The sequence below is a fragment of the Shewanella marisflavi genome, from assembly GCF_023283925.1.
Classification (GTDB): domain Bacteria; phylum Pseudomonadota; class Gammaproteobacteria; order Enterobacterales; family Shewanellaceae; genus Shewanella; species Shewanella marisflavi.
Genome location: NZ_JAKIKX010000001.1, coordinates 748,129 through 805,799 on the forward strand (window position 1 = coordinate 748,129; position 57,671 = coordinate 805,799).

A 57,671-nucleotide genomic window follows, 5' to 3' on the forward strand; every position below is an offset into this window, starting at 1 on the left:
AAAGAGTGACGGTACCGGTCGCCGTGCGGCGATCGAGGTATTGATTAACACCCCAAGGGTTTCCAGCATTATCCAGAAGAACGAGCTGCATCTGCTTAAGGAAACCATGGCGAAATCCAATGAGCAGGGGATGCAGACCTTTGACCAGGCGCTACTCAAGCTCTATGTGGAAGGTGAGATCAGCTACTCGGATGCATTGCATCACGCCGACTCGCCAAACGATCTGCGCTTGATGATTAAGCTGCAAAGCTCAGAGTCTGCAAGTTCAGGCTTTATGGAAGGTGTGACGCTGGATCTCGACTAGGTGTTATTGCCTTCGCGAAAAACCGATAAAGTATTTATCGGTTTTTTTATGTGCCAGCCTTGATCCTCACAGGTCTTGGCTGCGTACATTGGCAGGGTATAAGGTCAGCCATGGTTAAAGTGGGACCTAATTCGAGTAATTTAAATTTTGGTATTCACCCAGGTGCCTGTTCACAATAAAGTAATTGGCATCTTAGCGTAAAAACAAGGAAGCAAATTGGCTAACTATTTTGGATTGAGCAAACAGCAGGGTCATGGCGCTCGCGGCAAGACCACAGTGCTGCTGATGAACCTGGGCACCCCAGATGCGCTAACCACAGGCGCCGTACGCCGTTATCTGGCGGAGTTTTTATCAGATCCCAGAGTGGTGGAGATCCCTAAGCTGCTATGGATGCTGATATTGCACGGCATCATACTCAGAGTGCGCCCGGCCAAGTCTGCTGCCCTGTATCAATCTATTTGGACAGAGCAGGGCTCACCCTTGATGGCGATCACTAAGGCGCAAAGGGATAAACTCGCGCAGCAATTGAGTGGCAGTGACGTCAATGTGGCGTTCTGCATGCGTTACGGTCAGCCAAGCGTCAAGGAGACCTTGAGACGTTTGCATAGTGAGGGCACAGACAAGCTTATTGTCTTGCCGCTTTACCCTCAGTACGCAGCGCCCACAACGGCCTCAGCCTTCGATGCCCTGACCAAAGAGCTTGCCCAGTGGCGCTACCTTCCATCGCTGCACTTTATCAACACTTATCATGATCATCCCGACTATATTGCGGCGCTGGCGGACTCTATCGCTAATGATTTTGAGCAACATGGTAAGCCGAAGAAGTTAGTGCTCTCTTACCACGGTATGCCCGAGCGTAACCTGCACCTTGGTGATCCCTATTACTGCTTGTGTCAGAAGACGACCCGTTTGGTAGTGGAGCGTCTAGGACTCACCGATGGCGACTATATCACCACCTTCCAGTCGCGCTTTGGTAAGGCCAAGTGGCTTGGACCCTACACGGATGCCACCTTAGAAGCCTTGGCAAAAGAAGGCGTCGATGATATTGCCATTGCCTGTCCGGCCTTTAGCGCCGACTGTCTGGAAACCCTCGAAGAGATTGAACACGAGAATCGGGATGTGTTCATTCAGGCGGGGGGCGAAAAGTATCGTTACATTGCCTGTCTCAATGATAGGGATGATCATATTGAGATGATGGCGAATCTCGTGAGGCCTTATCTTTAACTGGGAAGGTTAAAGGGGGATTCTTGGTTGCCTCAAGGTGGCCATTGGTGAAATGCTGAGTCTTTAAAAGGACTCGGCATTTTTGTTTTTGAAGATTGAGTCTTCACTTTTCTCTCGTTTCGAGAGTCATTGCTATAGGAAGTTTCGCTGCCTTTCTTCGAGGGAGTGGCTGCAATTTTTTGAAGCTTTCGGCTTCATTTCAATTTATGGCAGTGATTGCAACACTGAGCGTCAATGTCATCAATAGCCTGCGGCTCGCTCTTGTGCAGATACATCTGCTACACGCCGTGCATCCGTCCGTGGAGGCTCGACGATGGCATCCCTGCCATCGACGTTCGCAGATGCATCTACACCGGGTTAATTATCTCTTCGATTTGACAGTGTTTAGAGTCAAAAGCTAACAGGTTTTTGCCCCAAAATGAGTTAACAAGTTGTCGGTTGGCCAGTAACGAACCAACTTTCTAGCCTAGAAGTTTTTATCGCTACACTTCTCCCCATCAAAAAACTGGATCAGTATACAGTCATATTAAAATCATAAGGATTTTGAACGATTTCCATCCGGTATCTGTGCGCTTTTTCACATTCTTTTTTAAGTTAATGTGATTAAAATCAACCGTTTAATCTATTCGTTAAATAGATAATAGGTTTGGAAAACGCGCATGCACATTTTTGCAGATGGTATATTTGGAAAAATGCTGATAAGTTCATTACATACAGATAGTTAGCTGTGCGCGTTTTCACTAGTCGAATGAGGTAAACGCGCATGCGCACTAATAAGCTGTTAACTGCCACCGAAGTAAGGAAGCATCGTGAAAAATTTTGAGCTAGAATCTCTCTCAGAAAAAATCCATTTCGGAAAAACAAAAGAGTATTTCGGTGAAGTAGTGACTTCATATCAAAACCAATGTTACCGCTCTTCTGTTGTGATGCTATGGTCTGTAATCATTTCTGATCTCGTCTATAAACTGCAAAATTTAGTTGATCAATATGGTGATACTACAGCATCTCGAATTTTAGCAGGCATTAAAAAAGCTCAAGATGATGATCCTAAATCTCCTAATTGGGAGCTAAAGCTTCTCGATGACGTTTACAATAAAACAGATTTTATTGATAGTTCGGAATACGAAAATTTAAGATATCTTCAAAAACAAAGACACCTATCGGCTCACCCTGTTTTAAGACAAAATTTAGAGCTTTATAAACCGAACAAAGAAACTGTTCGATCACTTATCCGAAATGCTTTGGAAGGCGTTTTAATAAAACCACCATTTTACACACAAAAAGTGATAGCAGAGTTTCTTGAAGATCTCGACGAGGCTAAAGTAGCTACCAACTCTTTCTCTAAGTTAAAAAGATACATTTCTAGTCGATATTTAGAACGTTTATCCCAAGATGTTGAGTTAGTTATTTTTAAAACTGTTTGGAGATTAACATTCAAGCTAACGGACGATAAGTGTAAAGAAAACAGGCAAGTTAACCTTTGGGTAATTCGTGCAATTACTGAAAGGCATTCCACACGCATTGTTGAGGAAATAAAAGGAAACGTTGAAGCATATAGTAATATCGCCGCTAGCGGTGAACCAATGGGTTTTTTGATGTTTTATTTGGCTTATAACCCAGAGGTTTATTCTTGTTTAAGTGAAGATGCAAAGTTAAAAATAAAACATGCAAAAGATTCAACTGTGTTGGGTAAATTGTATGGCTGGTTTATAGATGGAGATTTAAATAAACATTTTGACTTTCTCTGTACATGGTTTGCTAGTGACGAATACCCAACAATCTCTGATCAACAATGGGAGCACTTATTAGAGCTTTCTGATTCTGATGAATGGGAGGAACGTTTTTCTAAGTTAATTACTGTTTATTACTGTACATGCCGAAACTTCGATAACGCAGATCGTGTTTTTGTACAAATCGTCTTGCCTTATTTGAAGTATTTCACAAAAGACTCAGCAGTATTTATGCTTGAAAAAATAGAAACGAATAGGCAAGTTTGGGATCGAAGCCGTGCTGTTGCAGATCACCCTAAATTAAAAGATAGGTTTGATAAGCTGTTAGGTGATGATTTTGACTATAAAAAATACCCGAAGTTTTATAGTAATATTCAAACGGAAGAGTAATTGGCAGTTAACAAGTTGCTCAAACGGACAAAAAACAGCTGGCTTTTGCTCGTTCCTCGCTAACTTTAGCCAGCTATTTTATTGCCGCTTAGCAAAGCGTTATCCCAAAGACGTTTCTGTTCTAAAGCCAAATTTTAGATCTGTAAGCCTAACGGCTTTTTGTCCAGAACTTTCCCATACCGTCCAATCGAAGAGATGGATAACTGGGTGTAGATACGCCGGTGAGCTTCCGAAACAGGGATGTTTCGGCAGAGCCTACATGGAAGTATTTACGGCGTCTCACAGGCGTATCTGCACAAAAAAGCCTGCTGCCAAGCAATTCAAAACAGTGACGGTTAACGCTACAGTTAGCTTTACTAAGAGACGGACCAAGTTAGATGCTAGGTTTAGAAATCTCCGCCACCATTATCCCACTTACTGTTAGCAATCCAAGAACAACAGCGAATAGTGCTAGTTGGGTAAATGCTAACTACCCTTTGGGAATAGGTTAAAAAGGGAAAGTCTAACTCTAGGCAATAAAAGTCGCGCAGCAAAAAGCGGCCTTGTTTGGCCGCCATTTAACTATCAAATCTTAATAGAGATTCTCGAAATAGCTTTCGATGATGAGCACCGCCGACATGGAGTCGACCTGGCCCTTCGACAGGGCCTTGTAGCCCCCCATTTCAAACAGCCTGGCCTTGGCGTCGGCGGTGGTGAGGCGTTCATCCTGGGTGGCGGTCTTGACGCCGAAGCGGCCGTTGATGCGGTTGGCAAACTTGCGGGCCCTTTGGGTCATCTCCTGCTCTGTACCATCCATATTGAGGGGCAGGCCGACGACGATAAGGTCGGGTTTCCACTCGTTAATCAGTGCTTCTATCTCTTCCCATCTGGGAATGCCGTCGTTGGCCTTGAGAGAGGCGAGGGGCGTGGCGCTGCCGGTGATCTGCTGGCCGATGGCGACGCCTATGCTCTTGGTGCCAAAGTCGAAGCCCAAGACACTTGCTGAACTCATAACGAATTTTATCCTTTGTTTTTAGGCGTGACCTGTCTGGGATGAGAGTTGCCAGATATCAAAGCCCAATGATTCGGTGGCCTTTTGCCAGCGCTGATCGTGCTCAGTGTTGAACATAAGATCTGTATTGGCGGGGATGGAGAGCCAGGTGTTGTCGGCCAGTTCCTGTTCAAGCTGGTGGCGTCCCCAACCCGCGTAGCCCAGGGCGACGATAAACTGCTCCGGCGCCTCTTTGCTGCCCAATGAGGTGAGCACGTCTCTTGAGGTAGTGAGCATAAGATCGTCACTGATCTGCTGGCTGTTGCTCCATTGATTTTGCGGCGTGTGCAGCACAAAGCCTTTCTCTTGCCCCACGGGGCCGCCCACCACAACCTTACTGTTAATGCTGTCTATGGTGTGAAAATCATCCAGCTCCATCTGTCTGAGCAGCTCATTGACATCGACCCCTATAGGGCGATTGATCATCAGCCCCATCGCACCTTGCTCATTGTGTTCGCACAGGTAGATCACGCTTCGCTCGAAGAAAGTATCTTTGAGCGATGGCATGGCAATGAGTAAATGATTTTGCAAACTATCCATCTAGCACTCCAATGGGTTATCCACCCGCCAGTTTGACCTGATAATTGAGTTTTTCCAGTAAGGTTTTCAGCAGCTCTCTGTTATCTGTCTGCACCTCTATGTTGAACTCTTTTACTGTGCCGCCGCAGCCACACTGTTTTTTGAGTTTCTGTGCTAACGCTTTAAGCTCTTTCTCATCTAGGCCCAAGCCCTTGATGACAGAGACGCCTTTGCCTTTACGGCCCTTACTGTCTTTATGGATTCTGACTATGCCGTCGCCCTGGGGCACGGCTTTGGTTTCTTTGGGTTGGTCGATTTTGCCGCCATCTGTGCTGTACACCAGGGCGATATTGGGATCGATTCTCATCATCTATCACACGCTTAACTAAGATACCCTGAGTTTACCAAATTGAAACTCCCTTGTGGGAGGAGTAATCGTTAGATACAAAAAAAAGACCACCCTAAGGTGGTCATGGATAGAAACAGATACCAAATGCAGGGAGGTATCCCAAGGCGACAGGCGTGCTGACGCAATTAGTGAGCAAAACTGTTCATGCAAAAATTAGAGATATTGCAGCGCCAACATCACTAGCGACAGGCCGGTATAGGCGGCGCAGGGCAGAATAAAGCGGTGAAAACGGCTGATGGCTACGCTGCAGCCAGTTAGGGCGAAGCCTATGGCTATGCTGGCATGGCTTGAGGTATAGCCTAATGCCAGGGCAATCATCAAGATGATGAGTGCCAGCAAGGGCAGAGTAAAAAGCAGCCACTGTGACGGCTGAATTTTGGCATTGTCGGCTATGGGAGCTGCCAACGTTTTTGGGGCAAACATAAAGATGGCGCTGGCGATAATAAATGCAGTGATAAACCAAGTCATGGCTAAAACCTCTATAACCTTAATTGATAATCATTATCATTTAGGCGTTTATTGAAGTCAAGCTGAATGAATTGTTATTTACAATAAAGAAGAGTTGTAGAACAGAGGTTTGCTATGTAAGCTTTAGGATAAATCCTGATATTAGTCATGTCTAAAACATGCTGGAGAGTTTATGAAAAAGGTGATTATCTTAGCCGCCGCACTGGCCTTATCTGGGTGTAGCACACTAAAAACTAGCTCTGATTACGATCCCAAAGTCAATTTCGATGAGGTAAAGAGCTATGCATGGGTGGTTAAGAAGACTGATGACACCACCTATAACTTAGATGGCTTGATGGATCAGCGTGTCCGTGAGGCGGTTAATCGTGAGCTGCAGATGAAGGGCCTAAGTCAGGTTGAAGCCGATAGCGCCGATATACTGGTGAACTACTTCACCAAGGTGGACAAGAAGATTAATGTCGATACCTTTAATACCAATTTTGGTTATGACCCCTATTACTATGGCCCGGGTTGGGGCTGGGGCAGCAGTGTACGCACCCAGACCACAGTGCGAGAGTACGAGGTGGGTACCCTAGTGCTGGATATGATCAATAGAGAATCAGGAAAGTTGATTTGGCGCGGCTCGGTAGCCGATACCATAAGGGATAAGAGTACGCCAGAAGAGCGTGTCGAAGTGGTTAACAAGGCGGTAGCGGCTATGATGCTCAACTACCCACCACAGAAAGAGGCTAAATAGCCCATCGTCTTGCGATAAAAGCGGCCTGTAGGTCGCTTTTTTTTATCTCTTTTTCTTCGATAAAAGTGCAGCGCCCTCGAGGATTCGACCAAAGTCCAAGTTATTCGAGTACAGCCCAGGTGTTATGCTGCCTCGGCCAAGACTTTTTAAACTCATGATTTAATCGTATCTAGGGGGCAGCGTGGAACAGTTTTTACAGCAGTGGTTTCAGCACTATGAGAAGGGCGAGGGTGTCGAGGCGAAAGAGCTAAGTCAGGAGACACTCACTCATTGGCAACAGCTATTGAGCGGTGCCAAGTCGGGCGAGCTTGAGCATTGGCAGAAGAATCCGCCAGGACGCCTAGCGTTAATTCTTCTCATGGGACCGGTCGCTCACTTGCTGGAAGACGAGGCGGCGCTGTCACTGCAACTTAAGGCACGCGACCTTTGCGTCTCAGGTGTGGATCGCGGCTTCGACACTCAGTTAGAGCCGCTGCAACGTCGCTGCTTCTATGATCCCCTGTTTTATTCAGCTAAGAGTGAAGACAGGGCATTATTGATTCGTTTGCTTGAAGGCTTGCAATCTCAGTTGGCCACTTCATCAAGGCCTGCCTGGAGCCACTGGTATCAACAGGCGTCACTGAGCCACTAAAAAGATACAATAGGCGGGCGATAGGCTCGCCTCATTCAGCTCACTTATCATCACTGGATGAACCGCAAATGCTCTACCTGACAGGGTAAGCGGATTCGGCTTATCTACTTTATAGGCGTTAGGCGATGGCCGCCCGCAAGATTTGACGAAACACCTGACTCACCTCTTGGTTGACACTGCTGTGCTGAATCAAATCCACGTTGGCTATCCAGCCCATCTGTTCCATGTCGAGCGGAATATGGCGCAATTGCCCTTTGGCCAAGGCTTCCTGCGCCAGATGCTCTGGCAGTAGCGCCCAACCGAAACCCGACTTTGCCAAATCGAGCAGGGCATAATAATTGTCTGCCAGCCAGAGCTGCGGCGAGTGCTCCGCCTGAAAACTCCACTCTTGACCCTGCTTGCTGCCAATGGTGAGCTGACGGTAGAGCTTTAAGCTGTCGAGATTATTCATTTTCTCCTGGGCCAGCGGATGATGTGGGCTGACCACAGGTTCAAATTTCACCGACCCCAGAGATTCAAAATCTATCTGCTGTGGGTAAATCTCTTCACTAAAAATCACCCCCATATCGACACTTTGCTGTCTCACCTGCTCGATGATTTCCCGACTGGGCAGGGTGCGAAGCTCAAGCTGGATCAAGGGATATTTATCGGCAAATAGATTCAGGTGCTGGCTAAGTTCAGAGAAGGGCACCCCTTCATCGATCGCCAGACGGAACTGCTGTGGCAAGCCAGCGTCAAGCGAGGTGACAAGTGATTGCAGCCTAAGGTGCTGGGCGATCACTGCCTTGGCCTGAGGCAACAGGGCCTCTCCAGCCGCTGTGAGTATTGGATAGCGACCAGAGCGATCGAACAGCTCATGGCCACAGTCTATCTCCATGTTGATGATCTGCTGGCTCACGGCAGATTGCACCTTGTTAAGGTGCCTGGCGGCGGCCGAGAAGGAGCCTGTCTCCACCGTCGCTAAGAAGAGCTGCAGTTGTTCCAGTGTCGGCATATCGTAAAACCAGATGGTACCTACCTTTTACCTATCTTATTTAGGGATGAAAATAGGTGCAAGTTAATATGTTGGAGGTCAGATAATGTCTACTACAGAAAGAATCCTACATGCTGCGCTGTTTGAGCTCTTTGCCTTGGCATTTGTGGTGCCTATTGCTATCTGGTTTACTGGTCACAGCTTGGGTGAGATGGCGGCGGTCGGTGTAGGTCTTAGCCTATATACCATGATATGGAACTATGGCTATAACCTTTGGTTTGATCGGTATTTGGGGGATGAGCGCACCAAGCGCTCGCTTAAGCTGCGTGTGGTTCACGCACTGGGTTTCGAAGGCGGCCTGGTGTTTGTCTCTGTACCTGCGGTGGCCTGGTTTCTGGGCATCGCTATTTGGCAGGCACTGATGCTGGAAGCGGTATTTCTCGTGGTGTTTTTCTTCTATGCCATTATTTTTAACTGGCTTTTTGATTGGGCAAGATCTAAGTTTTATGGGCAACGTCTTAACTCGGAAGCATAAGCTGGCATTAACTGGCTAAGTAATGGCTAAAATGATAATTAATTTCATTAGATAGATATTCTTATATTGGAGATGCAGGCAGAAGGATATAAAATGTATTCCTGTCTGCATCTTTATATTTGATTGTTTTTCATGCCTTTTGAGGTACCTTCGGCATGAGTAACTTAAAAGTGGCTAGGCTTGAAATGAGCAAGACTTCTACCCGTAAGCTAAAACGCTTGATGCTAAGTCTGCTTGGCAGCTTGTGGTTCACTGGCGCCATCGCCGCTCAAGGGGTCATTGACAGTGACCTTGATGGCGTGCCCGACGGTAAAGATGCTTGCCCTAAGACGCGTGCGAATGTGGCGGTCGATGCCAGAGGCTGTGAGATACAAGAGGCTGATAGCCAGTGCCTTATGGCTAAGGGGCAGTTACTTACCGACTGTGATAAGGGGACTGTGAGCATCTATTTCGCCTTTGCCAGCGCCGAGATAGCAATATCCCAGTGGTCGCAGCTGGCCCGAGTGAAAACTTTTTTGCAGCACAAGAATGCACGGCTTATCTTGGTGGGGCATACGGATAATATAGGCTCAGAAGCCTTCAATCTTGCGCTGTCGCGTCAGAGAGCCGAGCGGGTAAAACAGATTTTAGTAGAAGATTATGGATTTCAGGCGGAGCGATTTTCAATCGTCGCCAAAGGCGCCAGCGAGCCCATCAGTAATAATGAAGGGGAGAGCGGGAGAGCCTTGAACCGCCGCGTTGAGTTTATGGTTGAGGCCAGATAATGACTGGCCCGTATAATTAGGGAGCGTTACATGGAAAATTTGGATAAGTATATCGAGCAGGCGCCTGATCTGATCGTGACCTATGGTCTTAAGGTGGTCTTCGCCATTATCATCTTTATTATTGGTAAGTATCTGGCCAATGTGGCTAAGAAGCTTACCACTAAGTTGATGAATAAGCGTAAGATTGACAAAACCGTGGTCTCTTTCGTGGCCAACATGGCCTGGGCCTTGGTGTTTGTGTTTACCGTGATCGCCACACTGGGTCAGATTGGCGTGCAAACGGCTTCTTTGGTTGCCGTTATCGGTGCCGCCGGCTTGGCTGTTGGCTTGGCGCTGCAAGGCTCGCTATCTAACTTCGCCTCAGGCGTGCTTATGGTTCTGTTTCGTCCATGCCGCGTTGGTGATTATATTGAGGCTGCAGGTATTGCCGGTACGGTGGATGAGATCACCATCTTCTCAACCAAGCTGCGCACCCCAGACAACAAGGTGATCGTGGCGCCTAACTCATCAATCATGAACGGCACCATCACCAACTACTCTGCTATGGAGACACGCCGCATCGATTTAGTGATTGGTGTGTCTTACGATGCCGATCTTAAGCAGACCAAAGAAGTGCTCAAGCATGTACTCGATAACAATGCTTACATCCTTAAAGATCCCGCTTACACTGTGGCATTGACCGAATTGGCTGACTCTTCGGTTAACTTCGTGGTGCGTCCTTGGGTGAAAGGTAGCGACTACTGGCCAGCCCGTTTTGAGATCTTAGAGCAGATCAAGTTGGCACTGGACGAGAACAACATAGGTATTCCATATCCACAGATGGATATCTATGTCAAAGAGACGCCAGCGGCATAAGCCTGATGGTTTGATATGAGAAAGGTCGGCAATTGCCGACCTTTTTTGTGCCTGAATGTAGGCGCTCCAGGCTGAGCGCAATCCCATTTAGTGGGCCTGACTGTCCTGGTTGCCATGCTGATAGTCGAACTTAGGCATACCCCAGTGGTAGCGAATGGCCAGCATGCGGAAGCTAAAGCCGACACTCAGGCTGATGGCCAGGTTAATCCACTCGGCGACCTCATAGTTGCGCAGTAAGATATAGAGGCTAGCCGTGGTCAGCGCGACCAAGGCGTAGAGCTCCTTTTTAAAGATCAGCGGCACCTGATTACAGAGAATGTCGCGGATCACGCCACCGAAGACGCCCGTTACGACGCCCATGACGATGGCCAACGTCGGACTATAGCCTAACATCAAGGTCTTCTGGGCGCCGATAATGGAAAACACCGCTAGCCCCAGCGCATCTATGGTAAGAAATAGCTTGGAGAGGTAGCGCATTACGGGCGAGATAATTACAGTCAACAGCGAAGCGAAGGCGATGGCCAGCAGGTAGTGAATATTCTCTACCCAGATAAGGGGATAATTGCCCAGGAGAATGTCCCGCAGGGTTCCGCCACCTATGGCTGTGGCGCAGCCTATGATGACCACACCAAACAGATCCATCTGTTTTCTGCCGGCGCATAGGGCGCCTGTCATGGCCTCGGCCAGTATGCCGATGAGCCAGAGTAGGGTGATAAATTCAGCTTCTTGCATTGTCGATTCAGTCGGAAAAAAAGAGAGCGCATATTGCCAGTGAGCAATGACAAAGAACAGCGAGATTTTTTGAGAATTTAGGATTAGATTTTTTAATCTTTTACCTGTTGCTTAGAACTCTTGGTTGCCGATTTCTTGCCGTTTTGGCACTTGCTGGAGAAAGTAGCCGGATTAGTTTATTCAGGTTAACTGGCCCGTCTTTAGGCTTTAGATAAGAATTTTTGTTGTTGGTGCTAGCGAGCCCCGTCGGTGAAGAGTACTATTTCAGCTCTGTGTAGCAGTTTAAGATGAGTAGGACGGGGGAAAATGATCGATTTTCGAAGTGATACGGTAACCCAGCCAACGGCCGCAATGCGCCGTGCGATGGCAGATGCCCAGGTGGGCGATGATGTATATGGTGACGACCCCAGTGTAAATCGTCTCGAGGCGATGGCCGCCGAGCGTTTTGGTTTCGAAAGTGCCCTGTTTACCTCGTCGGGCACCCAAGCTAACCTGCTGGCGTTGATGTCCCATTGTGACCGAGGCGACGAGTATCTCTGTGGTCAGCAGGCGCATAACTATAAGTTTGAAGGTGGTGGCGCCGCCGTGCTGGGCAGTATTCAACCCCAGCCACTTACTAATCAGGCCGATGGCAGCATCTTGCTGTCTGATATCGAGGCGGCCATTAAGCCGGACGATTTCCACTTTGCCCGCACTCGTTTGTTGAGCCTGGAAAACACCATAGGTGGCAAGGTGTTGCCCCAGTCTTATCTGGCCGATGCTCAGGCACTGGCCTTTAATAAGCGACTCAAGATCCATTTAGATGGTGCCCGTGTTGCCAATGCCGCTGTGGCGCAGAATCTGGATATTGCCGACATTACCCAACACTTCGACTCAGTTTCGATCTGCCTATCAAAAGGGTTGTGCGCCCCGGTAGGCTCGCTGCTACTTGGCGATGAACGACTGATCAACAAGGCCCGTCGCTGGCGTAAGATGCTCGGCGGCGGGATGCGTCAGGCGGGGATTCTGGCGGTTGCCGGTGAGATTGCCCTGAACGATCAGGTATCACGCTTGGCAATCGATCATGAAAACGCCCGTAATCTGGCTGAACGGCTAAGCACCCTCGATGAGTTTGAGGTGGACCTTAATGAAGTGCAGACCAATATGTTGTTTGCCCGGGTGGCCGACGGGGTCGCTATCGATAGCTTAGCTAAGTCGTTGAAGCAACATGGCATCTTGATTAGTCCTGGTAAGACGCTGAGGTTGGTCACCCACGCCGATATCCGCCGCGAAGATATCGATTTCTTTATCGATAAGCTCAAGGCGCTGCTCTAAGTCAGAATTTGTGCTTGTACCACAATGCAAAAAGCCATCCTTGAGATGGCTTTTTTACCTAAGCACTTTTTACTTAAGCAATGGTCGACTTGCTGTTAGGCATGATTAATGCTGATGGCCGTGGCCGCCTTCAAGCTGCTGGCCGTCTGCTGAGTAGAAGCCTGAGCTGCCATGCTGAATAAAGCCCTGGGTGATCATCTTGGCGATGAAAGGGTCGGCTTCGCTGTCGCCCACATCGGCAAAGTCGAGATCCTGATACCCCGAGGTTAAGCTGGCAAAATGTTCCTGGCTAACCTGAGTTAGCTTGGTCAGCTGGTAGTGAACCACTTGCTCGCCCTGAGTGATGGTTAGGCTGGCGGGCAGTTTGAGGTCGCTTATCCAGTCGAGAGTCAAGGATTGTTGCTCACCTTGATGCTGGTAGGCTTGGCGCGAGAAGCAGGCATCTTGATGTTGCTCGCCCTTATCGAATTGGTTCACTGCGGCAGGTGAGAGCAGGTGAAACTGTTTGTCGAGATCCGTGTGGATATTGAGTGCTAGCAGATCGCTACGGCGATAGCTGATAGAGCGCTTATGCTCGGGAAAGTAGCGCACATACTCGCCGTTCTTCTGCCAGGCTTCATAGCTGATGGGGCCTCGTTGGTAGATGATGGTGTCATCGAAGCGTGTCAGGGTTAGCTGATGCTGCTGAGCCTTGTCGCCTGTGCCAATAGTGATTTGATAGTTGGCCTGAAAGCGTGTGGCCTGAGTGGCGCTGTCACAGATAAAAGCGCCGCTTTGGGCATGAGCATGCCCCTGACTGTGTGCCAAAGTGGGTAGGCTGAAGGCCAAAGTGCAGGCAACGCCTAGGAAGAGTGAGACAGACTTGAGTGTTGTGCGAGACATATTAGACCTACTGATGTTTCTCTAAAATCAAATAAGCAGCCTGATACCTTAGTGTCTAAAAGGGCATCAGGCTGCGGGGCGTAGCGCCTTATTGCGCTGCGGCGGTTTCTGCCTTGTTGACTAGGTCACCGGCGAAGTTCATCACATGGAAGATGTGATTCTGCTCGACTGTGCCTTCCACTAAGCTGGCGCCAGGGCCACGAGCGAAGATGGCCACATCTTCACCGGCGTGGGTTTCACTTCCTAGTGGTACCAGAGCTTCCTGATGGAAACCTGCACTCTGGGTGTCGACATAGTTCAGATCCACACGACCAGGCGCTGCGGCGTAGTTGTATCGCTCGTCACCACCGGTTGTCAGTGAGCCAAAGCCCAGACCGTTGGCATAGCCCACTGTGGTGTAGGGCAGGCCGTTGGCATCGGTAGAGTTAGTGACCGAGGGTTGACCGTTGGCATCGTTACTCTTCACTAAGCCAAGGATTGGGTTACCTCGGGTTGGATAGCCTGCGATTGTGAACACATGGCTGTGGTCAGCGGTAACCATCAGCAGAGTGTCTTTAGCCGAAGTTTTTTCCATAGCGACACGTACCGCTTCAGAGAGCGCTATGGTGTCGTACAGGGCTCTAGCCGCATTACCTGCGTGGTGAGCATGGTCGATACGACCCGCTTCGACGATCAGCACGAAACCTTTGTCGTTCTTGCTCAGAATGTCGATACTCTTGGCCGTCATCTCTGCCAGTGAAGGTTCGCCATTAACGCCAGCTTCGACTCTGTCGTAGTCATATTCCATGTGAGATGAGTTAAACAGACCTAAGGCGTGCTCTGTGGTGCTTGTATCCATCGCCAGGAAGCTATCACGGTCGGTAACATAGCTGGCGTTAGGATACTGCGCTAGCCACTCGGCCGTTAGATCGCGACCATCATTACGCTTCCCCGACTTACCTTCTGGATCCACCACAGTATTGGGGATAAAGGCACGGCGACCGCCGCCCATGACCACGTTGATCCCTTTGCCGTTGTTAAAGTCCAGCATCTGGGCGGCAATATCTTTACAGCCGTTGGTCACAGCTTCGGCCGGTAGATTGCTGTCGGCTTCCCAGTTACGCTCTGGTACGTGGGCATAGGTTGCTGCCGGTGTCGCATGAGTAACGCGAGCAGTTGATACCACACCAGTAGACATGCCCGCCATGGCGGCCAGTTCCAGTGAGGTGACCAGGTCTTGTCCTGAGGTCGTTGAACAGACACCGCGCTCGACGCCTTCGGCCTGGGAGATCACCCCTACGTCAGTCTTCACACCTGTGACCATAGCAGTCATGGTGCCGGCAGAGTCAGGTGTCTGACCGTCGACGTTATAGGTTTTGGCTAGACCCAGGTGAGGCAGGGTTTCGAAAGAGAGCGAGTTCTCTTCACCGGTTTGCCCCTTAAGCTGACCATCTAAGATACGTGCCGCCGTCACGGTTGATACGCCCATGCCGTCACCCACGAAAAGAATGATGTTCTTGGCTGCGCCCGCTTGGTTGTTCTTGGCCATGTCTGCCGCCTTGGTGACGCGGTTTTGACCATCGACATACCATTGATTCACGCCGGTCCAATCTTTACCATCTGCGCCGTTGCCACCGTCTGTGCCTGGTGTTCCGGCTACGCCGTCTTTGCCGTTGTCACCGTCGCTACCACAAGCCCCTAGGCCGAGAATGGCGGCTAAAGACAGTACAAGTAATTTCTTATTCATTTTATTGCTCCCAATTAATACTTAGTACCGCCAAGCGCTTGGGCTTGGTTGATAATGTGGAAAATGACGTTCTGTTCCATCACGCCTTGAACCAGATTTGCGCCTGGGCCTGTGGCATGCAGGCTGATGTCTTCACCAGCGTGGGTTTCGCTACCCATAGGGACAAGTGCCTGTTGCATGAAGTCTTTGTCTTGGGTATCGACAGAGGAGAGATCGTCACGATTACCCACAACGGCGCCTGGGCCATTGGTATAGCCCAAGGTGGTGTATGGTTTGCCATCCAGGGCGGTCGAAACAGTGCCGTCAACGCCGTGTACTAAGCCAAGGATAGGGTTACCACGCTTTGGATAACCTGCGATGGTGAACACATGGCTGTGGTCGGCGGTCACCAGGATCAGTGTCTCTTCAGGGTCGGTATTTTCTACCGCAGCCTTAACGGCGTTAGAGAGTTCGACGGCATCGGCTAAAGCGCGCTTGGCGTTACCCGCATGGTGAGCGTGGTCGATACGACCCGACTCGACAATCAGCAGGTAGCCGTTGTCGTTCTTCTTCAAAATCTCAAGCGATTTCTCTGTCATCTCGGTCAGTGAAGGTTCGCCGCCCACATCGTCGGCGCGATCGGCTTCATATTCCATGTGAGAGGAGTTGAACAGGCCTAGCAGGTGATCTGTGGTGCTGGCATCGATGGCGTCAAATGCTTCGCTGTTCCACACATAGGCGGCGTTGTCGAAGTTCTCGACCCAGGCCTTAGTGAGATCCAGACCATCCTTACGCTTACCTGTTTTGTTTTCACCATCGGTAACGGTTTCAGGAATAAAGGCGCGGCGACCGCCACCCAGGGCGACAGACAGGGCATTGTCCTTATCACGCATTACCATCTGATAGGCGATATCTTTACATTCGTTGGCAACGGCCTCGGCTGGTAGGTTACTGTCGGCTTCCCAGTTACGCTCAGGGCTGTTGGCATAGGTAGCAGCAGGCGTTGCGTGGGTGATACGTGCGGTACTCACCACACCGGTAGATAGGCCTTTGGCATTAGCGAGATCAACCAGGGTGACTAATTCGTTGCCCTTAGATGACAGGCAGTTACCACGTAGCGCTTGATCAGATACCGAGAGTACGCCCGCCTTAGACTTAACGCCTGTGGCGATGGCTGTCATGGTGCCGGCGCTGTCTGGGGTCTGTTGGTTGGTGTTATAAGTCTTTATTAGGGCGGTATGGTCGAACTTCTCGAAGCTTAAGAAGTTCTCTTCGCCGCCCTGGTTACCTGCCTGCTGCTGGCCTTGGTAGATACGCGCGGCGGTCAGGGTAGAGATCCCCATGCCATCGCCCACAAACAGAATGACGTTTTTGGCCTTAGCTTTGGTTTCTAGTGTGGCCTTGTCTGACACCCGCTCGGCACTTTCTTTATACCAATGGCTATCAGTTTGAACGCTGGGTAACACGGCGCTATTGGCGGCCATGGTTACTAGGCTGCAAGAGATCAACGCAGCTAATCTTTTTATCATCATCACTTTCATCATCCGTATTGGGTTGAAGTAAATTGTTCGCTATTTGAGATAAAGCGGCCTGATTGTCAGGGATGCAGATGACAGAACTGATGAATTTTGATTGCAATTATATGAAGCTAAGATGTAAGCCAAGGCGCTACCTTTGAATTAACTTGGTGCACCAAGCACTAAAATAGTGAGTTGGTTATTCAGTGTGAGTTTTTAAGTTGTTGTTTGTATTTGTTTTTGTTTGTTGGTCTGTTTCTTGTACGGCTAAAGGGTGAATTCAGAAGGGAGAGCCTGAAATGAAATATTACAGCCGTCGGTTTATTAAACCTGAACATTTAAACCCCGCCAATGCATTGTTCGGCGGACAGCTATTAAGTTGGATCGACGAGGAGGCGGCTATCTTTGCTGCCTGTCAGATGAACAGTCAAAGCATAGTGACCAAATTGATCTCTGAGATAAACTTTATGACCCCGGCCCGTCAGGGTGATGTGATTGAGTTTGGCTTAGAGTTGATTAGTGCAGGGGTGAGCTCTATTACCGTCTGTTGTGAGGTGCGCAACAAGGTGACACGACTGCCTGTGGTGACTATAAACAAGATGATATTCGTCAATGTGGATGAGAGCGGCTTGCCTAAGCCCCACGGTATACGTGCTAACGCCGCCTAATAAAAAAGGGCATTAACTGCCCTTTGTTATCTTTTCTTTTGCTAGCGCTGGTACTTATGCCGGCGCTAGTTTTCTTTGCTGAGATCTTCTTTTACCGATTTAACCGCATCGCGTGAGGCGTGACCAATAGCCTTAGTGGTGTCGCGGGTGGCGTGGCCGATATCTGTGGTGACTTCTTTGGTCGTCTGACCTATGGTACGACCGGCGTCTTTAAGTTCGGCACAAGCCGAGAGGGCGCCAAGGATCATAATAGCGCTAATAATTTTTTTCATAATGATCTCTTAGTTACAAATGCAACCCTATTTTAACCTGTAAGCGCTAAGAGTAACAGCCTCCCATGAGGGAGGCCATTGGTGGTCATTGGTGCATAGTGCTTGATACCTTACTGTTGGATACTTAGTGCAGCTTGAGGTGGGGGTGAATGATGCGGCTGATCCCCTTGGCGAACATCAGCAGAGTGCCTTTAAAAATCCCATGCAGCTCAATCAGGTGACGTCTGTAGAGCGAGGTGTAGACGAAGCGGGCTATCTTACCTTCAACCAGAACACCGCCACCGATAAAGGACATTAAATTCCCAACGGTATGAAACTTAGACAGGTTGACCAGAGAGCCGAGATCTTTGTACAGATACTCCTTGCTAGGCGTTTTTCCGCCTAACATCAAACAGATATTATCGGCGGTCATTAGCGCCATCTGGCGCGCCGACTGGCCTCTTGGTGGTACCCAGGAGCCGTCTGGTTGTGGGCAGGCGGCGCAATCGCCGATGGCGAAGATATAGGGATCTCGGGTAGTTTGCATATTGGGCTTCACCATCACCTGGTTAATCTGGTTGCTTTCCAGACCGCCGATGTCGCGCATAAAGTCCGGTGCCTTGACCCCGGTAGACCAGATAGTCATGTCGCTGGCAATGGTCTGGCCGTCGCAGGTATGCAGTTGATTTTCTTCGACCCTGTCTATGCGCGTACCTGTCATGACCCGAACACCTATCTGGTTGAGCTGCTTGGTCACCGCCAGTGAGATCTCCTGTTTCTCTACCTTGGGCAGAATGCGCGAGTCCGCCTCGATCAGCGTGACCTCTAATAGGCTGGTATCTATCTTGTAGCCGAAGCCGCTAAGCTGTTCCACGGCGTGGTGCATCTCGGCCGACATCTCGACCCCGGTTGCGCCAGCACCGACTACGGCAATCTTGATCTTATCGTCCAGCTGATGATGGCTGGCATAGCGCATGAACTTGTTAAGCAACATGGTGCGTATCTGCATCGCCTGTTCGGTGTTGTCGAGAAAGACGCAGTGTTCCCTTACACCTGGGATATTAAAGTCGTTGGCAATACTGCCGATGGCCAGCACCAGGTAATCGTAGTCGATGCGTCTTGCCGGTAGGAGTTCGTTACCCTTGTCATCGCTAATCGGCGCCAGGATCACCTGTTTGTGCTCGCGGTCGATATCTGTCATGGCACCTTGTTGAAAGTGGTAGCCATGGGCGGCGGCGTGGCTGCGATAGCTGATGGCGTCTATGCCGATATCCAATGCGCCTGTGGCGACCTCGTGGAGCAGGGGTTTCCAGATGTGACTGTCGGCGCAATCGATAAGGGTGATCTTTGCCTTGCCCTTACGACCGAGTTTACGACCCAGTTTGGTTGCGATCTCCATTCCACCTGCACCACCGCCGACGATGACGATATTGGCCACTGCACCCATGAGGTTGTTGCTCCCATTTTAAACTTAAGTTGAGACTAGGTTGACGTAATACGCCAGAAATAACTGTTTCAATTTCAGAAAAGTGTAAGCTTGTGGTGATATTTTGGCAATTAGCCTGGAATGGTGGGGATAACGGGCCAAAAATAAAGTTTTTGTTGGGTATGTTATTGTATTTTAATATTTTGTGTTTTTTAGTTTTTTCGCTTTATAGCGGTGTGTATCACATTCTGGCGCACGATAAATGTGATCTAGATTGTTTTGTAACCAGAAAAATGTGAGCCAGATCTTGTGCGGTCTGGCTCTGGAGGGATGGCTAAGCGATGGAGTTTAGCTTAGATAACCTCTGATGATAGTCTTTGATAAGATGCACCATGATCTCCTGCACCGAGCTGTCCTTGGTCGCATCGTCCATGAAGATCTTAAAGGTCACCAAAATGTGGCCATCATTTTTCAGTCGGTCACTCTGCATGGAGAAGTAGGCGCTTTCACCATCGGCTTCTCTCACGATAAAGCCATCTTGTTCGAAGATTCGGTGGCCAGATCTATCGTGCCACTTGGTGATGCGATTGAGGCCTATTTCGCATGACTGATTGAATTCGATATGGTTTTGCCAGGTAGTTGGGTGGGCGGGATCCTTAACGTGCGGGCATCTAACTGTGTAGTTATAGACATGGGAAATGGCTGTCATAAATTACCTTCCTGATTATGGATACAAGGGCCATCATAGGCACTGCATTTCTTTAGGGTCAAGATTTATTCGCCAGGCCTGTCCGGATACACTTTGTCTAGTGGAGAGACCCTTAACCTGTTGTAGCACGATGGGCTAAGGCATAACCTTGTGCTGTGTCTCACTTTTAAGCGCGTTTTGCCATTTGCTTAATAAAGCATCAGCTAATGGAGTCTGCTCCTCTTTCCCTGCTATGCCAGTTGCTGTTTCAATCACCCATGATGGCTTGTCATACCCAGTCGAAAACTTGATGAAAATGCTAACTAGGTCAGCTAATTGCACTTGCTATTCCTGGTTAAAGCATTAGCTTGTTACTAATATGATAAGCAGTTGTAAGACTTTAATTTGGCAATCTAACCTGTCTGCCGTCTGATAGACGTTATTCGTGGTTTGTCGCTTGGTGCTCTGGAGGCCCTAATGTTTGCTAGAAATGTATCATCTTTTTCTTGGTTTGCTCTGGTGACAGGGGCACTGCTGCTGACCGGTTGTGGCAAGGCGCCAGCTCCCGGTCCCGCGGTATTGCCCAGTGTGGTGGTGAATACTGCAGAGCTGAAGGAGATCAGGGCTAAGACAGAGATAGTGGGGCGCACGCGCGCCTCGGAAGATGTGGTGATCAAATCCCAGATCCAGGGGCAGTTGTTAAAGCGGACCTTTGTCGAAGGGGACGACGTGCAGGCGGGGGATCTTTTGTTTGAGATAGACCCCTCTACTTTTGAAGCTGAGCTGGCGCAGAAAAAGGCGCTACTAAAACAGGCTGTTGCCTCGCGAGACGTGGCAGTGATGAATTGGGAGCGAGGAAGTCGCCTGTTGCCCGATGGCATGATCAGCGCCCAGGATATGGATGAGCTCACCAGTCGAAAATTGACCACAGCGGCGGGCGTCGTTCAGGCAGAGGCCGCAGTGAAAGCCGCCGAGTTACAGCTAAGCTATACCAAGGTGTATGCGCCAATCTCTGGTCGCATCAGTGGTGCCAAAGTGAGTCAGGGCGATATCATTACGCCACAATCTGAGCTGGCCAGTCTGGTGCAGTTACAACCCATGTGGGTTAATTTTCAGGTCGCCGAAAAAACCATCATTTCCGCTAAACAGAATTTTGCCAAGGCGGCCAAGCATGAGGTTGAGTTGTCGGATATTGTCATAAGGTTACGTTTGCCCAATGGCACCATGTTTGAAGAGACAGGTTATATCGATTTTGTCAGTAACCGAGTCGACGCCGCGACCGGCACGCTAGAACTTAGAGCCACCTTTAAGAATGACAGCACATTGTTGCTGCCAGGTCTGTTTGTCACCTTAGTGATAGAGTCGCCCATCAGTGAGCAGGCCATTTTGATCCCACAGGCAGCAGTGCAGGAAGATCAGCAAGGCCGATTTGTGATGGTACTGGATGATGAAAATAAGGTGCAGAAGCGGGTCGTTGAACTGGGTAATCGTTTCGGTGTCGATTGGCGTGTCCTGAGTGGTCTCAATGAGGGAGAGCGTATCGTGGTGGATGGTCTACAGAAGATCCGCCCCGGGATTGAGGTCAATGCCGTTGAACAAGAGGTTGTGCCTTTTCAAGATGTCAACAATGGCTAATCGGGAGTCATTATGATCAGTGAGTTTTTTATTCATAGGCCAAAGTTTGCCTTCGTGATCTCGACCGTGTTGACCTTGGTAGGTTTAATCTCTATTCCTATCTTGTCGGTCGCCGAATTTCCTGAGATAGCGCCGCCTCAGGTTAATGTGAGCACTAGCTATTCGGGGGCCAGCGCCGATATTGTCAAAGATACCATAGCTCAGCCAATTGAGGCAGAAGTCAACGGCGTCGAAGGCATGCTCTATATGCAGTCCAAGAGCGCCAACGACGGTAGCTATTCACTTAATGTCACCTTCGATGTGGGCACCGATGCCGATATGGCGCAGGTGAAAGTGCAAAACCGGGTGCAGCAGGCCATGCCCAGACTGCCCGAGGAGGTTAAGCGCCAGGGCGTTAAAGTCGAAAAGCAAAGTCCCAACATTTTAATGGTGGTAAACCTGGTATCACCCAATGAGACCTTTGATTCCCTTTTTATTACTAACTATGCCGGCCTGAACGTTAAAGATGCGCTGGCGAGGCAAAATGGTGTCTCTAAGGTACAGGTGATTGGCGCGCTGGATTACGCCATGCGTATCTGGCTGGATCCTAATAATATGGCCAGCTTTGGCGTGACAGCCAGCGATGTGATTGCCGCCCTGAAAGAGCAAAATATTCAGGTTGCGGCCGGTCGTATCGGCGCCGCGCCTGTGGATCCCGATCAGCAGTTTCAATATACCCTGCAGACTAAGGGACGCCTTAAGGATCCCAAGGAGTTTGGCCGGGTGATGATTCGTGCTAACCCCGATGGCTCTAAGGTGATCGTTTCCGACGTCGCTCGGGTCGAGCTGGGTTCGCAAACCTATGACGCACAGGGCAAGCTGAACAATAAACCGTCGGCCATTATCGCCATCTATCAGGCTCCTGACGCTAATGCGCTGGATGTGGCCGCGGCGATCAAGGACGAGATGGAGAACCTGGCTAGCCGTTTCCCGGACGATCTGGAATACAAGGTGCTCTATGACACCACTGAATTTGTTCAGACTTCAATTACAGAGGTGATTCAGACGCTCTTTATCTCCATCGCTCTGGTTGTCTTTGTGGTGTTTATCTTCCTGCAAGATGGGCGTTCAACCTTAGTGCCAGGCATCGCGATTCCCGTTTCCTTGGTGGGTACCTTTGCGTTTCTTCTGCTCTTTGGCATGAGTATCAATACCGTCTCTTTGTTCGCGTTGATCTTGGCCATTGGTATCGTGGTGGATGACGCCATCGTGGTGGTGGAGAACGTGACCCGTCTGATGCAAGATGAAGGACTCTCGCCAGCAGAAGCGACCTCTAAGGCGATGAAAGAGGTGACAGGACCGATTATCGCCACCACCTTAGTGCTGCTGGCGGTGTTTGCGCCCACGGCTGTGATGCCGGGGATCACGGGGCAGATGTATGCCCAGTTTTCGGTGACCATCTGTATTTCTGTGCTGATCTCCTCGGTCAATGCGCTTACCCTGAGTCCGGCACTGTGTGCCTCCTTGTTGAAGCCGCCCAAGACACATACACAAGGTTTTCACTATCTGTTTAACCGCTATTTCGAGCGCTTTACCGGCAGCTATATGAAGCTGGTTTCCTCTCTGGTGCGTAAATTGGTGTTGGTCGGTGTAGCCTATGTTTGTCTTATCGGCCTGACGGGGGGGATTGCCAAGGTGTTGCCTTCAGGCTTTGTACCCATGGAAGATAAGAAAGCCTTTATGGTGGACATTCAACTACCCGATGGGGCATCGCTCAACCGTACCGAGGAGGTGATGCGTGAGCTGGTAACACAGACGCTTGCCGAGCCCGGGGTTGAAAATGTGATTCATGCCAGTGGCTTTAGTATCTTAACCGGTTCTGTCTCTTCCAACGGTGGTTTGATGATTGTGACCCTGTCCACCTGGGAGGAGCGCAGCTCGCCTGATATGGTCGAGGCCGCTATTGTGGCCAGACTACAGGCAAAATATGCCGCCAATCCTTCGGTGAAGGCGATGGCCTTCTCTCTGCCACCTATTCCCGGGGTGGGGAGCGTCGGTGGCTTTGAGTTTGTGCTGCAAGATACACAAGGACGCTCACCACAGGAGCTGGCTGCCGTGATGCGGGCCTTGATCATGAAGGCCAACGAGCAGAGCGAAATCGCCATGGCATTCAGTAATTTCCGTGCCGATGTACCGCAGATGTTTGTGGATGTGGATCGTGACAAGGCAAAGGCGCTGGGGATCTCATTAAACGAGATCTTCGCGACCATGCAGACCATGCTGGGCTCTATGTATGTCAACGATTTCAATCGGTTTGGTAAGGTATTTAGGGTGATATTGCAAGCTGAAGGGGAGTTTCGAAATTCTGACAAGGATATCGCTAATTTTTATGTGCGCTCCGCCACTGGTGAGATGGTGCCCCTCAGTACCTTGGTTAAGGTGACGCCTATCTTGGGGCCGGATGTGATGAACGCCTACAATATGTTTAGTTCGACCACCATCAATGGTTTCCCTGCGCCCGGTTATAGCTCGGGTGACGCCATTGCTGCGATGGAACGAGCGGCGCAGCAATCTCTGCCTTCGGGCTATAAGTTTGAGTGGACAGGGCAGACTTATCAGGAGATCAAGGCGGGTAACCTGGCGCCGGTGATCTTCGCCTTAGCTCTGGTGTTTACCTACCTGTTCTTGGTGGCGCAATATGAGAGTTGGAGTATTCCCTTTGCGGTGATGTTGGCGGTGCCTATTGCCATCTTAGGGGCTTTCCTCAATATCTTGTTAGTGGGAAGCGAGCTCAACCTCTATGCTCAGATAGGCTTAGTGCTCTTGATCGGCCTGGCCTGTAAAAATGCCATCTTGATCGTCGAGTTTGCCAAGCAACTCAGGGAAGAGGGCAAGAGTATTTTGGATGCGGCAGAAACTGCGGCCAGATTGCGTTTTCGCGCGGTGCTGATGACGGCCTTCTCTTTCTTGCTGGGGGTATTGCCTTTGGTGATTGCCACTGGTGCCGGAGCGGGGAGTCGCCGGGCGTTGGGTTACTCAGTCTTTGGTGGCATGATGGCGGCAACATTGGTAGGTACCCTGTTAGTACCTGTGTTTTATGTGATTATGCAGAGATTGCGTGAACGCTTGAAAGGGGAACATCAGGCGAGCCAGTAGCTAAAATCTGGGCACAAAAAAGGCGACCTAAGGTCGCCTTTTTTCATCAAGCAGTCAATTAAGCTGGAACTACGTTCGTCGCTTGCAAGCCTTTTTGACCCTGTTCAACATCGAAAGAAACCTTTTGGCCTTCGGCTAAGGTTTTGTATCCTTCAGATACGATAGCACGGAAATGTACGAACACGTCTGCGCCGCCATTTGCCTGCTCGATGAAACCAAAACCTTTATCCTCGTTAAACCACTTAACTGTACCAGTTGTATTAGACATATTTGTCCCTTATTTAATTCATTTAAAAACCGCGACGTTGCGGTATGCCGAGCCGTTGAATTATTAAGTATTACGATGAAGCTAAGGGAAAACTGAGGACAAAAATGTAGCAGATTTGACTAAGGTTTTGACTTTTACTTGATACTTTTAACTAATAACCCTGAACAACAGAGCCCGGCTACGATAACACACTTTAGCCATTTACCTAGGGTTTATTTTCATTATCAGAGTGGTTATTTGCTACGTTAAACTTATATCGCAATGCTTTCATTGGCTTATGGTAATAAAAAAGTTACGTCCTTGTTGGTATTGATAGCGAAGCTTAGTGCCATGATTCGTAATAGTTCCCCATAAGACAAAGGCTCGTCGCCCAATTTGGGCAGCGAGCCTTTTAGCTAGCTGAATCTTTGCAGGGAAAAAGCGAGCTGACATCAGTTTATAACAGATGTATCCAAATGGACTAGTCCGAAAGTGTGACGTAAAAAGAGCATTTAGCTATTAGTGCTGATTTTTTATATTTAAAACATCGAAAAAGCTGACTTTTTGCGTCTATTAGTAAACTTAGCTGTATCGGCACGCTTTATTGCGCTTAAAGCCACCATTTGCCATCGCCATTAAAAAGGCCCACCAATGGTGGGCCTTGGCAGAATTTCAGTTTGCAGGGAGAAATTCTAAACCGTTGGACTAGCTATAGTGCGTTAGTAAAGATCTGGCAGATCTCTTCGTGGGTCGCCTGTTTCGGATTCGTCAGGCCGCAGGCATCTTTCAATGCGTTGTCGGCTAATGTTGGAATATCTTCGGCTTTAACGCCCAGCATGGTTAGGTTTTCAGGGATCTTCACCGCGACAGACAGCGCCTTGATTGCTTCGATAGCGGCAGCTGCGCCTTGCTCATCAGTCATTCCGGCAACATCGACCCCCATGGCTTTGGCAACATCCTTTAGACGTGGCGCGGCCACTTGCGCGTTGTAGGCCTGAACGTGTGGCAGCAGCAGGGCATTACAGACACCGTGTGGCAGGTCATAGAAGCCGCCTAACTGGTGGGCCATAGCATGAACATAACCTAAGCTGGCGTTGTTAAAGGCCATACCCGCTAGGAATTGGGCGTAGGCCATCTGATCGCGGGCTTCAAGGCTCTGACCATTTTCTACCGCTTCCACCAGGTTAGCTTTAATCAGCTCAATCGCCTTAATGGCACACGCATCTGTGATAGGGTTGGCCGCGATAGACACATAGGCCTCGATGGCGTGGGTCAGGGCGTCCATACCTGTTGCGGCGGTCAGGCCTGCAGGTTTGAGCAGCATAAGTTCAGGATCATTGACCGACAGTATAGGTGTGGTGTGCTTGTCGACAATGGCCATCTTAATGTGACGCGACTCGTCGGTGATGATGCAAAAACGTGTCATCTCACTGGCGGTACCTGCCGTGGTATTGATGGCAACCAGTGGCAGTTGAGGTTTTGCCGACATATCCAGACCCTCATAGTCTTTGATATTGCCGCCATTAGTCGCGACCAGGGCGATACCCTTGGCGCAGTCATGTGGTGAGCCGCCGCCCAGAGATACCACGAAGTCACAGTCGTTTGCCTTAAGTAGCGCCAGACCCGCCTCGACATTACCTACGGTCGGGTTAGGTTGCACGCCATCGAAGATAGTCGATGTAATACCCGCCGCGCCGAATTTCTCGACGATCTGGCCAACCAGGCCTATCTCTACCAGTGGCTTGTCGGTGACGATCAGCGCACGCTGAAAGCCCAGGGTTTTAATATCACCAATGGCGTCGTCAACTGCATTTTGTCCTAATACGTTAACGGATGGGATAAAAAATTTAGCAGCCATAAAATCACCTTTTTATGCTTAAAGTTAAAAGTTGTTATCTTTTTCTGGTAACTAAAGTACCAATCAGGTTGCTCTAAAGGTGTGATCTATCTCGTAAAAAGGGGTTGGATAGCCTAAAGGATGGCGAGAACTTAGATCTGTACAACTAAAATTGTAAATTTATGACAAATACGAAATTTGATGGATTTTCAGTTTTGAAAATCTATAACTGTGACTTTCAAAGGTTGAAATAAGGTCAATTTACCTGTTCAGCGTTATTTTGGGTTAAACCGGATTGACCAAGATTTGCTGCATCGAATTAGTTCGCTTGCACAATATTTGTGCAAGCATTGCTGTCGATTCATTCATCACTTCCAGGTTACTTTGCGCGAATGTGTGGAGTGTATTCTATTAACTTTATGATTTTTATCGCTTAAAACGCTTCACCTGATTGACATAAATCTGTCGTCAACTTGTTACCTGTGTTTGGCATGTTTACTGCTCAGGATATTAGGGCGGTTTGATGACGTGCAGGGAAATCGGCGATGAGCTTAGATAAGTTACTCTATATGCAGGGCGTGGGCGCAAGCTATACCGACTACTCTGGACGGACAGTGCAGCATAGTTTGACCGATCGTATCGGTATACTGGCCTGCATGTTGAGTACGTGCCAGCAGCCTAAGTTTAACTGTGAAGAACTCAGTCCAGAGGCGTTTGTTCGTGCCAATCAGGACGCCATCAATCAGCGTAATTATGACTTGGATGTCGCGCCATGGCAGCGGCCGCTAGCGCCGTTTCAATATGCCAGCCTGTCGGCGCCAAGTTTTATTATCTCCCTGCCAAGTCATTGGTCGCGGGAGCTTAGGGTGCGTATCATCACTGAGGCGGGCACGCCTATCGAACTGACTATTCCCTTCGCAGATCTTGAGCTGGTCGGTGATTATTTTTACGACTCACATGCCTATTATCGCTATCGTGTCTCGCTAGCCGCCTTTATCAGTGCTGAGCGGCCGCTTCCCATGGGCTATCACAGATTATCCGTCTGCTGCACCGAGACAGGGGCGCAGCCCGTAGATTGGGATAGCGAAGCACACCATGGCACCTTGCTGCTGGCGCCGCCTAAGGCCAAGCAGCTTAGCGAGGGGAGTAAGCCTTGGGGGATCAGCATTGCCCTATATAGCCTGCGCAGTGAGAGCCAGTGGGGGATAGGCGATTTTGGCGATCTTAACAGTCTGATCGCCTGGTTGAGTGATTATGGCTGTGACTTTATTCAACTCAATCCGCTACACGCCTTAGGCGATTCCTTTAATAAGGAGGAGGCCTATATCAGCCCCTATAGCCCCAGTGACAGACGCAGGCTTAACCCGCTCTATATTCATATTGAATCGGTGGCGGAGGCGGACGAGATCACTGCCTTATTACAAACCTGTGCCTTAGATAGAGAGCGGCTTAACCGCGATGACTGGCTCGATTACCCCAAATTAACTCAGCTGAAATACCGTTTGTTTAACGCCCTTTATCGGGTGTTTTGCCGCGATGTGCTCGGCAGTGGCGGAGCGCGTGAAAAGGCCTTTAAGCAGTTTATTGCGCAGGAGGGAGAGGCGCTTTTGAGTTTCTGCGAGCTAGAGGCGACTAAGGCAGAGTCCCATGGGGCAAGTGAGGCGGCAAAGGTAGGTTTTCATCAGTATTTGCAGTTTGTTGCTCACGGCCAGCTTATCGATTGCCAGCGCCATGCCATTGCCGTAGGCATGAGCATAGGGCTGATAGGCGATATGGCGGTAGGTGTGCGCGGCGATGGCGCCGAGGTGAATCATAAAGCTTCACTCTATTGTCAGCAGGCCAGCATAGGCGCACCGCCAGATGATTTTGCGCCCAAAGGGCAAAATTGGGGGCTGACACCGCCCGATCCTATCGCCATGGCTCAGTCTGGCTTTAATCAGTTTATTGCGCTGATCCGCAGCAACATGCGTTATTACGGCGCACTCAGATTAGATCATGTAATGGGGCTTTTGCGACTCTGGTGGTGGCCGAGCCAGCAATCCGATGGCGCTGGCGCCTATGTGTTTTATCCGTTGGATACCTTGTTGGCGATTGTGCGCCTTGAGAGCATGCGCCGCAACTGTGTGGTGATAGGTGAAGACTTAGGCATAGTGCCCGATGAGGTGCGCGCCAAACTCGGCGAGGCGGGGATCTATGCCAACGAGCTCTTCTATTTTTGCCGTCATGGGGACAGCTTTAAGCCGCCCGGTGAACACAAGGTGGCCAGTTTAATGATGCTGGCCAATCATGATGTGCCCAATCTGCAGGCCTGGTGGTCAAAGAGCGACCTGCAACTAAAACGCCAGCTGGGGCTCATCGACAGTGATCAGGCGTTAGCGCAGGCGATTGGTTTGCGAGACGAAGAGCGTCAGCAGCTGCTCAGTTGGCTAACCGTCAATGGCGCCAAGGGGCAGCTAGAGGAAGATTATCTGCAGCTATTGGCCGCCTGGGTTGAGGTGGCGGCGCAGTCTGCTTCAAGCCTCTTTAGCGTGCAGCTGGCGGATCTCTGCTGTGAAAGCCATGGGGTCAATATTCCCGGTACCTGGCAGGAATATGCCAACTGGCAGCGTCGTCTGCCCTACAGCCTGACCAGCTTGAGACAGTCGCCCTCGATTAAACGGTTACTGGGATTGATCGTTCAAGGGCGCACCGCAGAGCAAGCTCAAGCTAAGGCCACATTTCGCCAGGCGGACGAGCAGCTGCGTCAGTCTAATTTCAGCCGATGATACAAACAAGCAAAGGGATAACAGATGACTATGCCGATTATGCCAACACCACTGATTGCGCCAAGTGACATTGAAGCTCTGCTGGCTGCCAACTATGTCGATATCTTTGCCTTGTTGGGCATGCATCCCATTGAGGTGGCTTCTATGGCTAAGGGCAGCAAGACACCTAAAACCCCAGGGGCAAGCATGGTCAAACGTCTGGTGGTGCGCTGTTTCTTGCCCGGCGCGCAGCGAGTCGAGCTGATCGCTGCCCAGGATGGTCGCAAAGTAGCCGAGTTGACCCCATATGGTGACCAGGGCGTCTTTGCCGGGCTGGCAGGACGGCGAGTGAATTCGTTTGCGTACCGCCTCAGAGTGCATTATCCCTTTAGCGTCGAGGAGCGCAGCGACCCTTATCAATATGCCAGCCAGCTCAGTGAGGAGGCCTTATACCTGTTCAGCGAAGGGCGTCAGGAGCAGGCCTATCGTTTCATGGGGGCGAACTGGCGTGAGGTCGATGGTGTTAACGGCGTGCAGTTTTGTGTCTGGGCGCCCAATGCCAAGCGGGTGTCGCTGGTGCACGATGCAATTGATTGGGACGGCAGGCGTCAGGTGATGCGCCATCATCCGGCCAATGGTGTGTGGGAGATCTTTATCCCAGAGATGAAGGCGCTGACCCACTATAAATATGAGATTGTGACTCAAGAGGGTGAGCGGGTCCTTAAGGCCGATCCCTTTGGCCGCGCCATGCAGGGGGCGCCGGGTAATGCCTCTATTGTGCCACCGCAGCTCGATTATGCCTGGCAGGACAAGTCCTGGTTGGCCAAACGCGCCAAGCAGGCGTGGCATGCTGAGCCCGTCTCCATCTATGAGGTGCACCTGGGCTCTTGGCGCCGTCAGGGGGAGAGCGGCGAGCAATATCTCAGCTATATCCAGCTGATTGATGAGCTGATCCCTTATGTCGTCGAGATGGGCTATACCCATGTGCAACTTATGCCACTGAGTGAATACCCCTTCGATGGTTCCTGGGGATACCAACCCGTGGGACTGTATGCACCGACTCACAGGTTTGGTCAGCCCCATGAGCTTAAGGCCTTTGTCGATGCCTGTCATCAGGCCGGCATTGGGGTGATCCTCGATTGGGTGGCGGCGCATTTTCCAAAGGATCCTCACGGCCTGATGCGTTTCGATGGGTCTTGCCTGTATGAACACCAAGATCCCCGTCAGGGGGAGCATCCCGACTGGGATACTCTGATCTACAACTATGGCCGCGGCGAGGTGCAGAGCTATCTGCTTAGCAATGCCCACTACTGGTTGCAGGAGTTTCATCTCGATGGTCTGAGGCTGGATGCTGTCTCATCTATGCTCTACCTCGATTACAGTCGCGAGCCCCATCAGTGGCTGCCCAATGTCCATGGCGGTCGCGAAAATCTCGATGCCATCGCTTTCTTGCAAGATCTCAACACCCGTCTGTACCAAGGATTTCCCGGCATCATGATGATTGCTGAGGAGTCGACCGCCTGGCCCGGTGTTACTAAGCGGGTGGAAGAGGGCGGCCTGGGCTTTGGTTTTAAATGGAACATGGGCTGGATGAATGACAGCCTGAGCTATCTTAGCCGTGACCCCATTTACCGCAGTCATCATCATAATGAGTTGACCTTCAGTCTCATGTATTGCTTCACCGAGCAGTTTATTTTGGCGCTCAGTCATGACGAGGTGGTTCATGGTAAGGGCTCTTTGCTACATAAGATCCCAGGCGATGACTGGCAGAAATTTGCCACTCTAAGAGCCTACCTGGGCTTTATGTGGGGTCATCCAGGTAAGAAGCTGCTCTTTATGGGGGACGATTTTGCCCAGCGAGATGAGTGGGATCATCAACGTAGCCTGGATTGGCATCTGTTAGCCTATGCCCCGCATCAGGGGATGCAGCATTGGGTGAAAGATCTCAATAACCTTTACCGGCAGAGTGTTGCCCTCTATGGCGATGATCATCATGGTGAGGGCTTTCGCTGGCTCGATTGCGACAACGCCAGCGCCGGAGTGCTTAGCTTTATCCGTCAAAGTGGCGATAAGCAATTGGTGTTCATCGTTAATATGACCCCTGAGGTTTACCGCGAGTTTCGTATCGGCCTGCCTCGACCTGGCGATTACCGCGAGCGGCTTAATAGCGACAGTCACTATTACGGTGGTAGCGATGTGGGCAATCAGGGGATGATCCACAGTGAGCCACTTGCCTATCAGGGCCAGGCCCAAAGCGCTTGTATCAGCGTGCCGCCATTGGCTTGTCTGGTGCTGGAGCTTGATGAGAGCGTGTCATGCGACTGACCCAAGGCAAGCCCTATCCCTTAGGAGCCACTCTGGACAGTGACGGGGTTAACTTCGCGCTGTTTTCGGCCCATGCCAGCGCCGTCTATCTTTGTCTGTTTGATGAGGCAGAGACTGAGATAGCCCGTTTTCGTCTGGAGCGTCAGACTCAGCAGATCTGGCATGGCCATGTGTCTGAACTGAAGGCGGGCTGTCGTTATGGCTATCGGGTCGATGGCCCCTATCAGCCACTTATTGGTCATAGATTTAACGTCAACAAGCTGCTGCTCGATCCCTATGCCAAGCAGTTGTCGGGGCCGATCATTGACCACAAATCTCACTATGGTTATCAGTTTGGTCATGAGCTGGAGGATTTAAGCTTCTGCGAGCTGGATAACGCCGCTGAAATGCCCAAGTGTGTGGTGGTTGACCTTGAGGGCTTAGCGCCTATTGCGCCGCTAATGAATCCCGGTGAGCAGCGAGAGAGCCCGCTGTCGCTTAGACGCGGCGTCATCTATGAGTTGCATGTCAAAGGTTTTAGCCAGCAAAACCCAGAGGTGCCAGAGGAAAACAGAGGCCGTTTTGCCGGCCTTGGGGATCCGGCCAGTATTGGCTATCTCAATCACCTTGGGATCACGGCGGTGGAGCTGTTACCTGTGCAGCAGTTTGTCTCTGAGGCTTTCTTGCTGCAGAAGGGACTGACTAACTACTGGGGCTATAACAGCATAGGTTTTTTCGCGCCCCATCATGGCTATCTCAGCAGTATCGCAGCAGCGGGGGGACAACACGGCTTCGCCGGGATCAATGAGTTTCGTGACATGGTCAGCGCCCTGCACCGCGCCGGTATCGAGGTGATACTGGATGTGGTCTACAACCATAGCGCCGAGGGCAACCGCCTGGGGCCAACCTATAGCTTTAAGGGGATCGATAACCTCAGCTATTACCGTTTGCACCCAATTGAGCCACGCTACTACATCAATGATACCGGTTGTGGTAACACCCTGAATCTGTCCCATCCCAGAGTATTGCAGCTGGTGATGGACTCGCTGCGTTATTGGGTTGAGGTGATGGGGGTCGACGGCTTTAGGTTCGATCTGGCCACCACCTTAGGCCGAGAAGAACATGGCTTCGATGTTGGCTCTGGCTTTTTCGATGCCATAGGTCAAGACCCTGTGCTCAGCCAGGTGCGTCTCATCGCCGAGCCCTGGGATATCGGCCCCGGAGGCTATCAGCTGGGACAGTTCCCCATTGGCTGGAGCGAGTGGAATGACAGGTATCGCGATACGGTGCGTCGTTTCTGGCGGGGCGATGCTGGCATGTTGCCCGAGTTTGCGACTCGCTTTCACGGCTCCAGTGACCTGTTTGAACATGCGGGGCGCAAACCCGCTGCCAGCATCAATTTTATCACCAGCCACGACGGCTTTACCCTGATGGATCTGGTGAGCTATCGCCATAAGCATAACCAGGCCAATGGTGAGCAGAATCGTGACGGGCACAACGAAAACTATAGCCACAACTATGGCCATGAAGGGCAGAGCGATGAGGTGGAGCTTAAGTCACTGAGGGCCCGTCAGTGTCGCAACATGCTCACCACACTCTTTATGTCTCAAGGGGTGCCCATGCTGCTGGCTGGTGACGAGGTGGGCCATAGTCAGCACGGCAACAACAACGCCTATTGTCAGGATAACCCCAGTAGTTGGCTCGACTGGCGCAAGGATATCGCCAGCGATGAACTGCTGAGCTTCACCATGAATTTGATCAAGTTGCGCCGCCGTTTTCCCATGCTCTGCCACAGAGACTATATCCACGAGAGCGCCAATTTTGCCTCACCAGGTCTCGACTGGTTCTGCCGTCAGGGAGAGCCCATGACTAAGGCGCATTGGGGCGAGGCACAGACCCGTACCCTGAGCCTGGTGATCAGCGGCGAGCTGGAGGCGCAGACCGGTTGCCGTCAGGCGTTACTCTTGATGTTCAATGCCGACGACAGACCACAGCAGTTCACCCTGCCAAGTCTTGAGGGGATAGTGCAGTGGCAATGCCTGCTCAGCACCCAGGACTGTCCTCAAGATGGTAAGGCCACTAACAGGCAGGGCTTGTTGCAGGGGGCCAGCCTGGTCTTGCAAGACAGAAGCCTGATGATCTATTACGCGCAATTTACTTCAGCGCCCCAAGCGACAGGAGAGTCTAGATGAGTTCAACTAAGACGACTAAGTCAGTTAGGACGAATAAGTCAGTTAGGACCAATAAGCCAGTTAGGACCAGTAAGCCAGAGACCACGAACAAGGCTAGTGAACGTAAGGTGAAAGCGACAAGCACCAGTGATGAGCCGGTGGCGCCCGTCAGTCTCATCTGCGATCCCTGTGAGACCTTAGGAGCCTGCTTTGAGCGCCATATCGATAAGAGTCTGGCCCCCAAGGAGCGGGACGATCAGGAGCTGTTTTATGCGTTTGCGTTGAGCGTAAAAGATCAGATGCTGCCCAAGTGGCGCGCCACCCGCCAGCAGGATCGTGAGGCGGGCAATAAGCGGGTGGCTTATCTGTCGCTTGAGTTTCTTATGGGACGAGCCCTGAGCAATGCCTTGCTGAATCTGGACATGAATCAGGAAACGGAGCAGGTACTGAAGGACTATGCCGTGGCGCTCGAACAATTGGAGGAGCAGGAGCATGATGCTGGCTTGGGCAACGGTGGTCTTGGGCGCTTGGCGGCGTGTTTTCTCGATAGTTGTGCCAGCCTGGATCTCAATGTCACCGGCTATGGCATCAGGTATGAGTACGGCATGTTCGCCCAGAAGCTGTGGGATGGCTATCAGGTAGAGCGTCCCGATCGCTGGCTGCGCGATGGTAATCCCTGGGAGGTGCGTGTGCCCAGCCATAATGTGACCGTGCCTTTCTTCGGTCATACCGAGTCCTATATCGACCGCGATGGTAAGCGCCAATACACCTGGGTGGAGACTCAGGATGTGCTGGCGGTGGCCTATGATATGCCTGTGCCCGGCTACCGTAACGAGCGGATCAATACCCTTAGGTTGTGGAAGTCGGAGGCCACGGACGACTTCGATCTCGAAGAGTTTAACCAAGGGGATTATACCGAGGCGGTTGCCCGTAAAAACTTAGCCGAGCAGATCACTATGGTGCTTTATCCCAATGATGCCAGCGAGAACGGCAAAGAGCTGAGGCTGCGTCAGCAGTACTTTCTCTCCTCTGCCAGCCTGCAGGATCTGCTCAATACCTGGGTGAGTCAGCATGGTGCAGATTTCACCGATTTTGCCCGTCAGCATGTGATGCAGCTTAACGACACTCATCCCAGTGTGGCGATCCCTGAGCTGATGCGCCTCTTGATGGACAAGTATGGCCTGGGCTGGGATCAGGCCTGGACAATCACCAGCCAGACTATGGCCTACACCAACCATACATTGCTGCCCGAGGCGCTGGAGCGTTGGCCGGTGCGCATGTTTGCTCACATGTTGCCCAGGCTGCTGGATATCATCTATGAGATCAACGCCCGTTACCTAGATATGGTGGCTCATCACTGGCCAGGTGACGGCGACAAGCTGCGCGCCATGTCCATTATCGAAGAGGGAGATGAGCCTCATATTCGCATGGCTTATCTGGCGATTGTGGCCAGCTTCTCGGTGAACGGCGTCGCTGGCTTGCATACCCAGTTGTTGACCTCTGGCCTGTTTAAGGACTTCTACGCCCTGTGGCCCGAGAAGTTTAACAACAAGACTAATGGCGTGACCCCAAGGCGCTGGCTGGCCCAGAGCAACCCAGCATTGGCGCAGCTACTCAATAAGCGATTAGGGGAGGGCTGGGTGAAAGATCTTAGTCGGCTCAGCGCCCTCAATGCCTTTACCGATGATAAGGAGCTTATCAAGGCCTGGCAGGCGGCGAAACAGAGTAACAAGCGCCAGTTGGCGGCTCTGGTGAAACAAGAATGCGGCGTGAGCTTTGACCCTAAAATGATGTTTGATGTGCAGGTGAAACGCATTCATGAGTATAAGCGCCAGCTGCTCAATATTTTGCATGTGATCCATCTGTATCACCTGATCCAGCAGGGCAAGCTTACCGATATTACCCCAAGATGTGTGTTGATTGGTGGCAAGGCAGCTCCGGGTTATGCCATGGCCAAGCTGCTGATCAAGCTCGCTAATAATGTGGCCCATATGGTCAACTCAGACCCTCTTGTGACCCCTTACCTGCGCTTTGCTTTCTATCCCAACTATAACGTCAGCGCCATGGAGCGTATCTGCCCAGCGACGGATCTCTCCGAGCAGATCTCCACCGCCGGCAAGGAGGCCTCGGGCACGGGCAACATGAAGTTTATGATGAATGGCGCCCTCACCATAGGCACCTTAGATGGCGCCAATATCGAGATGCTCGAAGAGGTCGGCGAAGATAACTTCTTTCTTTTTGGCCTCACCGCCGACGAGGTGGAGGCGTTGAAACCTCACTACGATCCTCAGCACTTTATCGCCAAGTCTCAGGCGCTAAGCGAGGTGATGAGCCTGCTGGAAAGCGGCCACTTTAATCTGCTTGAGCCGGGGATCTTCGATCCCATCATCGACAGCATTCGCTGTCCCAAGGATCCCTGGATGATCGCCGCCGATTTTGAGTCCTACCGGCTCGCCCAAGTGCAGGCTGCCAAGGCCTATCGAGATCCCCATCATTGGACACAGATGAGCATACGCAATACCGCCGCCAGTGGTCGCTTTTCCAGCGATGTCACCATTGGTCAATACCGAGACGAGATTTGGGGGATAGCCTAATGAAATCTTATAGGGTCAATCGCGCCGCTATGGCGGTCAAACAACAGGTGTGTTTTTTATCTCAAGGAGTGAGTACTTATGCCTAACATGAATCCTAGCCCACGATATATCAGTAACTTAACCCGGGAAACCTATGCATTAATCTTGGCGGGAGGGCGAGGTTCACGTTTACATGAATTGACCGACTGGCGCGCTAAGCCTTCGCTCTATTTCGGCGGCAAGTTCCGCATCATCGATTTTCCGCTGTCGAACTGCATCAACTCGGGCATCCGTCGTATCGGTGTGGTGACGCAGTATAAATCCCATTCCTTGATCCGCCACGTGATGCGCGGCTGGGGGCACTTTAAGAAGGAGCTGGGGGAGTCGGTGGAGATCTTGCCTGCCTCTCAGCGCTACTCTGAAAGCTGGTATAAGGGCACCGCCGATGCCGTGTTCCAGAATATCGACATCATACGCCACGAGCTGCCCAAGTATGTGATGATCCTCTCGGGGGATCATGTGTACCGCATGGACTATGCCGGTTTGCTGGCAGCCCATGCCGAGTCGGGCGCCGACATGACGGTCTCTTGTCTCGAGGTGCCTGTGGCCGAGGCCGCCGGTGCCTTTGGGGTGGTAGAGGTGGATCAGCGGAATAAGATCTTGGGGTTCGAAGAGAAGCCGGAGGTGCCTAAACATCTGCCAGAACAGCCCGAGATGTGCCTGGCCTCCATGGGTAACTATGTGTTTAACACTGAGTTTCTGTTTGAGCAGCTTAAGAAAGATGCCATGAACGAGAACTCAGATCGCGACTTTGGCAAGGATATCATCCCCTCTATCATCGAGGAGCATGAGGTCTACGCCCATCCCTTCAGAAGCGGCTTCACCGACGAGGAGGCTTACTGGCGCGATGTGGGAACCTTGGACTCTTTCTGGCAGGCCAACATGGAGCTGCTGTCACCCACTCCGGCGCTTAACCTCTATGATGCCAAGTGGCCCATCTGGACCTTCCAGGAGCAGATGCCGCCAGCCAAGTTTGTGTTTGACGATGACGATCGCCGCGGCATGGCGGTGGACTCTATCGTTTCAGGTGGCTGTATCATCTCAGGCTCAACCGTGCGGCGCAGCGTGCTGTTTAACGAGGTGCAGGTCTGCTCTTACTCTACGGTGGAAAACTCCGTGGTGCTCCCCGATGTGGTGGTGCTGCGTAACTGTCAGATTAAGAATGCTATCTTAGATCGCGGTTGCATCATTCCAGAGGGGACTGTTATCGGTCATTGCCACGACCATGACAGGGCGCGTGGCTTTAGGGTCTCGGAAGGGGGGATCACCTTAGTGACCCGCGACATGTTGGGGCTACCGGTGGGCTATGAATAAAACGCATGAAGAAGGCGCCATGAAGCGCGTGTTGATGGTTGCCGCCGAAAATGGTGCGCTTAAGGGCGCCAAGGTGGGCGGCATGGCCGATGTGATCCGTGACCTGCCGGCGGCGCTCTATCCACTTGGGGTTTGCAGCGACGTGATCATGCCAAGCTATGGCTTCTTGCATCGTCAGCAGGGAGCCGAGTTTTTGGGGGAGCTGGTGGTGAACTTCTACGGTGAACCTCACTGGCTGGGGCTTTACCGGGCCGTTCATCCGAGTCTGCCTGAAGTGAATCTGTATCTGCTGGATCACCCCCTGTTTGACCAGGGGGGGAAGATCTATACCCCAGGCAGCAGTGAGCGCCCCTTTGCCGAGGATGCCAATAAGTTTGCTCTGTTTGGATTAGGGGTTGGAAAGGCAATAGTCTCAGCGCTTCTGCCTCGGCCCGATTATCTGCACCTGCATGACTGGCATTGTGGCGTGCTGGCGCTGCTGCGCGCCTTTGCCCCCGACTATGAGGCGTTGCGGGCCATTCCGGCTATCTTGTCTATTCATAATCTGGCCATACAGGGGACCCGGCCTTTGTGTCAGGAGCACTCCTCTTTGCAGGCCTGGTTGCCGCAGCTGTTTGACGGCCTTGGTGCTGAGGCGCTGGCTAAGGTGACAGATCCCAGATACCCCCAATGTTTTAACCCGCTACGCGCGGCAATTGTACTTTGCGATCGGGTGCATCTGGTCTCACCCAGTTATGCCCAGGAGGTGCTGCGCCCCTCATCGGCACCTGATGGCTTTGTCGGCGGCGAAGGGCTGGAGGACGATCTCCAGCACAAGCAGCAGGAGGGCGCGCTGTTTGGCATCCTAAATGGCTGCGAATACCCGAGCCAGCCCAGACGAGCAGGTCAGCTAACCAAGCGTCAGGCACTGCTCAAGGGCAGCATAGATACCTTGTTACCCCTCATCGACAGCGCCGAGCGCGCCATTCAAGGTTGGCTGAGCGCCACGCCTTGGGTGCGCAGCGTGGATCAACTGGCGCTGCTTACCCTGGCAAGGTTAAGACGCCAAGCCGAAGGGCAAGATCTTCCCTGCTTATTGCTGACCTCTGTGGGGCGACTGACGGATCAGAAGATGGCGATCCTCTGCTACCGTGATGCTCAGGGGATTAGCACCCTGGAACATCTGCTTAAGATGTTGGCCCAGTATGCGCCTAACGGCTTGGTGGCCATCCTGGGCAGCGGCGATGAGGCGCTCGAGCGGCAACTGGCTGAGCTGGCGGGGCGATATTCAAATCTTCTATTTATCAATGGCTTTGACTTGCCGTTATCGGAAACCCTCTACGAGAAGGGGAACCTGTTTGTTATGCCGAGCTCCTTTGAGCCCTGCGGGATTAGTCAGATGTTGGCGATGCGCGCCGCCCAGCCCTGTTTGGTGCATGGGGTTGGCGGGCTTAAGGATACCGTGATTCACGGCGAGGATGGTTTTGTCTTCTATGGTGATAATCTGGCGGAGCAGGCTAAATCGCTTTTGAGTACGCTTAAAGAGGTGCTGCCTATGATAGGCACCGAACCTTGGCAAGCGATCTGTAAGCGGGCCAGTCAAAAACGTTTTAGCTGGGCGGACTCGGCCAAGGCTTATTGCCAACAGCTCTATCGCCTCTCTTGATAGCGGCTAAGCCATAGAAAAATAGCGGCTTGGTCTTAGCAAAGTAGCGGGGAGGCTATGGGATGGAACTTTGTCGCGGCCTCCATCAGCGCCTTGGCGGTCAGCTCTGGCACGCCGTAGACTTGGGTCTCTACCGGATGTTTGCGAGCGACATGTTCAAGCAGCATAGCGAAGTCGCCATCCCCCGAGAGTAAGATCACTGTGTCGACCTTGGCGGCAGATTCCATGATATCTATGGTGATCCCCACATCCCAGTCGCCTTTAGCGCTGCCGTCACTGCGCTGAATAAAGGGCTTTAACTTGACCTCGAAGCCAATATGTTTGAGCGCATCCTGAAACTTTAGCTGGCCGTCATCGCCTCTGTGAATGGCATAGGCGTTTGCCTGCACTATCTCGCCCTCCTGACTCAGCCGCTGCCACAGCTCACGGTAATTGAACTGGCGGCCATAGGCTTGCTTACAGGTGTAATAGATGTTTTGCACATCGACGAACAGGGCGATACGTTTCACGCAGACTCACTGGCAAAGAGATGATGTACTGACCATAACTCAGCAGTGCAAAGAGACAAAGGCTTTTACGGCAAAAGATGAGATTGTTATCACTTCGTTGCTTTTGCATCTGGGCGGTGTTTAGAATAGGCCTGCCAACATCAGTAGTTAGAATAACAATAACAACAGGAGTTTGAGTTGAGCCGAGAAGCGCGATATTTAGAGGAAGCCAAAGATTTCTATCAGAGCGGAAAATTTTCCTCTGCCGGTATTTATGTTCGTAAGGTGCTGAGACGAGATCCTGATAATGTTGAGGCCCAGGTGCTATCGGGGCACCTCGCCTTTCGAAATGGCGAGTTTTTCCAGGCGATGAGTGCCTACCTTAAGGCGCTGCAGCTGGGTTATCAGGCTGATGAGTCGACGATGCTCAATCTGGTGAGTTTGTATGAACGCCAGGAGGCCTTCTTCGATGCGGTGAAGCTGCTTAAGCCATTGGTAGCAAAGGCCCCCGAGGCCCTGAGCCTGCAGTTTAGATTAGGGATGAATGCCAGCAAAACCGGTGACATGGCCTTGGCTGAGTCGGGGTTGCTCAGGGCGTTATCCAGCACTGAGCATGCGGCGCAGGCCTGTCTCAACCTGGGGCATGTCTACAAGGCCAAGGGTGATACAGACAAGGCCGCGGCTTATTATCATGACTACATTCGTCTCGCGCCGAGCCAGCAGGCCACAGCCTACTGGAGTCTGGCGGATCTGAAAAACTATCGTTTTACCGAGCAGGATGAAGCCGCGCTCAAGGCCAATATCGCCTCAGAGGCATTTTCTCAAGCCAGTCAGTCACTGTTTCACTTTGCCCTCAATCGCGTTTATGAGCAGCAACAAGCAACCGAGCAGGCCTTTAAAGCGGTGCGAGTCGCTAATCAACTGATGCGACCTCAGCGTCCTTTCAAAAAGGAGGCCTTTACTCAGCTGGTCGCCAGCCTGAAGTCGGCTAAGGTGACGCCGCGCTTAGAGGAGACTAGCGGACCTTGGACGCCTATCTTTATCGTCGGTATGCCGCGCTCGGGCACAACCTTGTGTGAACAGATCCTGGCGAGTCACACTCAGGTGGCGGCCACCGACGAGCTGCCCTTCATCGAGCGCTTGGCGCTGAGTCTTGAGATGAAGGGGGGCTATGGCACCATGTTACCTCAGCTCTCAGGTGAGCTGATTGCCGAGATGCGCCAACGCTATATCGAGCAGGTGAATCAATATCTTGAGGCGCAAGGCATCGAGTCACCGACTCTAGTAATAGACAAGAATCCCAATAATTTTCTTCATATCGGGCTGATTAAAACCTTGTTCCCCGAGGCCAAGGTTATCAATGTGATCCGCGATGCCAGAGATAATGCCATGGGGGTCTATAAGCAGCACTTTAGCCATGGTCACGATTACTCTTACCATCTGGACGATATCTGTCATTACTGGCAGCAATACCTGGAGTTGATGCAGCACTGGCAACAAGTTTATGGCGACAGTCTCTACCATCTGTGTTTCGAGGCGTTGGTGAAGCAGCCTGATCAGCAGATCCCGGCCATGCTAGATTATGCCGGTTTAGGGTTTGAGCCAGCTTGTCTTAAGTTTTATGAGTCAAAGCGCAGCGTGTTAACGCCCAGCGCCAGCCAGGTAAGACGACCGATGAATGTTAAGGCGATAGGTCAGAGCGAGGTGTACGCGAGCTTTATCCCTAATGCTTATCGCACCCTGACTGAGATTGCCGATAACGCCCGCCATACCTTTTTGAGTTAATCACTCTAATATAAAAAGGGCGACTTTCATGTCGCCCTTTTTTGAGTCCAAACTTGGCGTCCCAGCCCATTATTAGCTAGTTAAGCTGTCCATGGCACTGTTTATATTTTTTGCCTGAGCCGCAGGGACAGGGGCTGTTGCGAGTCAGTCCCGCTTCTGTCTGTGGCGCTTTTATCGGGCCGCTTGACTGCTCTAATCGAGAATCGCTTGGCTGTCTTGTCGCTAGAGGCTGTGTTCTTGCCCCTAGAGGCTGTGGTGAAGCTTCTGGCGGCGTCGATTGCGACCTTGATTGAGGCGCGGGCGTGTTTGCCTGGGCCAATTCCGGGCTCATGGCTGGCCCCATGATGAGGTGTATCAGCACCTTCATCGCCGATGTCTGGCTGTCCACCTTCACCCGATCCTCTAGCGGCGCCGCCTGTGCCAGCGTCTGTTGTCTTAAGCGATGGAAGGCGTCCCACCCGGCTTTATCGTCACCAAATTGTGACCAAAGCCCCTGCCAGTCTAAGGCGAAATCATTGAGTAACTTGATAAAGCGCTGGCTCGCCTCGGGGTTATTCTTTGTTGCGCTCTGGATTTGAGCGCTGAGCTCCTGAGTCAGCAGGCGCACTTCGCTCGGGGGCATCACCAAGGGGAAGTTCACTTTCTCTGTGATGATATCAACCTGTTTATTTGGGATGAAACTCAGGTGCTCAGGCGTAAAGCTTGGATTATCTAAATCGCCGTAGGCCAGTGAGGCGTCATTGATCATCTGCCAGAAGCGACTCGAGCCCATGGTGTCTATTACCAAGTGTACCCGCATCTTATCGCTGTTGTTTACCACCTTGTGATACTTCCAGGAATCGAATATCCAGCATTCTCCCTCGCCCATATGCACTTGCTTATCGTCGCAGTGAAACTGCACCGCCTCGTCTGTGACTATGGGGATATGAATACGCACCCGGTTGTGCCAATGATAGTTGATGTCACTATGCAGGGGCACTTCGCAGCCAGGGGCCAGACGCATCAGGCGCGAGCGGCCGATCACCTCACCGAAAGAGGCGATCACCTGTTGCAGATAAGGGCTTTGTTGCAGCGCTGGGGTTGGGCTCATGGGGCCTTTAAATTCGTTGTTAAAGCTGCCGCCTACCGAGATAAGGGCGATAGCCGAATTGCCCTTAAAGCTCTCGTGATGAGCTCGCCAATCGGCTTCACTAAATGCCGCTAACTCTTGCTGGAGGCGCTCGATATCGAAGCTGAGGGGAAGACGATAGAACTCTTTTGCTAACTTCATAATCTGTTAATCCCTAGGCCAATTTGCCGTGGCATTCTTTATAACGTTTCGCTGCGCCGCAGGGGCAGGGGGCGTTGCGTGGAGTGTTGGGATAGCCTTGCTGCGCTGAATCTGCAGTCCTCGGCGCTAATGGCGTTTCAATATCCTTTGGCGGCGTGGGCAACTCGGTATCAAATGGGCGCATGCCACGAGCGGTGAGCAGGTGATTTATCTTGTTAAGGCATGCTTGTGCCTCTGGCCAGATGGCGGCGATAGCCGGGTAGTTGGCCAGCCATTTATCTGCCTTGGGCGCCGAGACGGTATAGCGCGAATGGGGCAGCTCGCCACTACTGCACTTGCTCAGCGAGTCATCCATGGGGATCTGACAAAAGTCGACAATCTTTTGGGTGGTGCCTTGAGGATCGCTGACCAGATCATGGTAGCTCACCAGGTGCCAGCGCTCGTCGGGTAACTTGCTTAACGAGGTCATGATGTGTTCGTTGGCCTGACGCCATTGAAAGCTGGCGACCTTTTCTAATGGCGCACCCCTGAGCGCTTGCCAATTAGGTGGCAGAAGGAGAGACCAGTCACCATTCCAGCCCGGGAGTCCGGGATAGGTACGAAAACGGCCGCTGCGCCAGGCTTGCATTATGCTGGCGACATTTTCTTTGGGATCCCGCACCAGATAGATAAAGCGCGCGTCGGGAAATACCTTGTTGAGAAAATCGATACGCAGGCTATTTTTTGGGGTTTTCTCCAGAAAACGCACGGGGCCCATATCGTCATGATAGGGCTGGCCCCGGTTATCGATCAATGCCGCTTTAAAGTCATTTTTCAATTGGCGGTTGATCTCAAGATCCCAGTCAGATTCATCCAGGGCATTTGAAGCAAACCCCTTGGCGGTAATGTTGAGCTGTCTATGCTTCTCAATCACGCCATGGCTCTCGCCGCCAATGGTCCAAAGCGACTCGCTATGGCTAAGGAGTTCAAAGAGCAGGGTGCTGCCGGATCTCGGTGCTGAGATGATGATAATAGGTCTATCGAAACAAGATTGATGCAACAAGGCCACCTTCTGTCGGGTGTTTAGGTATTGTTATAGTGGCTTTACTTTAATGTTATTGCAGAAAAACTCAAGTTAGCTTGGGGTCTTATCAAGGTATTGCATCAGCTGAAGCGGTTTACCTTGTTCTTGATAGCGGCGCTGAAGCTGTGACAATTCGGCTGGTGGGTGTTGAGGCGGCGCGAATCCATGCCTTTGATAAAATTTGCAAAGCGCGGCTTCACATAGCAGAAAGCTGGGGGCGCGACCAAGTTCTGGTTTTAGCGCGTGCATCAGTTGAGACCCAAGCCCCTGCTCTTGAAGCTTGGGATGAATCAACACGCCGGTGAGCAGGCGATAGGGACCTATGGGGCGCAGGCGCGCCGCAGCGATAACCTCGCCGGCCATAAGCTGCCCTGCATTTGCATCAAGATAGGCGACGCATAGCGCCTCTTTTTTGCTGATCCTGGCGTGGGGCATGAATGCTTTGTAAAAGCTAAAGGCTGCCCTGCGACGCTCCGGCTCAAGCCAGTCGAGTTGTATCCTCATCTGCTCACTATCTCGCATTTTGGCGCTTAATCTCCCTTGCCAGGCTTGGCCGACATATCTGCTTGCACTCTTTCGATTAAAACCTTGCGCCGCTTTGCTCAGCTTTACATTGCTTTACCCTTTAAGTGAAGGCGTCATTTTACAATAGCGCCTCTCAATAATCCCATAGAATAAGATACCGCCTTCATGGACAAGAAATATTTGCCTCTCATTTTTACCGCGCTGGCTTTGCTACTCACCTTAGGCGTTGCCCTTGCTAATAGCGGAAAAAGTGACCATGCCTCGGCAAAGCGTGCCCCAAGTGCGGCGCAGCGGACTGTGCCTGTGGCCAGTGCTTTAGTGGCAGAGCATCAGGTTTCTCAGCATCTCTCCTTGATTGGGAAATTGGCGGCGAATCGCTCGGTGCAGATCGCCTCAGAGGTGCCGGGTAAAATTCAGCAGATCGATCTGACCGATAATCAAGAGGTCGCCCAGGGACAGATAGTCGTGCGTCTGGCCGATGCCAAAGTCAAGGCCAATCTGGCAGAGGCGAAAGCCTATCTGAAAGATGAGCAGCGAAAGTTGAGCGAGTTTAACCGTCTTATCGGCCAGCACGCCATCACCCAGACTGAGATAGATGCTCAGCTGGCCAGTGTCGATATTGCCAAGGCGCGTCTGGCGGCTGCGCAGGCGGATCTGGATTATCACACTCTGAGGGCGCCCTTTGCCGGAGTCGTGGGGCTGGTGGATTTTAGTCTGGGTAAGATGGTTAGCGCCGGCAGTGAACTGGTGAGTCTGGATGATCTCGCCACCATGCGTTTGGATCTGCAGATCCCAGAGCGCTATCTGTCGCAGATCTATCTTGGTATGCCGGTTGCGGCGAGCAGCAGCGCCTGGCCGGGGGAGCTATTTCACGGCAAGGTGGTCGCCATTGCCCCCAGGATTAATCCCGAAACACTCAATCTTAAGGTGCGGGTGAATTTCGACAATCCCCGTCGCCAGCTCAGGCCGGGGATGCTGGTATCGGCCAGGTTAAACTTTGCCCCAGTCACCCAGGCCGTCGTGCCGGTGCAGGCGCTGGAATATTCGGGCACTAAGCGTTTTGTCTATGTGGTTGACGATAACCAGATTGCCCGCCGCACTCTGGTAACGCTGGGGGCGCGTATCGATGATCAGGTGTTGATCGCCAGTGGCCTTGAGTTAGGGCAGAGAATTGTGGTTAAGGGATTAGTCAATATGCGTGATGGCATCAAGGTTGAAGATGTTGAGGGCGCGCAGCTCGCCGACGGTGGCTCAGTGAGTGAATCGGCTGGGGAGCAAGGCTAATGTTGCTGTCGGATATATCGGTTAAACGTCCGGTTGTGGCGATTGTGCTCAGTCTGCTGCTGTCTGTTTTCGGCTTGGTGAGTTTCTCTAAACTAGCGGTGCGAGAGATGCCGGATGTTGAGAGCCCTGTGGTGACAGTGATGACCACCTATAGCGGCGCCTCCGCCAGCATCATGGAGAGTCAGATCACCACAGCGTTAGAAGATGAGCTGACCGGTATCAGTGGTATAGATGAGATCACATCTGTGACTCGCAATGGCATGTCCCGTATTACCATTAGCTTCGATTTAGATTGGGATCTGACCGAAGGGGTGAGCGATGTGCGCGATGCGGTCGCTCGGGCGCAGCGACGTCTGCCCGATGAGGCCGATGAGCCCATCGTCTCTAAGGATAATGGTTCCGGCGAGCCCTCGGTCTATATCAATTTAAGTTCCAGCACCATGGACAGAACCCAGCTGACCGATTATGCCCAGCGGGTGTTGGAGGACAGGTTTAGCCTGATCACCGGGGTGAGTTCGGTCAACCTCTCCGGCGGCCTGTACAAGGTGATGTATGTGCAGCTGGATCCTGAGTTGATGGCCGGGCGCGGGGTGACTACTACAGATATTATCAACGCGCTGCGCAGCGAGAACCTGGAGAGCCCTGGCGGCGAGGTGCGTAACGACACGACAGTAATGACGGTGCGCACCGCCAGACTCTATCTGCATCCTGAAGATTTCGATTACTTAGTGGTGCGTAGCGCCAGCGATGGCAGCCCCATCTATCTTAAAGATGTAGCCTCGGTGTTTATTGGCGCCGAGAATGAAAACTCGACCTTTAAGAGCGATGGTGTGCCCAACCTGAGCTTAGGAATCGTGGCTCAGTCAGATGCTAACCCACTGCTGGTGGCACAGCGGGTACATCAGGAAGTGGACAAGCTGCAGAAATTCCTGCCAGAAGGAACTCAGCTGTCGGTCGATTATGACTCGACCGTGTTTATCGACCAATCTATCGGTGAAGTCTATAACACCCTCTATATCACAGGTGCCTTAGTGGTCTTGGTGCTCTATCTGTTTATCGGTCAGGCGCGGGCGACCCTGATCCCGGCGGTCACTGTGCCTGTGTCGCTGATCTCGGCCTTTATCGCCGCCAACTATTTGGGTTATTCCATCAATCTGTTGACCTTGATGGCGCTCATTTTAGCCATCGGCCTGGTGGTGGATGATGCCATCGTGGTTGTTGAAAACATCTTTCACCATATCGAGCGGGGTGAACCAGCGATTCTGGCGGCCTATAAAGGCGCGAGAGAGGTGGGGTTTGCTGTGGTGGCGACGACGGCAGTACTTGTGATGGTGTTTCTACCCATCTCATTTATGGATGGCATGGTGGGTCGACTCTTTACCGAGTTTTCCGTGATGCTTGCCGTGGCAGTGATCTTCTCATCCATTATCGCGCTAACCCTGACCCCGGTACTGGGCAGTAAGCTGCTCAAGCATAAGCACCAGCCCAATGGTCTCAATCGGCTCATGGACAAGGGATTTTCCCGCCTGGAAGCGGTTTATCGTCGCTGCGTAGCCTGGGCGGTGCGCTATCGACTGGCGGCGCCTGTGGTCATTATCGCCTGCGTGGTTGGTAGCGCTTTCTTGATGCGCCAAGTACCCGCGCAGCTGGCACCGCAGGAAGACAGGGGAGTTATCTTCGCCTTTGTTAAAGGGGCAGAGGGGACCAGTTACAACCGAATGACCGCCAATATGGATATCGTCGAGCAGCGTTTGATGCCCTTGCTCAGTCAGGGGGTGATCAAATCTTTTAGCATCCAGGCGCCAGCTTTTGGTGGCCGAGCCGGAGATCAAACCGGTTTTGTTATCATGCAGCTCGAAGATTGGAAGATGCGTGATATTAATGCGCAGCAGGCGCTAGGTATCGTTGCTAAGGCCTTAAAAGGCATACCAGATGTGATGGTCAGGCCCATGTTGCCAGGCTTTAGAGGGCAGTCCAGTGAGCCGGTGCAGTTTGTTCTGGGGGGCACAGATTATGATGAGCTGTTTCAGTGGGCCAGTGAGCTTAAGGCCATCGCTGATGCATCGCCTGTGCTGACCGGCGCCGATCTCGATTATGCCGAAACCACACCCGAGCTGCTGGTGAGTGTGGACAGGCAGCGCGCCGCCGAGCTTGGGATCAGTGTCTCTCAGGTGTCTCAGACCCTGGAGGTGATGCTGGGTGGGCGCAGCGAGACCAGCTTCATTGAGCGTGGAGAAGAGTATGATGTCTATCTGCGGGGCCGGGAGGAGAGCTTTAACAGCATGGCAGATCTGAGTCAGATCTATATGCGCGCCGCCAACGGTGAGTTAGTGACCCTAGATGCCATCACCCATGTGGAGGAGGTCGCCTCGGCCCATAAGCTCAGCCACACCAATAAACAGAAGTCTATCACCCTTAAGGCCAATCTCGGTGAGGGTTATACCTTAGGTCAGGCATTGGATTTTCTCGATGCCAAGGCGATCGACCTGCTGCCTGGGGATATCAGTATCAGCTATACGGGTGAATCCAAAGAGTTTAAGGAAAATCAAAGTAGCGTCATGCTGGTCTTTGCATTAGCTCTGCTGGTGGCTTATCTGGTGCTTGCGGCGCAATTTGAAAGTTTTATCAATCCCTTAGTGGTAATGTTAACTGTACCTATGGGGATCTTGGGCGGCTTTATCGGCCTCTATATGATGGGGCTTGGGCTTAACATCTATAGTCAGATTGGCATGATCATGTTGATCGGCATGGTGACCAAGAACGGCATATTAATCGTCGAGTTTGCTAATCAGTTGCGGGATCGAGGAGTGTCGCTGGATCAGGCGATTATCGATGCCTCGGCGCGGCGACTGCGACCAATTTTAATGACAGCCGTTACCACGCTTATTGGCGCTGTTCCCTTGATCTTATCCACTGGCGCCGGCGCAGAGAGCCGTGTCGCCGTCGGTACAGTCGTCTTCTTCGGGATGGCGTTTGCGACCTTGGTTACTCTGTTGGTGATCCCTGCCATGTATCGTCTGATCTCGGGGCGCACCCGTTCACCAGGCTTTGTGGCCCAGCAGCTCGATGAGGCCATTGCTAAGCAAGAAGCCCTTAGCTAGGTAAGAAGCCCTTAGCTAAGCAAAGAGCCATTTGCGAACGGAGAAATGCTTAAGTTAAGTCGTTAGTTCTATTTTTCAGCCTAGTCCTAAAGCAGGGCTAGGCTGGTATAAGCCCCTATAGTCCTGTCGTAATCGCTAATTGCTCATTGCAAAAAACAACGGGGGGAATCGACGCCTGTTAACGACTTAAAGTACCAAGTCGGCGTTAAGCTGTTTTGCTAGAAATATCTCATTAGCCAAACTATGAGTTATTAGCGTTAAACCTTGATTGTTCTATTAGATTTATTTCATGTTTTTCATTTGTGGGTATTTCACTTTCAAGTTGAAAATTTTGCATAGTGTTTAGGATATGAATATTTCTTGCGATATGTTGATTAAAAATTCATCTTTAATCCTTTTGTCGGCTGAGTGTCATTTATACGACGACATACTTAAGTATGAGTTCATTTCACTATCTGTTTAATTAAATAATCTGTTATCAATATAAGTGATTGATAATAAGTGGTTTAATTTCATATTGAGCTTTTACTTTAGTTGCGCCTTGTTTATTTATTGAGCTGTTCATTGCAGTGTCAATTAAATAGCATTATGGCGCGCTAAGTAACCTATTCACTAAAAGCTCGACGATCCTCCTGTTTACGCGTATCAAATTAGTTAAAGATGTTGCATTTTGTATCAATGGCGTGTTAAATCCGCTTTCTATCACACTTTAGTCTCACTTTAAGCTGCCAAAGTTAATTCCTCTGGTTAGGTGTTTCTTTGCCTGGATTTCTTTGGTAGCAATATAGGGAACACATTTATTGTGAGATGAAAGTGGAGTATGGGGTCATTTAAAAAATAAAAAATTTTAGTCATAGGTTTAGTGAAATGGATATTTTGCGTGCTGGTCAGTCTGGTTTGGTCAATATCATAGTGCGGCGAAAGGGAGGGTTGGCTCAAGGCCTTGTCGCCTTGTTGACTGCCATCATGAGTCTTCTCTCGGCAGCTTCTTGGGCCGATGATACCGAGCTGTATGTTTATGAGGCCAGTGCCCGAACGGGCGCCAGGCCGCAGATCCTGATCATCTTCGATAACTCTGGCAGTATGAGCACCACTGTCTATGACGTGGATAAGCCTTATACACCGGGGGCCGGTGGTGGTGCTAAAGTCAATAACGGCAAGAAAGGAATGCTCTACTATGTCAAAGGCGATCAGGGCAAGAATAAGCTGCCCAACCCCGATGATCCCAACGAGCGACGTAAGTTTTCTGGCACCATTAACAGCTGTGGCAGTTCTTGGGAGTTTCTTAACGAGTACGGGGTGTTTACCGGCTTCTTTCGCAAGTATACCTTTAGCGGCGCCAACGGTGCCTGGCGTGAGTTTGGTGATAACAATGGCCTGAATGCCAAGGCGGTGGATTGCTATGAAGACATTCAAGAAGGCAATTATCTCAACGCTAAGGGACTAACCTCAGGCCTGCCTGTCGATAGTTTGGGTTCTCCCACAACACCTATCATGTATAACAATGTCACGAGTAGTTCGAGTGACAGCATCAAGAAAACGGCCAAGGAGCAGGCGCAGCTCACGGGCTTTGGTACCGGGCGGGTTTTGACCGTCTATACCGAGGACTATCTGCGTTGGCACCACAATAACAAAAAGAAGAAAGAAGATAAGACTCGATTAGAGCTGGCTAAAGACGCAATCAAAAACGTCATCTTAACGACCCCCGGGGTGGATTTTGGTCTGGCGATTTTTAACATGAATGGTCCAGACGACACTCTGGTTAATGGTCGTAACGGCGGCCGTATCATCAAAGCGATTCAGACCCTGTCTCCTGGGCAAAAAAAGACACTGCTCAATGGTGTAAAAGATATTGAGTATGGCTGGAATACCCCGCTGTGCGAAACCCTTTATGAAGCCTATCGTTACTTTGCCGGTAAATCTGTGCTGTTTGGTGATGATGATAAGGATTATACCTACAAGTCATGGGGGCGATGGGTCACTTATAGAGCCAGAAATAATGATAGTTTGGACAAGGACGCGCTAGATAAGAACAACACTTCTCTTTATCAGTCGCCCTTTAAGAAGTGCCAAAACAACGCCTATATCGTTTTTATCACAGATGGAGAACCGACCCTAGATAGCGCTGCAGATAAGGATGTGATTGCATTGACCGGCGGTGTTGACAAGCACAGCACCAGCTACATGAGTGCACTTTCAAGCTGGATGTACCGCCAAGATGTCAATCCTAACTTGGATGGGGATCAGCATGTGATCACTCACACCATAGGTTTCAGTGAAGGTGCAAAAAAGGCCGAAGATCTGCTCAAGAAGGTGGCGAGCAAGGGGGGCGGAAGCTATTTTGATGCCACCGACGCCACTAAGTTACAAGGCTCGATTCAGCAGGCGGTGAATGAGGTGTTGGCAAATAGCGCTAGTTTTACTTCGCCCTCTGTAGCCAGTAATAACTTCAACCGCACCCAGACATTCAACTATGCCTATTACTCCATGTTTCTGCCCGACAGAGGACCGCGCTGGACTGGGAATATCAAAAAATTCAGGGTTGCCGCAGATGGTACAGTCTTGGACGCCGAGGATAAGTTAGCGATAGGCGATGACGGCAATATTAAAGATGATGCCTGCTCCTTTTGGACGCCCAAGACGCTTTGTGGTGACGGCAACGATGTGCGTAAGGGCGGGGTGCTGTCTGCCATGCAGAGTGCCGATAGCCGAACTCTTTACAGCAACCTGGGTGGCGGCATGGACAAGCTCGGCCTGTCCGCGGCGGCCACGAAGGCGGGTGGTCAGGATGCGCTGGCAAGTTACATGGGCGTAGATAAGAGTCAGCTCAAGGATCTATTTGACTGGGCCAAGGGGCTGGATGTCGACAATGACAAGAACCAGACGGCCGTTGCCGATCCCGCCAAAAACTGGCGTAGTGACATCATGGGCGATGCCTTGCATTCAAAGCCCTTGGCCCTCAATTTCGGCAGTAAGTCCAGCCCGGATATTCGTATCCTGGTGGGCACTAACCATGGCTTCATGCATATGTTCAAGGATGACACCAGTGCCAATGAAGTTAGCGAAAGCTGGGCCTTCATGCCCTATGAAGTGCTGCCAAATATTCAGACCCTGAGAAACAATGTGCCAACGGGCGTGCATTCGGTTTACGGCGTCGATGGCTCTCCTGTTGCCTATGTGAAAAATGGCGCCTCAGGCATAGAAAAAGCCTGGCTCTTCTTCGGCATGCGCCGGGGCGGTGACAGTTACTATGCCCTGGACATCAGTAACCCTGATTCGCCAAGCTTTAAGTGGCGTATCGATGCCAGCTCACCGGGCATGGGCGAGTTGGGTCAATCTTGGTCGACGCCAGTGGTGACCACGATCCGTAGCTCCAGCGGCCCGGAAAAGCCTGTACTTATCTTCGGCGCCGGATACTCGCCTGCGGGTAAAGATAGCAAGAGTGTCGGCAAGAAAGACAGCAAGGGACGCGGCGTATTCATCGTCGATGCCGACACCGGCAAGCTTATTCATCAGTTTGGCGTAGGTGGAGGAACCGCCCTGTCTGGTATTCAGGACAGTATTCCAAGCAGTGTGGCCGTGCTTGATGCCAGCGGTGATGGCAATACTGATCGTATCTATGCGGTCGATACTGGCGGCAGTGTCTGGCGCATGGATATGCCAAAAGCAGATAAGAGCAGTTGGTCGGCCTTTAAGTTTGCCGACCTGGGTGGCAAGTCACTCCTGCAGAATCGCCGCTTTTATTCAGCCCCTGTGGTGGCGCAGACCATGTTTAATAATGTCTCTGTAGTGGATTATGTGTCCAACGGCCAGACAACACGGGTGACCACCAGTCAGAATGTGCCCTACGATGCGGTGGTGGTGGGAAGCGGCCATAGGGCTGCGCCGTCCGATACCTCGCGCCAAGATATGTTTTTTACCCTGCAAGACAGAAACGTGGTGACCCAGACCTTTGGTGGTACGGGCAGACCTAAGGCGCCCAAGCCTTTGACTATCAGCGATCTCTATGAAACAACCGAGTTAAAGGCGAATCAAGCGCCAGACAAAATTGCTATTGGTGAAAAGCGTGGGTGGTATTTTAACCTTCCCAGGATAGGTGAGAAGAATCTATCACCGGCGACCATTATTAATGGTCAGGTGTTCTTTACGACATTCGTGCCAGGCACAGCTGCCAGCAACAATCAGTGTTTAACCTCAGGCATGGGCTTCTTGTATCCCTTTAATCTGCACTATGGCACGAGTAACTATACCTCGCTCTCCCTAGAGGCGGGTAACTTGGTATTAGATACGCCTCAGTTGGTGATTCCTGCTGACAACAAAGGCGGTCAAGGCAATGATGGTGATGCCTACATGTACCTGATCGGTATAGGTAACGCCGCCGAGAAGATGGAGAAGCTTAAGCCTGATGATGATTGCCCTGCCGGGGATAACCGCTGTATCGGCGGTCGCCTGCGCGCCCATAAGATCTACTACTATAGCGAGTAGTCAGTAGCAAAAAATAAGTTACATAAATGAATAAGAGATGCTGAGTGGAAAGTGAGTTCAGCTAATGAGAGAGGAAGAATGTGAATAAATTAACTTTGCTGGTGTTACTGGCATGCAGTGTGATGGCTGGGCCGCTGAGGGCCGAACCTCGCGAAGACTATAAGTGTTTTATTGAAACCAATAAGGGGCAGACCTTGGTGCGTTTCTCTTGGCAGCCCAGCAAGGTGCCACAATATAAAAAGCAGCTTATCGGTCGTCAGCTGCCCGCATTGCCGCACACAGATGGTAAACCCATGATGGTGAAACGTGTCTACGAGTGTGTCAAAAAAGAGGAGGCGTTCAGCACCAGTCAGGGGCGTATACTAGAGCATAGTGAGCCCATGGAGGGCTAATTGCCATCAAGAGTACCATCGAGAGCGCTATCGAGTCGTTATCGAAAAAGCCGGGTTATCACCCGGCTTTTTTATCTTATCAGGCCTTGGCCAAGCTTTCTTTCGTGCCTCGTTTGCCTGGGGTGTCTTTGGCTTGCTTTCCATGGCGCCGTTTTTGCGGTTTGCGCCGCGCCCGCCACATCAGATAACCGGAAAGGGCCATCATGCTCGGGAAAAAGCCCACCACACACCAGATAATTTTGCTGATAAGCCCGCCAAAGTGACCGTAATGCAGTGGGCGGAAGCTGTCGACAAACTGATAAAGTGCGCCCGCCTGGGTGGCATCGACGCTGGCTGTGAGCTGACCGGTTTTATCATCAAAACTGACGATAGAGCCATAGTCGCTGCGAAACGCGCCGCGATCGCTAGCGGCGCCAAATAGATGGATGCCAGCATAACTCTTGTCGGGGAAGCGAACATAGTGAGTCTCGAAACCTGGGATCACCTGGCTAGCCTGGGTCAATAGTCCATCGACATCCAGCTGCTTGTTGTAATAGCTTTGGGTGATGGTGAGGGTCTTAGGATCCGGCTCGTGCCACTCCTCTATCAGATGCGCTATGTTCCACCAGGCGCCGGTGAAGCCTAAGATAAGAAACAGCGGCGCGCCGACGATCCCCAGCATCTTGTGGCTATCGCTGAGAAAGAGTCGCAGACTCTTGCCCCACCTCAGGGTGAAGAAGGTTCTCCAGAACTGACGATGTAGAATAAACCCAGAAAGTGACAGTAAGATCAGCAAGATAGACACTATCGCCGTGAGGACAAGCCCCAGATGATCCGCCAGCAGGGTGTAATGTAGCTCCAGCAGCCAATCCAGCAAGTAGTGACTCAAGCCGACGGGTTGGCTCAGTAGTTCGCCTCGGCTTGGGTCGACAAACAGTATCTGCCAGTTGTAGGTGCCTTGTTTGGCCACATAGACCTTGTCTGCCTCGCCGGCGTGAGCCGCAAACTGCCAACCAAGGATCTCATGCTGTGGTAACGACTCATCAGCTGTTCTGAGGAGCTCTGTGAAACTCAGGCGAGTCTCGTTGGCGGCGAGCACCTTTTCAGGCATCAACAGATGTTCAAGTTCATTTTTGAACACCAGCACACTGCCGGTCAGAGCGATAATAAACAGTGGCAGGGCGGCGACAAGTCCGAGCCAGCCATGCCATTTCCATAGGAGACGACGCATAGGATTTAATGCCTTTAGTGATCTGGCGCCTTAGTCTTCTCCCTCGGAGGGGACAAGCTTGGCTAACAAATAAAATTAGCTATGAATCTTAATGAGAATCAATTTCATTATCAACTTGTGTAATGTAAAACGGGTCACATTTATGGCAAAAGGGCTTAGCAAAGGCTTGCCGTAAGATTTGGGAGAGGTGAGGTCAGCGTTTTAGGTGAGAGGAGGTCGGCGTTTCAGGAGGGACTTTAGTTCGAATCAACAAAGTACAAGGATAGCGTGGGGTTATCGTTCTGACGTATATGTATCACTGGTTCACTGGAGCATTAGTGGGAAATCATCTCGTCCTCAGGCTAGGCGTTTAGCCCGAGGACTGCGGCGATAGTTAGCGGCTTGTCAGTTTAAGCATGCTAGTTTTTTACAGCGGCGTTTGTGTCCCGTCATAGTGACCGCGAATGAGCGTGTCTTCTTCCATGAGCAGCAGCTCACCGGACTGCCCCAGTTTGATGCTACTGTCGATGGCGATAACCCGGTTGTCGAACAGACCAAGCACGCGTGTTTGTGAGGTGTGTCCCACTACAATCCGTTTGACCTTAAAGTAGTCTAGGATGCTGGCCAGTTCCTGGGTATCGAAATTTGGCTTAAAGTAGCCGCGATACCAGGTGGGGCCATTGCCAAAGAAGAGAAAGTTCAGCAGATCATCTTGTTTCAACTCAGGCTTAGATTTGTCGACGTTGTCCCGGTAGAGTCGATTGGCCCTGGCGAGTGTTAACCCGCGGTCGACCCACTCTTTGCTGATGCCACCGTGTAGAAACAGGGTATCGTTTATTTTCACGATAGTGTGCTTACTCCTCAGCCATTGGCCGAGTTCGCTATCTTGGCCGTAGAGAGCATCATAGCTGCGATTAAGCAGCGAGCTGGCTGTTTGGTATTTCTCGTTGATATAGCGCAGATCGCCGCGCATCACCATCTGCTCGTGGTTACCCATCAAGAGGTGCAGTTGACCACCTGCGGCCTTGGCCTGTTTGTCGAGCTTATACATCAGCCAGAGCACTTCGTTGACCTGAGGGCCACGGTCGAACATATCCCCTGTCATCACCATATGGCCCTTACCAAAGGACCAGTCGTTATTTTTATCTATGATTTTGTGCTGTTGCAGCAGCTGAATGAGCACCTCATATTGACCATGAACATCGCTGAGCGCCGCTATCTTATCGACGCCTCGGTAGCTGTCGGCCAGTATCTCAGTGGCATGTGGATTTAGCTCGGGCTCGGGTAGCTGGCCACAATGGTCGGGGCGGTGTAATTTACCTTGGTTGACGCGTGTCTGCTTGTGCTCGCCTTTACAGATCCAATCGGCCATCCCGGCCTTGGGGTTGAGAAATAGGTAGGGGCCGTCACTAATGCTTGAATTAGTAATCGTTTGAGTCACTGCGTTTGTATCTTGCGCAACTTGAGTCTCGGCGTATGCGGTCTGTAGGGGCAGCAAACTGGTCAGGCACCAGATAGCAGTCTTTAGCGCTGAGTTTACAGGCATTAGCCAGAGTGATCTTTTCAAGACAAATCCTTTTATTATTCTGATGTTGTGGGCGGATAAGCGTTCAATCCTACCACGCTTTTACCTAGGTGCCAGAGAGTTTTGAATGGCCTGTCGGGGGAGGGAAGATCTAGTCAAAGGCGATAAAAAAACGGAGGCTTCTGCCTCCGTTTGTCTGGATTTTTGCTCGACTTAACTCGCTTGACTTACTTTTGTAAGACTTTGCGAATTAGCTGATGCGCTTGTACTTAAGACGGTGCGGCTCAATCACATCCGTGCCCAGGGTCTCTTTCAGCCAAGTCGAGTATTCGGTGTAGTTACCTTCGTAGAAGTTCACCTGACCCTCATCGCGGTAATCCAGGATGTGGGTAGCGATTCTGTCGAGGAACCAACGGTCGTGCGAGATCACCATGGCACAGCCTGGGAATTCCAGCAGGGCTTCTTCCAGGGCGCGTAGTGTTTCGACGTCGAGATCGTTGGTTGGCTCATCGAGAAGCAGCACGTTGCCGCCCGCCTGGAGCAGTTTGGCCAGATGCACACGGTTGCGCTCACCACCCGATAGAGTGCCGATGATCTTCTGCTGATCGCCGCCGCGGAAGTTGAAACGACCCACATAGGCGCGGCTTGGGATCTCTGTGTTGTTGATGCGCATGATATCCTGACCGCCTGAGATCTCTTCCCACACTGTGTGCTTGTCATTCATCGAGTCGCGGAACTGATCCACAGAGGCGATCTGCACCGAATCACCTATTTCGATGCTACCGCTATCGGGTTGCTCTGTACCGGATATCATCTTGAACAGGGTCGATTTACCGGCACCGTTGGCACCGATAATGCCGACGATAGCGCCCTTAGGTACGCTGAAACTCAGATTGTCGATCAGCACGCGATCGCCATATGACTTAGTGAGGTTGTTTACCTCGATCACCTTATCGCCCAGGCGTGGTCCTGGCGGAATAAACAGCTCGTTGGTTTCGTTACGCTTCTGGTAGTCGTTGGTGTTGAGCTCTTCGAAGCGCGCCATACGGGCCTTGCCCTTTGACTGACGGCCCTTAGCACCTTGGCGAACCCACTCAAGCTCCTTAGCAATCGTCTTTTGACGAGCGCTCTCGGCAGCAGATTCCTGT

Annotated in this window: 44 protein-coding genes (2 of these 44 only partly in view); 23 read left to right on the forward strand and 21 right to left on the reverse strand. The window is 51.3% G+C overall.

The window, feature by feature from the left end; translation table 11 throughout:
• From L2712_RS03195 to L2712_RS03205, 3 genes are all read left to right on the forward strand, one after another.
• A protein-coding gene (locus L2712_RS03195; protein ID WP_033539856.1) for a PilT/PilU family type 4a pilus ATPase crosses the window boundary here: on the forward strand, window positions 1-304 show its final stretch. It extends 809 nt beyond the left edge of the window; 304 of the gene's 1,113 nt are visible here — the last part of the coding sequence; its start codon lies beyond the left edge, outside the window; it ends in the stop codon at window positions 302-304.
• A 216-nt stretch (window positions 305-520) separates the two neighbouring features.
• Window positions 521-1,528 (forward strand): ferrochelatase, encoded by a 1,008-nt coding sequence (gene hemH / locus L2712_RS03200; RefSeq protein WP_248976856.1) that lies wholly within the window; start codon window positions 521-523, stop codon window positions 1,526-1,528.
• Between the two features lie 809 nt (window positions 1,529-2,337).
• On the forward strand, window positions 2,338-3,648 hold the full coding sequence (locus L2712_RS03205) for a hypothetical protein (RefSeq protein WP_248976857.1): 1,311 nt from the start codon (window positions 2,338-2,340) through the stop codon (window positions 3,646-3,648).
• A 571-nt stretch (window positions 3,649-4,219) separates the two neighbouring features.
• Here the strand turns inward: L2712_RS03205 and ruvX are convergent.
• The 4 genes from ruvX to L2712_RS03225 form a co-directional block, all read right to left on the reverse strand.
• Window positions 4,220-4,639 carry a Holliday junction resolvase RuvX gene (gene ruvX, locus L2712_RS03210; RefSeq protein ID WP_088905157.1) on the reverse strand — a complete coding sequence of 140 codons (420 nt, stop codon included), beginning with the start codon at window positions 4,637-4,639 and terminating at the stop codon, window positions 4,220-4,222.
• A 21-nt stretch (window positions 4,640-4,660) separates the two neighbouring features.
• Window positions 4,661-5,218 (reverse strand): YqgE/AlgH family protein, encoded by a 558-nt coding sequence (locus L2712_RS03215; protein WP_088905156.1) that lies wholly within the window; start codon window positions 5,216-5,218, stop codon window positions 4,661-4,663.
• 16 nt (window positions 5,219-5,234) lie between these two features.
• The gene (gene yciH, locus L2712_RS03220; protein WP_033538653.1) at window positions 5,235-5,564 is read right to left on the reverse strand and encodes a stress response translation initiation inhibitor YciH; all 330 of its coding nucleotides are present in this window, start codon (window positions 5,562-5,564) and stop codon (window positions 5,235-5,237) included.
• A gap of 195 nt (window positions 5,565-5,759) precedes the next feature.
• Window positions 5,760-6,074, reverse strand: a complete 315-nt coding sequence (locus L2712_RS03225) for a hypothetical protein (RefSeq protein WP_248976858.1) — start codon at window positions 6,072-6,074, stop codon at window positions 5,760-5,762.
• Window positions 6,075-6,246: 172 nt separating this feature from the next.
• On the opposite strand from L2712_RS03225, the gene L2712_RS03230 reads away from it, so the two are divergent.
• A complete protein-coding gene (locus tag L2712_RS03230; protein WP_088905154.1) occupies window positions 6,247-6,810 on the forward strand; it encodes a DUF4136 domain-containing protein in 564 nt (187 codons plus the stop codon).
• A gap of 181 nt (window positions 6,811-6,991) precedes the next feature.
• Entirely contained in the window at window positions 6,992-7,441 is a 450-nt protein-coding gene (locus tag L2712_RS03235; RefSeq protein ID WP_033538625.1) for a DUF924 family protein, read from the forward strand.
• A 118-nt stretch (window positions 7,442-7,559) separates the two neighbouring features.
• Here the strand turns inward: L2712_RS03235 and L2712_RS03240 are convergent, their stop codons facing one another.
• Window positions 7,560-8,435 carry a LysR family transcriptional regulator gene (locus tag L2712_RS03240; protein ID WP_248976859.1) on the reverse strand — a complete coding sequence of 292 codons (876 nt, stop codon included), beginning with the start codon at window positions 8,433-8,435 and terminating at the stop codon, window positions 7,560-7,562.
• An 85-nt stretch (window positions 8,436-8,520) separates the two neighbouring features.
• On the opposite strand from L2712_RS03240, the gene L2712_RS03245 reads away from it, so the two are divergent.
• From L2712_RS03245 to L2712_RS03255, 3 genes are all read left to right on the forward strand, one after another.
• Window positions 8,521-8,949 (forward strand): PACE efflux transporter, encoded by a 429-nt coding sequence (locus L2712_RS03245; RefSeq protein ID WP_248976860.1) that lies wholly within the window; start codon window positions 8,521-8,523, stop codon window positions 8,947-8,949.
• A gap of 155 nt (window positions 8,950-9,104) precedes the next feature.
• A complete protein-coding gene (locus L2712_RS03250; protein ID WP_248976861.1) occupies window positions 9,105-9,713 on the forward strand; it encodes an OmpA family protein in 609 nt (202 codons plus the stop codon).
• Window positions 9,714-9,743: 30 nt separating this feature from the next.
• Window positions 9,744-10,568 carry a mechanosensitive ion channel family protein gene (locus L2712_RS03255; RefSeq protein ID WP_248976862.1) on the forward strand — a complete coding sequence of 275 codons (825 nt, stop codon included), beginning with the start codon at window positions 9,744-9,746 and terminating at the stop codon, window positions 10,566-10,568.
• 87 nt (window positions 10,569-10,655) lie between these two features.
• Here L2712_RS03255 and L2712_RS03260 read toward each other — a convergent pair whose 3' ends face one another.
• On the reverse strand, window positions 10,656-11,300 hold the full coding sequence (locus tag L2712_RS03260; RefSeq protein WP_248976863.1) for a trimeric intracellular cation channel family protein: 645 nt from the start codon (window positions 11,298-11,300) through the stop codon (window positions 10,656-10,658).
• 306 nt (window positions 11,301-11,606) lie between these two features.
• On the opposite strand from L2712_RS03260, the gene ltaE reads away from it, so the two are divergent.
• Window positions 11,607-12,614, forward strand: coding sequence for a low-specificity L-threonine aldolase (ltaE, locus tag L2712_RS03265; protein WP_248976864.1), 1,008 nt, complete (start codon window positions 11,607-11,609; stop codon window positions 12,612-12,614).
• A 105-nt stretch (window positions 12,615-12,719) separates the two neighbouring features.
• On the opposite strand, the gene L2712_RS03270 is transcribed toward ltaE, so the two are convergent.
• The 3 genes from L2712_RS03270 to L2712_RS03280 form a co-directional block, all read right to left on the reverse strand.
• On the reverse strand, window positions 12,720-13,496 hold the full coding sequence (locus L2712_RS03270; RefSeq protein WP_088905149.1) for a hypothetical protein: 777 nt from the start codon (window positions 13,494-13,496) through the stop codon (window positions 12,720-12,722).
• 88 nt (window positions 13,497-13,584) lie between these two features.
• Entirely contained in the window at window positions 13,585-15,222 is a 1,638-nt protein-coding gene (locus tag L2712_RS03275; protein ID WP_248976865.1) for an alkaline phosphatase, read from the reverse strand.
• 14 nt (window positions 15,223-15,236) lie between these two features.
• On the reverse strand, window positions 15,237-16,733 hold the full coding sequence (locus L2712_RS03280; protein WP_033538652.1) for an alkaline phosphatase: 1,497 nt from the start codon (window positions 16,731-16,733) through the stop codon (window positions 15,237-15,239).
• A gap of 284 nt (window positions 16,734-17,017) precedes the next feature.
• Between L2712_RS03280 and L2712_RS03285 the strand changes: the two genes are divergently transcribed.
• Entirely contained in the window at window positions 17,018-17,386 is a 369-nt protein-coding gene (locus L2712_RS03285) for an acyl-CoA thioesterase (RefSeq protein ID WP_033538616.1), read from the forward strand.
• Window positions 17,387-17,451: 65 nt separating this feature from the next.
• On the opposite strand, the gene L2712_RS03290 is transcribed toward L2712_RS03285, so the two are convergent.
• The 3 genes from L2712_RS03290 to L2712_RS03300 form a co-directional block, all read right to left on the reverse strand.
• A complete protein-coding gene (locus L2712_RS03290) occupies window positions 17,452-17,658 on the reverse strand; it encodes a hypothetical protein (protein WP_033538615.1) in 207 nt (68 codons plus the stop codon).
• A gap of 124 nt (window positions 17,659-17,782) precedes the next feature.
• Window positions 17,783-19,084 (reverse strand): NAD(P)/FAD-dependent oxidoreductase, encoded by a 1,302-nt coding sequence (locus L2712_RS03295; protein ID WP_248976866.1) that lies wholly within the window; start codon window positions 19,082-19,084, stop codon window positions 17,783-17,785.
• Window positions 19,085-19,397: 313 nt separating this feature from the next.
• Window positions 19,398-19,772 (reverse strand): hypothetical protein, encoded by a 375-nt coding sequence (locus L2712_RS03300; RefSeq protein WP_033538613.1) that lies wholly within the window; start codon window positions 19,770-19,772, stop codon window positions 19,398-19,400.
• A 456-nt stretch (window positions 19,773-20,228) separates the two neighbouring features.
• Here L2712_RS03300 and L2712_RS03305 point away from each other — a divergent pair, with 456 nt between their 5' ends.
• Both L2712_RS03305 and L2712_RS03310 read left to right on the forward strand, forming a co-directional pair.
• Window positions 20,229-21,386, forward strand: coding sequence for an efflux RND transporter periplasmic adaptor subunit (locus tag L2712_RS03305; protein WP_248976867.1), 1,158 nt, complete (start codon window positions 20,229-20,231; stop codon window positions 21,384-21,386).
• Window positions 21,387-21,398: 12 nt separating this feature from the next.
• Window positions 21,399-24,521: an efflux RND transporter permease subunit gene (locus tag L2712_RS03310; RefSeq protein WP_248976868.1), complete on the forward strand. Its 3,123-nt coding sequence runs from the start codon at window positions 21,399-21,401 to the stop codon at window positions 24,519-24,521.
• Window positions 24,522-24,579: 58 nt separating this feature from the next.
• Here L2712_RS03310 and cspE read toward each other — a convergent pair whose 3' ends face one another.
• Both cspE and yiaY read right to left on the reverse strand, forming a co-directional pair.
• The gene (cspE, locus tag L2712_RS03315; protein ID WP_033538611.1) at window positions 24,580-24,789 is read right to left on the reverse strand and encodes a transcription antiterminator/RNA stability regulator CspE; all 210 of its coding nucleotides are present in this window, start codon (window positions 24,787-24,789) and stop codon (window positions 24,580-24,582) included.
• 688 nt (window positions 24,790-25,477) lie between these two features.
• Window positions 25,478-26,626 carry an L-threonine dehydrogenase gene (gene yiaY, locus L2712_RS03320; RefSeq protein ID WP_088905145.1) on the reverse strand — a complete coding sequence of 383 codons (1,149 nt, stop codon included), beginning with the start codon at window positions 26,624-26,626 and terminating at the stop codon, window positions 25,478-25,480.
• Between the two features lie 524 nt (window positions 26,627-27,150).
• Between yiaY and malQ the strand changes: the two genes are divergently transcribed.
• From malQ to L2712_RS03350, 6 genes are all read left to right on the forward strand, one after another.
• Window positions 27,151-29,370 (forward strand): 4-alpha-glucanotransferase, encoded by a 2,220-nt coding sequence (malQ, locus tag L2712_RS03325; RefSeq protein WP_248976869.1) that lies wholly within the window; start codon window positions 27,151-27,153, stop codon window positions 29,368-29,370.
• A gap of 30 nt (window positions 29,371-29,400) precedes the next feature.
• Entirely contained in the window at window positions 29,401-31,674 is a 2,274-nt protein-coding gene (gene glgB / locus L2712_RS03330) for a 1,4-alpha-glucan branching protein GlgB (RefSeq protein WP_248977062.1), read from the forward strand.
• Entirely contained in the window at window positions 31,665-33,845 is a 2,181-nt protein-coding gene (glgX, locus tag L2712_RS03335) for a glycogen debranching protein GlgX (RefSeq protein WP_248976870.1), read from the forward strand. The genes glgB and glgX overlap by 10 nt, the downstream gene beginning before the upstream one ends.
• Window positions 33,842-36,418, forward strand: coding sequence for a glycogen/starch/alpha-glucan phosphorylase (locus tag L2712_RS03340; RefSeq protein ID WP_248976871.1), 2,577 nt, complete (start codon window positions 33,842-33,844; stop codon window positions 36,416-36,418). The genes glgX and L2712_RS03340 overlap by 4 nt, the downstream gene beginning before the upstream one ends.
• Before the next feature lie 78 nt (window positions 36,419-36,496).
• Complete coding sequence (glgC, locus tag L2712_RS03345; RefSeq protein WP_033538607.1) at window positions 36,497-37,771, forward strand: glucose-1-phosphate adenylyltransferase; 1,275 nt, start codon at window positions 36,497-36,499, stop codon at window positions 37,769-37,771.
• Window positions 37,764-39,416 (forward strand): glycogen synthase, encoded by a 1,653-nt coding sequence (locus L2712_RS03350; protein ID WP_248976872.1) that lies wholly within the window; start codon window positions 37,764-37,766, stop codon window positions 39,414-39,416. Before glgC ends, L2712_RS03350 begins: the two co-directional genes overlap by 8 nt.
• A gap of 35 nt (window positions 39,417-39,451) precedes the next feature.
• Here the strand turns inward: L2712_RS03350 and L2712_RS03355 are convergent, their stop codons facing one another.
• Window positions 39,452-39,925 carry a LabA-like NYN domain-containing protein gene (locus L2712_RS03355; RefSeq protein WP_033538606.1) on the reverse strand — a complete coding sequence of 158 codons (474 nt, stop codon included), beginning with the start codon at window positions 39,923-39,925 and terminating at the stop codon, window positions 39,452-39,454.
• 177 nt (window positions 39,926-40,102) lie between these two features.
• Here L2712_RS03355 and L2712_RS03360 point away from each other — a divergent pair, with 177 nt between their 5' ends.
• Entirely contained in the window at window positions 40,103-41,689 is a 1,587-nt protein-coding gene (locus L2712_RS03360) for a tetratricopeptide repeat-containing sulfotransferase family protein (protein ID WP_248976873.1), read from the forward strand.
• A 76-nt stretch (window positions 41,690-41,765) separates the two neighbouring features.
• On the opposite strand, the gene L2712_RS03365 is transcribed toward L2712_RS03360, so the two are convergent.
• From L2712_RS03365 to L2712_RS03375, 3 genes are all read right to left on the reverse strand, one after another.
• The gene (locus L2712_RS03365) at window positions 41,766-42,959 is read right to left on the reverse strand and encodes an aspartyl/asparaginyl beta-hydroxylase domain-containing protein (RefSeq protein WP_248976874.1); all 1,194 of its coding nucleotides are present in this window, start codon (window positions 42,957-42,959) and stop codon (window positions 41,766-41,768) included.
• 13 nt (window positions 42,960-42,972) lie between these two features.
• Window positions 42,973-43,998 carry a sulfotransferase family protein gene (locus L2712_RS03370; RefSeq protein WP_248976875.1) on the reverse strand — a complete coding sequence of 342 codons (1,026 nt, stop codon included), beginning with the start codon at window positions 43,996-43,998 and terminating at the stop codon, window positions 42,973-42,975.
• Between the two features lie 75 nt (window positions 43,999-44,073).
• Window positions 44,074-44,544, reverse strand: a complete 471-nt coding sequence (locus L2712_RS03375) for a GNAT family N-acetyltransferase (protein ID WP_248976876.1) — start codon at window positions 44,542-44,544, stop codon at window positions 44,074-44,076.
• A gap of 168 nt (window positions 44,545-44,712) precedes the next feature.
• Between L2712_RS03375 and L2712_RS03380 the strand changes: the two genes are divergently transcribed.
• From L2712_RS03380 to L2712_RS03395, 4 genes are all read left to right on the forward strand, one after another.
• On the forward strand, window positions 44,713-45,831 hold the full coding sequence (locus L2712_RS03380) for an efflux RND transporter periplasmic adaptor subunit (RefSeq protein ID WP_248976877.1): 1,119 nt from the start codon (window positions 44,713-44,715) through the stop codon (window positions 45,829-45,831).
• Complete coding sequence (locus L2712_RS03385) at window positions 45,831-48,932, forward strand: multidrug efflux RND transporter permease subunit (protein WP_248976878.1); 3,102 nt, start codon at window positions 45,831-45,833, stop codon at window positions 48,930-48,932. Before L2712_RS03380 ends, L2712_RS03385 begins: the two co-directional genes overlap by 1 nt.
• A gap of 867 nt (window positions 48,933-49,799) precedes the next feature.
• The gene (locus tag L2712_RS03390; RefSeq protein WP_248976879.1) at window positions 49,800-53,417 is read left to right on the forward strand and encodes a pilus assembly protein; all 3,618 of its coding nucleotides are present in this window, start codon (window positions 49,800-49,802) and stop codon (window positions 53,415-53,417) included.
• 80 nt (window positions 53,418-53,497) lie between these two features.
• Window positions 53,498-53,809: a TapY2 family type IVa secretion system protein gene (locus L2712_RS03395; RefSeq protein WP_248976880.1), complete on the forward strand. Its 312-nt coding sequence runs from the start codon at window positions 53,498-53,500 to the stop codon at window positions 53,807-53,809.
• 79 nt (window positions 53,810-53,888) lie between these two features.
• Here L2712_RS03395 and L2712_RS03400 read toward each other — a convergent pair whose 3' ends face one another.
• From L2712_RS03400 to ettA, 3 genes are all read right to left on the reverse strand, one after another.
• Window positions 53,889-55,019, reverse strand: a complete 1,131-nt coding sequence (locus L2712_RS03400) for a PepSY-associated TM helix domain-containing protein (RefSeq protein WP_248976881.1) — start codon at window positions 55,017-55,019, stop codon at window positions 53,889-53,891.
• 406 nt (window positions 55,020-55,425) lie between these two features.
• Window positions 55,426-56,544: a metallophosphoesterase gene (locus tag L2712_RS03405; RefSeq protein ID WP_248977063.1), complete on the reverse strand. Its 1,119-nt coding sequence runs from the start codon at window positions 56,542-56,544 to the stop codon at window positions 55,426-55,428.
• A 229-nt stretch (window positions 56,545-56,773) separates the two neighbouring features.
• Window positions 56,774-57,671 carry the 3' portion of an energy-dependent translational throttle protein EttA gene (ettA, locus tag L2712_RS03410; RefSeq protein WP_033538597.1) on the reverse strand. It continues 767 nt past the right edge of the window, so only the last 898 of its 1,665 coding nucleotides appear in the window; the start codon falls outside the window, past its right edge — the gene reads right to left on this strand; its stop codon occupies window positions 56,774-56,776.

What these genes read in the sequence shown, in the direction of transcription:
- ruvX (WP_088905157.1), bottom strand. Translation starts at nt 4,639, where the DNA reads ATGAGTTCAGCAAGTGTCTTGGGCTTCGACTTTGGCACCAAGAGCATA.
- L2712_RS03215 (WP_088905156.1), bottom strand. Translation starts at nt 5,218, where the DNA reads ATGGATAGTTTGCAAAATCATTTACTCATTGCCATGCCATCGCTCAAA.
- yciH (WP_033538653.1), bottom strand. Translation starts at nt 5,564, where the DNA reads ATGAGAATCGATCCCAATATCGCCCTGGTGTACAGCACAGATGGCGGC.
- L2712_RS03225 (WP_248976858.1), bottom strand. Translation starts at nt 6,074, where the DNA reads ATGACTTGGTTTATCACTGCATTTATTATCGCCAGCGCCATCTTTATG.
- L2712_RS03230 (WP_088905154.1), top strand. Translation starts at nt 6,247, where the DNA reads ATGAAAAAGGTGATTATCTTAGCCGCCGCACTGGCCTTATCTGGGTGT.
- L2712_RS03240 (WP_248976859.1), bottom strand. Translation starts at nt 8,435, where the DNA reads ATGCCGACACTGGAACAACTGCAGCTCTTCTTAGCGACGGTGGAGACA.
- L2712_RS03245 (WP_248976860.1), top strand. Translation starts at nt 8,521, where the DNA reads ATGTCTACTACAGAAAGAATCCTACATGCTGCGCTGTTTGAGCTCTTT.
- L2712_RS03250 (WP_248976861.1), top strand. Translation starts at nt 9,105, where the DNA reads ATGAGTAACTTAAAAGTGGCTAGGCTTGAAATGAGCAAGACTTCTACC.
- L2712_RS03255 (WP_248976862.1), top strand. Translation starts at nt 9,744, where the DNA reads ATGGAAAATTTGGATAAGTATATCGAGCAGGCGCCTGATCTGATCGTG.
- L2712_RS03260 (WP_248976863.1), bottom strand. Translation starts at nt 11,300, where the DNA reads ATGCAAGAAGCTGAATTTATCACCCTACTCTGGCTCATCGGCATACTG.
- ltaE (WP_248976864.1), top strand. Translation starts at nt 11,607, where the DNA reads ATGATCGATTTTCGAAGTGATACGGTAACCCAGCCAACGGCCGCAATG.
- L2712_RS03270 (WP_088905149.1), bottom strand. Translation starts at nt 13,496, where the DNA reads ATGTCTCGCACAACACTCAAGTCTGTCTCACTCTTCCTAGGCGTTGCC.
- L2712_RS03275 (WP_248976865.1), bottom strand. Translation starts at nt 15,222, where the DNA reads ATGAATAAGAAATTACTTGTACTGTCTTTAGCCGCCATTCTCGGCCTA.
- L2712_RS03280 (WP_033538652.1), bottom strand. Translation starts at nt 16,733, where the DNA reads ATGATGATAAAAAGATTAGCTGCGTTGATCTCTTGCAGCCTAGTAACC.
- L2712_RS03285 (WP_033538616.1), top strand. Translation starts at nt 17,018, where the DNA reads ATGAAATATTACAGCCGTCGGTTTATTAAACCTGAACATTTAAACCCC.
- L2712_RS03290 (WP_033538615.1), bottom strand. Translation starts at nt 17,658, where the DNA reads ATGAAAAAAATTATTAGCGCTATTATGATCCTTGGCGCCCTCTCGGCT.
- L2712_RS03295 (WP_248976866.1), bottom strand. Translation starts at nt 19,084, where the DNA reads ATGGGTGCAGTGGCCAATATCGTCATCGTCGGCGGTGGTGCAGGTGGA.
- L2712_RS03300 (WP_033538613.1), bottom strand. Translation starts at nt 19,772, where the DNA reads ATGACAGCCATTTCCCATGTCTATAACTACACAGTTAGATGCCCGCAC.
- L2712_RS03305 (WP_248976867.1), top strand. Translation starts at nt 20,229, where the DNA reads ATGTTTGCTAGAAATGTATCATCTTTTTCTTGGTTTGCTCTGGTGACA.
- L2712_RS03310 (WP_248976868.1), top strand. Translation starts at nt 21,399, where the DNA reads ATGATCAGTGAGTTTTTTATTCATAGGCCAAAGTTTGCCTTCGTGATC.
- cspE (WP_033538611.1), bottom strand. Translation starts at nt 24,789, where the DNA reads ATGTCTAATACAACTGGTACAGTTAAGTGGTTTAACGAGGATAAAGGT.
- yiaY (WP_088905145.1), bottom strand. Translation starts at nt 26,626, where the DNA reads ATGGCTGCTAAATTTTTTATCCCATCCGTTAACGTATTAGGACAAAAT.
- malQ (WP_248976869.1), top strand. Translation starts at nt 27,151, where the DNA reads ATGAGCTTAGATAAGTTACTCTATATGCAGGGCGTGGGCGCAAGCTAT.
- glgB (WP_248977062.1), top strand. Translation starts at nt 29,401, where the DNA reads ATGCCGATTATGCCAACACCACTGATTGCGCCAAGTGACATTGAAGCT.
- glgX (WP_248976870.1), top strand. Translation starts at nt 31,665, where the DNA reads ATGCGACTGACCCAAGGCAAGCCCTATCCCTTAGGAGCCACTCTGGAC.
- L2712_RS03340 (WP_248976871.1), top strand. Translation starts at nt 33,842, where the DNA reads ATGAGTTCAACTAAGACGACTAAGTCAGTTAGGACGAATAAGTCAGTT.
- glgC (WP_033538607.1), top strand. Translation starts at nt 36,497, where the DNA reads ATGCCTAACATGAATCCTAGCCCACGATATATCAGTAACTTAACCCGG.
- L2712_RS03350 (WP_248976872.1), top strand. Translation starts at nt 37,764, where the DNA reads ATGAATAAAACGCATGAAGAAGGCGCCATGAAGCGCGTGTTGATGGTT.
- L2712_RS03365 (WP_248976874.1), bottom strand. Translation starts at nt 42,959, where the DNA reads ATGAAGTTAGCAAAAGAGTTCTATCGTCTTCCCCTCAGCTTCGATATC.
- L2712_RS03375 (WP_248976876.1), bottom strand. Translation starts at nt 44,544, where the DNA reads ATGCGAGATAGTGAGCAGATGAGGATACAACTCGACTGGCTTGAGCCG.
- L2712_RS03380 (WP_248976877.1), top strand. Translation starts at nt 44,713, where the DNA reads ATGGACAAGAAATATTTGCCTCTCATTTTTACCGCGCTGGCTTTGCTA.
- L2712_RS03385 (WP_248976878.1), top strand. Translation starts at nt 45,831, where the DNA reads ATGTTGCTGTCGGATATATCGGTTAAACGTCCGGTTGTGGCGATTGTG.
- L2712_RS03390 (WP_248976879.1), top strand. Translation starts at nt 49,800, where the DNA reads ATGGATATTTTGCGTGCTGGTCAGTCTGGTTTGGTCAATATCATAGTG.
- L2712_RS03400 (WP_248976881.1), bottom strand. Translation starts at nt 55,019, where the DNA reads ATGCGTCGTCTCCTATGGAAATGGCATGGCTGGCTCGGACTTGTCGCC.
- L2712_RS03405 (WP_248977063.1), bottom strand. Translation starts at nt 56,544, where the DNA reads ATGCCTGTAAACTCAGCGCTAAAGACTGCTATCTGGTGCCTGACCAGT.